A 57,671-nucleotide genomic window follows, 5' to 3' on the forward strand; every position below is an offset into this window, starting at 1 on the left:
GCCCCTTTCATCTTGCTTGTTGTTGGCTTACCCGAGCCCTGGCCGCTTTTTGCGTTGGTCATGGCGGCCATCTATGGATCTAAGACGTTTTATAAAATGGTGGGCATGTACCATCGCTCATGGTTTGTGATGATCACCTATGCATTTATCTTTCTGCTGGGTTACCTGGTCTACCATTCTTGGAATCAGCTCTATGTTTTAACCCCCATGCTGTTTTTGGCCTGCATTTCACTAGTGCCCCTACTGCGCAATTCCGCCAAGTACATGATCCAATATTTGGCCCTGTCACTGATGGCATTTATTTTCTTTGGATGGTGTTTTCTCTACACCGGTCGCCTGTTGATGCTAGATGGCGGAATCTTTATCGTTCTCTATCTTTATATCCTTGTGGAATTTAGCGAAAACGTGTCGTTGGCTGCCACTCGTTTTTTAGGAAAAACCAAACCGTTTTCTAATATTTCCAGTCGAATTTCTACTGAGGGCATGGTGATTGCCATGGTCGTCACCTTAGCCATGGCTTGGGGAATACGCCCACTTTTGCCTGACAGTTCAGAAATGTTTTGGGTTTCTGCTGGAATTATTGCCACCTTGTTTGGCCGCTTTGGTGATCTTATAATTGCAGTGATTCGTCGAGATCTGGGCATTAAAGATTCAGGAGTGTTTATCATAGGAAGAGACGACATCATTGCTCGAATGGATAAGTTGTTTTTCGTAGCACCACTTTATTATTACAGTTACCTGTATTTGACGGGGCAACTCACCCCATGAAATGGAATTACGACAACGAACAGTGGACGCAACTTCCTGCTCACCTTAAACACTTGCCTCTTTTCACAAGACACCTTGATCTGACAAGTTGGTTTTTTCGCCTTCTTTGGGCCCTGTTTTTAAAATTTGCTTTTCATTTTTACATACGATTAAAAGTCAAAGGCGACCTACGAAAAGTCCTTAACGAAAACCCTCGCCTTCTGGTCATTTCAAATCATGCAAGCCACCTTGATGCTGTTTCTATTGCTGCGGCCGTTCCCTTTTACTACTGGACCCATTTATATATTTCTGCCGCCAAAGATTATTGGTTTGCCAACCCGGTTTTTACATTTTTTTCTAAGCATTGCCTAGGGGCCATACCCATTGACCGCCAAGATCGATCAGGTGAGGCCATTCGGCTTTGTACAAACTTACTTGAGAGGCTCGACAAAATCTGGATGATTTTGTTTCCAGAGGGCACCCGCTCTAAAGACGGATATATTCATGATTTCAAGCGAGGTGTGAGCCTTTTTTCTGAGCGCACCCAGACCCCCGTGCTCTTTTTGTACATTGAAGGCAACACGGACCTTATGCCAAAGGGAGTGCTCATTCCCCGCCCCGGCCGACTGCTCATTCATGTGGGCCCTGTGCATCCGCCGGCTCCCATTGATCAGTTAAATGCCGGGTACAAAAAGTGGGTGCTTTCTATTAACCCGAAGGCCTATCCGCCTTGAAACAGGTCTCCCCTCGAACGGAAATCCAATCCCTGCGAAAGCGAAAGGTATCCCTTTCTTCGTTGCGATGCGAAAGGCATCCCTTTCGAAGAGATGCCCGTTTCAAATTGTGATAAGAAATAATCTATGAAAATCAATGACTTTGTAATCAGCGTCGCCACCGCCAACGGCAGTGGCAGTCAGTCTTCTAATACTATTTTGGTAAAGACACTTTTTCGCATGGGGATCCCCGTTGGTGCGAAAAATTTGTTTCCCTCGAATATTCAAGGACTGCCCACTTGGTTCACGATTCGGGTGAATCCCAAAGGGTATACCTCTCGACTGGCAAGTTGCGATTTAATGGTGGCTATGAACCCGGCAACCATTGAAAAAGACACCCAGGATGTCTGCGCCGGTGGCGTGTTTTTGTATAATTCGAGCTTAAAAGTGACAGCAGATTTTTTGCGAAACGATACCATCAATATTGGCGTGCCATTTAAAGACCTTGTTGATGAAGTCACGGATTCACCAAAATTGAAAAAGCTTTTAGTCAATATGGTCTATGTAGGTACCGTAGCTGCCTGTATTGGGCTTGATCGCAAAACCCTCAATGGTGTGATCAACGACCAGTTTGGCGACAAACCATCACTTATCGAATCCAATCAAAATGCTGTAGATGCGGGGTGGAACTACGCTGTTGAAAATAAACTGGAAGGTCAGTTTCCATTTTCGACCAGGGCTATTGAAAATGGCAACCAAGGCAAAATCCTCATCGACGGAAACACTTCTGCGGCCCTCGGAGCACTCTACGGAGGCTGCACATTTTTGTCGTGGTACCCGATTACGCCTTCAAGTTCTATCCCTGAATCTTTTGAGCGCTACGCGAGTCAATATCGTCGCGATCCACAAGGGAAAAAGGCCTTTGCGGTTGTGCAAGCAGAAGATGAACTGTCTGCCATAGCCATGGTTGTGGGTGCTGGCTGGGCCGGTGCGAGGTCAATGACGGCCACTTCAGGGCCCGGTCTTTCCCTTATGGCCGAAGCGGCAGGCCTGAGTTACTTTGCTGAAATTCCTGCAGTAATTTGGGACATTCAACGAGGCGGCCCCTCCACCGGGTTGCCCACACGCACCCAGCAGTGCGACCTTTTGTCAGCAGCCACGCTTTCCCATGGTGATACTCAACACATTGTTTTGATCCCAGGCAACCCAGAGGAGTGTTTTGAATTTGGCCAAAAAGCCTTAGACCTCGCAGAACAACTTCAAACCCTGGTTATTGTTCTCTCAGATTTGGATTTGGGGATGAACCTGTGGATGAGTGATGAGTTTAAACCATCGACTCAACCCTTCGAGAGAGGAAAAGTGCTAAGCAAAAGTGATTTAGAGAGTTTATCTCGAAAATTTGGTCGATATGATGATGTCGATGGAGATGGAATCCCCTATCGAACGCTTCCGGGCACGGCCCATCCCGATGCCGCTTACTTCACACGAGGCACAGGCCATGATGCGTTTGCCAAGTACACTGAGAACAATGAGGTGTACCAACAACTCCAAGATCGCCTGAAGCGAAAATACGAGACTGCAAAAGGCTACGTGCCTGAACCAAAGGTCCAACTCGAAAAAGATTCTGCCGTGGGATTGATCGCCTATGGATCAAGTGACTTTTGTGTTCCGGAAGTTTTAGAAGAGCTGAAAAACAACAAAATTGGCGCTAGCTATTTGCGATTACGAGCCCTGCCGTTTTCTGATGCGGTTCGAGATTTTATTGATCGACATGAGCGTATATATGTCATTGAACAAAACCGGGACGCTCAACTTTTGACAATTATAAAAGCTGAAATGCCTGATATGTGTAAGAGACTTCACTCTGTCACTGAATACGATGGGCTTCCGCTGTCCGCAGCCCACGTTATGGAAAAAATACTCGAGCAAGAATTGAAATTAAAAGGGTAACAACATGGCGGAAACACAAAAATCAAATGTTAATAAATTGGGGCTGAGTAAAAAAGACTACGTGGGCGCTCCGTCAACATTGTGCACCGGGTGCGGACACGATAGCGTCACCAATCATATTATCTCCGCTTTCTTTTTATCAAATATATCCCCATATAATGTGGCCAAGATGTCGGGAATAGGATGCTCGAGCAAAACGCCCACCTATTTTATGAGTCAATCGCATGGATTTAACTCCATTCATGGACGCATGGCGCCCCTTTCTACGGGAGCCAAAACTGTAAACTACCCAATGACTTTTATTGGTATTTCTGGAGATGGCGACACAGCAAGTATCGGACTCGGCGGTTTTGCTCACCTCGTTCGTCGAAATGTTCCCATGGTCTACATAATTGAAAACAATGGCGTCTACGGCTTAACAAAAGGCCAATTTTCTGCCACCGCTGACGTTGGGTCCACGCTGAAGTCAGGGTCTAAAAATCCGTTTTTAAATATTGATATTTGTTCTATGGCCATAGACCTTGGCTGTGGATTTGTTGCCCGCTCCTTTTCGGGAGACGCCAAACAGCTTGTGCCACTAATAGAAGCGGCCTTTCGCCACAAGGGCACAGCTGTCATCGATGTCATTTCTCCTTGCGTGACCTTTGCCAATCACGATGGATCTACAAAAAGTTATAACTATGTCAAAGAACACAAAAGGGCGCTTCAAGAACTGGGTTTTGTTCAACCCGAAGAGACCATATCGGTAGACTATGAAGAAGGTCAGACCACAGAAGTGAGTCTTCCTGATGGGTCGACACTTCTATTGAGCAAACTCGACTCACAAGACCATGACATTCACGATCCCGAAGGGGCTATTTCTAAACTCCACAAAGCCCGTCGCCAAGGTGAACTTCTCACTGGTCTTTTTTACTACAATGATAGAATCCCTGAATTTTCAGAAGCTGAAGAGCTCACGGCAACGCCACTGGTTCATTTGTCTGAAGACGAACTTCGACCACCCAGCTCAGCGTTATCTGAAATTTTAGCTAATTTTAAATAAAAGGAGACGACTTATGGCGAATGCCCCCAAAAACCGGCCCCACCACAAGCCGGTGGTGCAAAAGATTATTCAACCCGTAGAAAGCTTCATGGCAATGGAATCAGCCAGCGGCATCACGCTTATGGCTGCGGCGATTATTGCCATGATCTGGGCGAACTCTCCGTTTAAGGAAAGCTATCACCATTTTGTTGAAATGCCCGTAGGTTTTGCTCTTGGCTCATGGACCATGATGAAAAGTCTGCACCACTGGGTGAATGACGGACTTATGGTTATTTTCTTTTTTGTGGTGGGACTTGAAATTAAGCGAGAACTCCTAGTGGGTGAACTTTCGTCGCCAAAGCGAGCTGCCTTACCTATGTTTGCGGCCCTTGGCGGGATGATTTTCCCAGCACTTATTTATTTGGCCTTTAACAAAACGGGTATCAGCCATTCAGGGTGGGGAATCCCCATGGCCACCGACATTGCCTTTGCCGTGGGAATATTAACACTTCTGGGAAAACGAGTGCCCTTTGTACTTAAAGTTTTTCTTTTGGCCCTGGCCATCGTCGATGATTTAGGGGCCGTTTTGGTCATTGCGTTTTTCTATACAGCCGAAATTTCCACTCACGCCCTCGGTCTAGCCGTGTTGGGATTGGCCATCACCTATATCATGCGTTATGCCGGAATTCGAAAGCATTTAGTCTACGTGGTTTTGGGTGTTTGGGTTTGGCTTGGTTTTCTAAAAAGTGGTGTGCATGCCACCGTGGCCGGAGTTCTTATCGGGTTAGTGACGCCGCTTGATCGATTGTATGCCTTAACCGAACTTCCCAGTAAATTAAAACAATCTGTAGACGGATTCATTGCCGCTATTTCAGGCAACAACGGCGACGAAAACCTCACCTACGAAGCCGTGAACCATCTTGAAGACCTTCATCACACGGTTGTAGAAGCCCAATCACCCATTGATCGATTTATTCACATGCTTCATCCCTGGGTGGGATTTGTCATTATGCCTATCTTTGCATTGATCAATGCGGGGGTGACAATTGAAGGTGTGAGTTTTTCTGAGGTCCTCTCGCACAATATCACTGTGGGCGTGATCCTTGGCCTGCTCGTTGGAAAGCCCATTGGGGTTTTTCTACTCTCTTACATCGCTGTGAAACTGAAAATCGCCGACTTGCCGCAAGGCGTAACTTGGTTCCATGTTGTGGGCGTGGGTTTCCTTGCCGGTATTGGTTTTACAATGGCCCTTTTTATTAGCAATTTGGCGCTGAAGACCCCTGAGTTAGAGATTTATTCGAAGGTCGGCATCCTTACAGCCTCTGTCTTAGCCGGCATTGTGGGCTCAATACTTTTGCTCATGGGAAAAAGTGAGAAAGCTTCGGAGTAAACCCCTTCATTGACATCACTGACCCTCTTACGTATCCATGTGATCTGGGTTCAACACCCCGGGTGTTGAACCCATGGGGTCACGTAGCTCAACCGGATAGAGCACCTGCCTTCTAAGCAGGGGGTTGCAGGTTCAAGTCCTGCCGTGACCGCCAACTTTTTTGTCATTTCGACATTGGGGTGAGTTAAAAACCGTGTTGCACATATAATAATCCAGCGCAGGGGTACCATATGAAAGCTATCAATATATTAATTGGACTGAGTTTGATTTTCAGCATGGGTGGTGTGCTGGGATGCCGAAAAAGCTCTGATACGTCGAACTTAAAAACTATGCGTTTGGCCTTAGGCGACGACACGAAAACGCTGGATCCAGCAACCGCCTATGATTCGGTATCATTGGATGTGGTGCCTCTCATTTATGAGGGCCTCTATCAGTACAACTATGACAAACGCCCCGTAGAGCCCGAGCCCCTTCTCGCTGAAGGAATGCCACAAATCTCTGATGATAAGCTCACCTACACCATAAAAATAAAAAAAGGTGTGATATTTCATGATTCTGAAGTGTTTGCTAGCGGCAAAGGCCGCGAGCTAAAAGCCGAAGATGTGGTCTACGGCTGGAAACGCCTAGCCATCCCACAGTTAAAATCGCCTGGCATTTGGGTTTATGATGGCAAGATCAAGGGCTACTCTGACTTTAAAAAAATGCTGCAAAACAATCGGGAAAACATTAACGATGCGATTCACTCGCCAATTGTTGGCCTGAACGCTGTGGATGATTACACGATAAAAGTTCAACTCACAGAACCCTACCCGCAACTGATCCACATTATGACCATGCCATTTGCCGCTCCCGTGCCCAAAGAAGCGGCTGAAAAATGGGGGCAAGAAGGTCTCATTCGAAAAATGGTTGGCACCGGTCCCTTTTACTTAAAAACAATGACCGAAGGGTCCAAAATCATTTTGGCAAAAAACCCCCATTACCATGTCAAAGACCTTCCGAAACTCGACGAGATCAGCTACCAAATCATTAAAGAACCTCTGCCGGCATGGCTGATGTTTTTAAAAGGTCAACTGGATCTGTCTGGAATCCCGAAAGACAGCTACGATACCGCCATCCAAGACGACAAACATGTCTCGGAAGAATTAAAAAACAAAGGCATTTCTCTACTGATTCAAGAAAGACCTGTCTCCTGGTATTTGAATTTCAACATAAAAGATTCTCTCTTGGGTAAAAACGCTGATTTAAGACGAGCCATTGTGCGAACCATAGATCGGGATCAGTTCATTGAAAAGTTTCTCAATGGCCGCGGCGTTAAAGCCACAAGTCTCATTCCTACGGCTATCCCGGGCCATGTAACCCGCGATCATGTGCCCGGCGATTACAATTTGGCAGAAGCTAAAAAATACCTGGAAAAAGCCGGATACCCCAATGGCAAAGGACTTCCCGAAATTCGGTATGATCTCAGAGGGGCCAGCACGCCCTCTCGTCAGCAAGCTGAATACTTTAAGAATTCACTGGCTCAAGTGGGCATAAATATTAAGATCATTCCCAATTCTTTTCCGGCCTACTTAGAAAAAGAAAAAAACGGCAACCTGCAGTTTTTCATGGGTGGATGGGGTGCGGACTACCCCGATGCGGAAAACTTCTTGCAATTGTTTTATAGCAAGAACGTTTCGCCCGGCCCCAATGCCTCAAATTACGTGAATCCAGAATTTGACAAGCTCTACGAGAGGATTGCAAAAATGGAGGACTCTGAAGATCGTCGAGCTCTAATTAAAAAGGCCGAGGACCTACTTTTCGACGAGGCTATATGCTCCATGTTGTTTTTTCCAACGGCCTATATTCTTCAACATCAATGGGTCAGTAATTACAAACCAAATGAGTTGATCAGTAACATCATGAAGTATGTGGACGTGGATCCCAAATCCAGAGACACAGCCTTAAAGAAACACTTCTAAGGAGTCTGCGCTATTTTTTCGAAGTGGATTAAGAGCATCAGTTGTATACCGCTGTATTCCATTGCATTCGTGGCCCCCAATGGCCACTATTTGCTAAAGGACTCGTCGGCCTCATTTGAGCAATGGCCCACAACCCGCTGGCGGATGCTTGAAGCGAGCTCCGGACGGCCCAGCGGTAAGATTTCATTTGAACCCTGTCTGGGACAGGCGGCCATTAGCGTGCAACTTCCAGGCAACCTCCCAAACCAAAAAGAACTCACCGAGTTTGTCGTCGCCATCAGCGCCGATGCAAAATGCAGCGAGGGACACGAGCAAATTAAAGCCTTTGATCTCGAATTTCTGGATCACTTTAAGAAAAATCTCCAGCTAAAGCCGCTTAAAAAAAGTGCAAACTGCGGGTTAAATGTAGAAACTCAGTCGTTAGGTCCTCATCTTGCCAAAACCACATTCTCACTGGATCGACCTCAAGATAAGGTCTCTCTCACATTAGTTTCATTGAGCTCTGCCAACCCCAGTTCACCACCGCCCAGTGGCCCCTATCAAATAATTTCGATGGAATCCTGTTATCAGGATGACAATGGCGATCGGCTTCTTGTTTTAAATGTGAAAAATTCCTGTAGCGACTGCGATCCCAATGTGCCAGAATCCCATTGGCAGGATTACAGAACTTTTTCTGGAGTCTATGTCCAATCTCGAGTGGACAATCTTATTGGCCTCAGTGCCTATAAGAAAAAGCAGTACAAAACCGCCGCCAGTTGGTTTTCAAAGGCCGTTGAAAAAGACTCCGACTATGTAGTAGCTCGCGTGAACCTTGCAGGGTCTCTTGCTCGATCAGGAAAAGATGTTCAAGCTCTCGAACACCTCAAGGTCGCGTTGAAAGACGACCCCGAATATACCCGAAAAAAAATGAAAACAGATCGTGATTTTTCTGGAATCAAAAAAGATCCACGTTTTAAAGCTCTACTCCGATGAGAAGGGTTGCCCCGCCATAATATTTGCCAGTCGCTTTGTTTGAGGAAAACTAGATAAAACAAACTTAACAATGGCCGTGATTGGAACCGCCAAAAACATTCCAGGAATCCCCCAGACGATTCCCCAAAAAATCAAAAAGAACAACAACGTCGCTGGGTGCAGGCCAAGGCTCTTACCCATCAACTTGGGCTCTATCACGTTGCCAATTGAAAATTGAACCAGACCAGGTAGGACTACAGCCAAGGCAAAATCAAGGCCCAATCCAAACTGCAAAATGGCCACTGGAATTGGCAATAGAGTCGCAAAAATCGAACCCACACTGGGTATGAAGTTTAACAAAAAGGCTAAGACTCCAAACATAAACGCCAAATCTAAGCCCAGAAAGGCCAATATGGCCCCAACCAACACTCCTGTGGCCAACGACAATACAAATTTTGTCCAAACATATTTCGATATTTGTGTGAGAATGGTCGTCATAAACTGAGGCATATGCCCAGACCGAGCCTGACCCAGTAGCATGAACACCAAAAAGATCAGAATTAAAAAGAAGTTTCCAATTAGACCCATAAACTGACCGGTAAACCTTTGAATAACAGTAAATACCCGCGCCGTTTCCAATTCCGTTCGAAAATGTGAAAGATCAAATCCAGAAATCCCCCATTTTTCTAGCTCCACAGCCAATTCATTCATAAATTGAGTCAACCGAACATGATATAGAGGTGCACTGTCAAAAAAGCTCTTTAGTGAAACTGAAACAATAGCCACTAAACCCAACACCATCAATCCAGCCAAAACCAAGGTGAAAAGCACCGATAGGCTTCGCGGCAGTTTAAAACGATCTTCAAGATTATCCACCAGTGGGGAGACCATAAAATACAAAAACAGTGATAAAACAAATGGCACCATCACGGCTCGCAAATGCATGAGTGTGGCCGTCACCGCAATCACGGCCATTGTCGCCAAGCTCACCGCCATAACTTTGGTGTAAAATTCAGTGCTTTCAGTGGTTGATGGTTCGGTCATGCTATGGCCTCCATTGAATACAATCGACGATTGCATTCTGTTATAAAAACGCCGTCAATAACTCAGGTTTGTTTGCAACCATTTTTCGACCTGAGTGAGTGGCAGACCTTTTCTTCGGGCATAATCTTCTATCTGATCGCGCCCCAGCAAACCCACGTTGAAATAGCGAGACTCTGGATGAAAAAAGTAATATCCCGAAACCGAACTTCCAGGGTTCATCGCAAAGCTTTCTGTTAACACCACTCCCGTGGTTTTTTCAGCACTCAACAACGTCCATAGGGTCTGTTTTTCTGTGTGGTCTGGACATGCCGGGTAACCCGGCGCAGGGCGTATGCCGCGATATTTTTCTTCAATTAAATCGATATTATCGAGGTTTTCTAATTTTCCGTACCCACACCAAGACCGCACCTTAGCATGCATCATTTCCGTGAGGGCCTCGGCCAGGCGATCACCTAAAGCTTTGGTGAGAATACTTGAATAGTCATCTTTTTTATCTTCATATTCTCTGGCTAAAATGTCGACCTGATCACCCATCGTGACAACAAATCCGCCCACTACATCTCTTAACCCCGATTCAACAGGTGGCACAAAATCGGCTAAACAGTAATATTTTTTATCACCCGATTTTTCTATTTGTTGCCTTAGAAAATACAAAGTTTCAATGGGGTCTTTTTGCTGTTCATTTTCAAACAGTAGTACATCATCACCCCTGCTTTGTGCATACCACAATCCTATGGCCACCTTTGGACGAAAAATCTTTTTCTCTATGATTTTATCTAACATAGACTGTGCATCGTTGAACAACTCTGTGGCCTGAGTTCCCCATTTCTCATGTTTCAATATTTTGGGGTACACTCCCTTAAGCTCCCAAGTCCAAAAAAACGGCGACCAATCAATGTAGTTTCTCACTTCATCTAAATTGATATCTTCATCTGTAAAGGCCCTAACGCCCGTCCATTCAGGCCGAACCAGGTTTTCAGGTGCCCACGGGCTTGCAAACCTTAAGGCGCGTGCCTTTTCGATGGAAAGGAATTCTTGACTGGCCTGGCGATCGAGATGTTTCTCACGAATTTTGGCTTGATTCTTTTTTAGACTCTCCACGTAGGTTGGAGCTTTTTTTTCTGAAAGTAACTCACTACATACACCCACGACCAAAGAGGCATCAATAACATGGTCAACGGCCCCGTCATAGGCGGGAGCAATCTTGATGGCCGTGTGAGCCTTGCTTGTGGTAGCGCCACCAATTAACAGTGGCACTGTAAAACCCTGACGTTTCATTTCACTGGCCACGTGGGTCATTTCATCAAGCGAAGGGGTGATCAAACCACTCAGCCCAATGACATCCACATTTTCTTCTCGGGCTCGACGCAAGATTTCCTCAGCCGACACCATTACGCCCAGATCAATCACTTCATAGTTGTTACAAGAGAGGACCACACTGACAATATTTTTGCCAATGTCATGCACATCACCTTTTACCGTAGCAATAAGAAATTTCCCCTGGGCGGTAGATCCCCCTAAGGCTTCTTTTTCTTCTCGCATATAGGGTTCTAAATAAGCCACCGCACGCTTCATCACGCGAGCGCTTTTCACCACCTGTGGCAAAAACATTTTGCCGGCGCCGAACAAGTCGCCCACCACTTTCATTCCATCCATCAATGGGCCTTCTATCACAAGCAGTGGACGCCCCAAGCGTTGTCTGGCCTCTTCCGTATCTTTTTCTATGTAATCTGTAATGCCTTTAACCAAAGAATGTGAAAGGCGCTCGAAAACATCAAGGCTTCGCCATTCATCTTGTTTTTTTGCCTTTACCTCATCACTGGCCTGTGACTTGAGGCTTTCTGCCAGTTCGATAAGTCGCTCGGTGGCATCTGGTCTTCTGTTTAACAAAACATCTTCAACACACAAAAGTAGTTCTGGCTCTACTTCTTCATAAACCTCTAACATTCCCGCGTTGACAATTCCCATATCAAGTCCCGCTGATATGGCATGAAAGAGGAAGGCTGAATGCATGGCTTCGCGCACAGGATTATTGCCACGAAAAGAAAATGAAATGTTGCTAACCCCACCACTGGTTAAAGCCAACGGGCAGCACTTTTTTATTTCTCGCACTCCCTCGATAAAATTCACCGCATAGTTGTTATGCTCATCCATTCCGGTCGCCACAGTCAAAATATTCGGGTCAAATATAATATCTTCTGGCGCAAAACCCACCTTGTTTACGAGAAGGTCATAGGCTCGTTTGCAAATTCGAACCTTTTCTGATTTTTCCGTCGCCTGTCCGGTTTCATCAAACGCCATGACAACAGCAGCCGCTCCATAGCGCTTGAGCAACTTGGCTTGCTCCAGAAAGGCCTCTTCCCCCTCTTTAAGGCTTATGGAATTCACAATGGGCTTGCCCTGAATACATTGAAGTCCCGCCTCTAGCACTGACCATTTAGAACTATCGATCATGATCGGAACGCGAGCGATATCTGGTTCTGAAGCCACTAAATTCAAAAATCGAACCATACTGGCTTCACTATCAAGTAACCCCTCATCAAAGTTTATATCGATGATATTGGCGCCATTTTCCACTTGTTGGCGAGCCACAGAAAGAGCCTCATCAAAGTTGTCTTCTTTAACTAGACGAGCAAATCGCGGTGACCCCGTGACGTTTGTTCTCTCTCCGACCATAACAAATGGAATATTTGACCCCACTATATTAAACGGCTCAAGACCACTTAACCGGGTGCCCCTTGGGATATTTGGTCTATTTCTTGGCGAAATGGATTTTAAATTCTCGACAACGGCTCGAATATGGTCTGGCGTGGTTCCACAACATCCACCCACTAAGTTCAAAAAGCCACTATCGGCAAAATCCTTTAGCAGATGCGAAGTTATGGCCGGGGTTTCATCGTACCCCGTGGGAGCAAGCGGGTTGGGAAGGCCCGCATTGGGGTAACAGCTAATGTAGCAATCAGCAATTTGCGACAGCTCTTCGATAAACGGCCGCATTTCTCTTGCGCCCAATGCGCAGTTGATCCCCACACTGAGCGGCTTTACATGTCTTACCGAGTTCCAAAAGGCTTCCACGGTTTGCCCCGAAAGGGTGCGGCCTGAATTGTCAGTGATCGTCACTGATATCATAATTGGCAAATGATGCCCGGAATCCTCGAAGTACTTTTCGATAGCAAAAAATGCGGCTTTGCTATTGAGAGTGTCAAAGATCGTTTCAACAAGAAGAATATCTACTCCGCCTTCAACAAGTGCTTGCGCCTGCTCATAATAGGCCTGAGATAGCACCTCGAACGTGGTCGCGCGAAAAGCCGGGTTGTTCACATCTGGTGACATAGACAATGTTCGATTGGTGGGTCCCATGGCCCCGGCAACAAAGCAGTGCCGCGAGGGATCCTGCCTCATTACATCTTCAGCCACTTCTTTTGCAATTTTGGCTGATTGGAAATTGATGTCATATACAGCTGTCTCAAGTCCGTAGTCCGATTGGGCCACGGTGGTGCCACTAAAGGTGTTGGTCTCAACAATATCAGCACCGGCATCAAAATATTGCCTATGTATAGTTTTAATGATGTCCGGGCGGGTGATGGACAATAGGTCGTTGTTCCCTTTGAGGTCTTTGGGGTGATCTTTAAAGCGATCGCCACGAAAATCAGCCTCACCTAGCTTATACTGCTGAATCATTGTGCCCATGGCACCATCAATAAAGACAATTCGATCTTTTAAAAGTTCTGCGAGTATTTGGTCGCGGCTCATAAATCTATTTACTGTTTTACCCTGGGGAGATCACTTTGCAGTGCATAAGCTACCATATCAATTTTTGATTAGCGAGATCAGTTGTTTCCTAAATTTTCCATCTTGCACCCAAGTGCCAACAGTATGCCCCGGCTCGTCATAGGACCACAAATACTTAGGCTCTACCAGATCTGAAAAAATTTGCTCTCCATGATGAAACGGCACAATGGGGTCGTTTTTTGAGTAAATCAAAACAACAGGGGCTGGCGGTAAATTTTTAAGACCAGGACCTCCTGGTGAATACTTGTCGACTATCAACAAATACGTGAGGGGCTGTAAGGGCCAGGTTAGCCAATGCAGAGCCAATTTCTCTTTCGCTATTTGTCGATAGGAATAAAAGGCACTCTCGACCACAACTAAAGAAGGCTTGACTCCCAAATCAGGATCTTGAAGAGCCTTTAATAACAGTGATCCCCCCAAACTCTGCCCGTACACGATGAGCGGTAAATTTTCTTTTTGGCTTCGCTGAAAGGCCCATTTCAGGGCCGCTTTGGTGTCTTCGCAGATTCCTTCCACATCGGATTCACCAGAACTGCTACCATACCCACGATAGTCGAAGGTGACAAAATCATATCCTTCTTTTATGAACCAAACCAAATTTCTATAATGACTAGTCATATTCTCAGCATTGCCGTGGAACTGAATCACTAGCCCCCTTGGCTTGTTGTACGCCGTATGCCAATTCTTGTTCTTCTTATTTTCTAGGTAAGAAAAATACCAATACGACAACTGAGTGAGATCCTCGCTGGCAAAACTTCCCTTTTCAATGACAAACCCGTCCATCTTATAAAATGGATATTCTACTCTTTCTGGGTAAAAAAATAGACCCGTACATCCCACGCAAGAGATTAAAACAACTAGAATAGTCCAACGTCCTACCAAAACACTCGTCCTCTAAAGAATTGTATAATATCGAGCCAACACTCCCGCTTCAAAAGAAGTGTCTTGCCAATGGTGATCCCATTGCACCTCCAAATTTCGTGAAAGTGAATAATTCAAGCGATAACCCCATCGAGGCTCGATATTATTCGTATCTCCTGAAAAATACCGCAAATAGTTGGCCTCCAACAGCATCCGAAAACTGTCAGACAAATAGGTCAGCTGTCGAATATCAACAGAAGCCCCTAACCCGACCCGTTCATTGAGATGATCGCTCCACTGTCCATTGAGATTTACAAAGCCCATTAAAATGCTCTTTCTAAAACAATCCAGATCATAGCGAAGGCCCATGCCAAAAAGTGAATTCAAGGCTGTATTTCGTCGATCGGCTCCCAAAGTCTCTAATCCTGCTGAGAACTGCCATGAAACGGGAAAGCTAAAAGTATTCACGGGACTAGCCGAGATCAAATCGACCACGACAACTTTGTCTATGACCAGACGATCAAAAGCCTCTGCATAAGTGGCAGTCACACCCAGCGCATTCACCTGTGTTCCCGCCGAGTGCCCCAACGGATTGGACATTAAATCGTGGTAGGCCAAGTAAAGCCCTAGATAAGGCCTATTTCTTTTTCCGTTTGTTATCGCCCCCACCTCAAATCGAGCTGAATCATGGCCATGTGCCGGCGACGTGCTCACATCCTTGTTTTGTGGAGCCCAGACACTGGCCTGTCCCAGTCTGGATCTGGCGATTTTCAGGCTGTGCATTTTCTCCTGCACCGGTCGAAGGGCCTCTTTACCAAATGGGGCGACTTTAGTTTCCCTCACAGCAAAATGACTGAGAGCAACTTCAAGCGAGCGAACCTTTTCGATCTTGCTCAGCCCCATTTCGTCCAATTGGGCCGGGAGGATTTGTCCCATTGACAAGTCTTTAGCCCACTTCGACTCTTTATGTGTGAGTTGATTGGCCTTTTCGTTTAGAACTGTCGATAGAGATGGCCGATAGGAAATCTCAGAAATTATCCCCGCCTCAAGTGCCACCCGAGTGATGTCCCGGGGCGGGACCAACACATGAAATCTATCTGTCAAATGAAGTGAAGGCCGCGCGGATTCTAATACAGCCAGAAGCAATAGCGCACAATTCTCGTCAAAAAAGTAGTAATTCAAATACGTCTGCTCCAACTCGAGCAGGTGTTTAACTAGAAAATCCACCTCAGACGGGTTTAAGTTTATGTGGTACTCCCAAACGTCTCGGCCCTCTAGGTTCGCATAGTCTTTTAATTTCTCATGAAAAGTTATCATTGAAAAAATGCCTGGGTGGCCCCCGGCCAATCCTTTCAAGGCGAAAATTACGCCTCCCCCTTCATTCACGCCAGAAGCGGCATAGCTTACACCATAATTGAGCAAATCACGGTCGTCATCATTTCCCTTGGAGTGAATTTTAAAAAATGTATGACCAAAACTAGATGCGGCATTGTTGAGATATGCATCTGCAAAAATAAGTGTGATGGCCTCCGCATCCAACTTTTTTATCCAGGCCCGCCTCTGCTCACAAGGCTCCAAGGCAATGCCTCTCTCCACTAGATTTAGACGCCTTACCAGCCAGTCACGCCTAGCTAAAAAACGGCACTGAACCTTTTCTTTTTCATCCGTTTGCTGAGAATCAGTATACATCCCTCGTATGGTGGCGACGAGCTCTTCCTGAGGTGAATATTTTCCGTTTGAAGATACAAAGTATCCAGGACCATCTATCATCGACCGATATCCACCTAAAAGAGTTTTGCGATAATACCCTAGCAATAGCCACTGACGGTCGAGAAAAACTTTTTCTTGATCAACTTCGGCGAGAACAGCCTGAAGTTGGGATAGATGCTCCGCTGAATGTGCAGCGACGGTGGGGCCTATTGTCAAAAATGAAAATAAAAAAGCGGTTTTCCAGTTCATCACTCCCCTTTACCAACGGCCAAGGGGAGTGGCAAGAAAACCGCGAAGGATAAATAAGAGCTTACAATTTAGATACGCAAGCCTGTTGCAATACTGCAGAAGATTCTAAAACTCGGCCAAGATTCTCAATCATTTCCACCGTGGTTGTGTTTGGAGAGGGCAAAATCTCGCCAAAATGAGCTTGAGTAGTTGTTGCGAATACTTTAACCCCTTCAGCGTTGCAGCCGTGTAGTGCTGCCAACACATTTAGTTTTTCGCCTTCGCCTTTAGCCATTTCCTCAGTGAGCTGCTCGTGATTCACTTCAGCAAAGTACTGAATCTCTTTGTCATTCATTACAAAGCCCTGGGCTTTGCAATTAGAAGTATTCAATGTGATTGCAAAAGGTTGACTGTAAAAGTTAGATGTTGCTGCCGAAGACTGCGACACGAAAGTGTTGTCTTGAAACAACATACTTCCTAGACCACAGCCAGCCACGCCATAAGCCATAGCTACCTGGGAGGCGCCTAAAACAGCAAATATTGATAATGCTGATAAAATTCTCATCGTATTTTCCTTTCAATCATCAAATAGTTGAGATGCTAGAGTTTAGATCTGCTGACAAAGCCCACTGTCTGAGACTTTGGCCGAAATATTTTTAATTAGCTCTTGAGAACTTGTATCGTACGAAGGTGCAATTTCTGCGTAGGAATTTTGAAGAGTGCGAGCAAATTCATCCTGCTGCTTTGCTTGACAGCCATACAGTGAAGCCAATGCGGCCAATTTTTCGCCACGTCCTTCAGCCATTTGCTGTGTCAGCTCTTCATGGTTGGCTTCCGCGAAGTATTGAATCTCTTTGTCGTTCATGACAAAGCCATCCACTTTGCAATTAGAAGTGCCCGTGGTCATACTAAATGTAATCCCACCCACTAAATAGTTAATTACGAAAACTCCCAATTGGCCCAACTTTGAGTTTTGCGTAACAATCATACTTCCCACACCGCAACCGGCGTCCCCGTAAGAAGCAAAAGCGCTCGGCGCAGTTAAACTCAGTGCCAAGCCCAATGCTAAATGACGTAACTTCATAATGACTCCTTGGTAATAGAGTTATGTCTATAAGTTTTAAATTAGACCACTGAGTCCGCGACCTACGCAACTATCAAATCAGAATCAGTGCATGGCTCCGTCATATTTTTTCGGCATAGTCTATAGCCGTTTTTTTTTGTTTTGACACGGCCAAAAAAAACAACACCTCAATGATCTGCTTAAATAGCGAGCAATAACTATTCTGTTAACCCGTGATCAATACTCGACAGGCAAAACCTTTCCTTGCTTAGACTCGATCCAAAAGCCCATCAAAAGTCCGGGGCGTTAAAAAACCATGCTGGCCTTAACAATCAAATCCCAACCCAGCCTAGTTTTTGCCTCTATTTGAAGGCCACCAATATAAAATTGAAGGTGGCAGCAAAACCGCCATCAACCTAATGCTTAAGAATTGATCAACCATGAAACTAAAGAAAATTTTGTTTTTTTGTGAAGGCGTCACTGTAGCCCACCTTGTACGGCCATTGATGCTGGCCGAGACACTCGATGAACATTGGCAAGTCCATGTGGCCCACTCCAATGACTTTCCATTTATTCGCCGACAATTCCAGCGCAAGATCCAATATCATAAGGTGTATGGCCTTTCGGGCAAAAAATTTAATGATGCCCTTCACTTGGGTTATCTCCCCTACAACTATGCTGAACTGAAAAGCTATGTGGAAGCTGATAAAAACCTCATCGAGCAAGTGAATCCAGATATCATTGTATCCGATTTTCGCCTCAGTGTGACAACAGCCGCCCACAAATCCCCCATTCCCGTTTTAAACTTGATCAATGCCCACTGGGACCCACATGCGGAGGCGGTCTTTCCCGTACCCAATGTGCCGGCCAGTCGAATTCTTGGGCCTAAAATAGCCCAGTTTGTTATGAGTCGCTGGGGACCGGCGATTTTTCGACAACAGCTCAAGGGGATCAATCGACTTCGGCAAGAGCTCAGTCTCCCTACGTTTTCATCATTGCACGAGTGGTACAGCGATGGAACTCATGTGATATTTCCCGATTTACCTGAATTGTTTCCCATTAAAAATCTTGCCGAAAACAAACATTTTTTAGGGCTACTGAGCTGGGACCCCGATCTCCCCTTGCCACCCCTCGATCCCCATAAAACGACCATTTACTTTGGCATGGGCTCTTCAGGAAACGACAAAGTGATCAAGCCTCTCATTGAGATTCTCTCGGAAGTGAAGGCGCAAGTGATTTTTTCCACAGCCGGAAAAACCGACCAACAGCATGGCCTTCCCCCCAATTTTCTAACAAAAGATTACGTCTCCGGGCTAAAAGCTTGTGCGGCTGCAGATCTGGTGATTTGCAACGGAGGCTCTGGCACAGTGAGCCAATGCATTGAAGCTGGAACGCCGCTTGTTGGCTTTGCCAATAATTTTGATCAGTTTTTAAGCATGTATTTTTCGAAAAAAACCGGCCTTAGTCATTTGATGCGCACAGAGAGGGTCGACAAAGCCAAATGGCGAGACACCATCGTCACTTTGCTTGAATCCACGAGCTCAGACATCTCTTCAAAAAAATGGCGGGAGCGGGCCCAAAACCTCCGCTACGAAAACGAGTTTCCGTTACTTGTTAACTCCCTTGTTGATTCTAGACCCGCTGTTGCATTGCCACTTGCTTAATCTAGGCGATCCAGGAGATTGTATTCTCTGCTATGTTGGAGCCATCAATCCACCCGCAACTGGGACCCACGTCGAATCGATTTGAGCTTTTGGCTTTTCACATGTGGCAAAGCCTCACGCAGAACCTCTCGCCTCAAGATGTGGCCTTGCTCCTTGATACATCACCTGATCGAATAAGAAGCTGGAATGACGGGAGAGGTACAATACGCGCCTCGGCCTGGCTTTTGTTGGCCGCTAAAAAAGGCATGCGTGTTTCTGATTTTTTGTGGACGATCACTGCTCCGCTGAGAGAAACTCATGACGAACCTGTAGCGACAGAAACAATCCTCAAGAAAACCGTCATTGCTCCTGCTCTTCGATTTCTGCGTGGAAAAAGAACCTTAGTAGAGGTCAAAGATCTTCTTCACCTTGAAAATTCTGTGTCCTTCCACCATTGGGAGAAAGGCAAACGAGATATTCCTTTGTCGTTTTTTCTTAAAACCATTTATTTATTCTCTCAAAGACTTCACCTGGTTGTAGAACTTACGGCACCAAACATTGACTTAGAAAAATTCGAAATGTCTCCCTTTCCTGCAGATTTTTCTCGCCGCTTTTTCTCTAAACCTTGGATCCCCAGTCTTTACCTGCTCATCCAAACTGAAGTCTTTGAATCATGGGATCGCCAACAAGAGTCTCGGTGTTGCCGTTTTTTGAACATCAATAACGAACAGCTTCACTCAGCAATGCAAACCCTATTTGACCTCAAGCTTGTGCGAGTAAGGCAAGGGCGTTATGAGATTCGAAAAGGAGCCTTTTATGCGTCTAAAAATCTCCCTGAGGAACTCTTGACCAATTTGCACCTCTACTGGCTGACCCAGGCACCGCAATTTTACTCGCAAAATAAGCGTGGATTGCATAAAGTTGAACAAGCCACCATGTCGCATGAATCATTTAAAAAAATATTGGGATGGGTTGAAGAACTTCGCGGTAAAATCAAAGAAGAACTTAAAACGACCACTCCAGAGACAATGGTGCATTTTAGTTGGCAAGTTTGTGACCTTTTGAACTCAGAACCAGAAACAAGGAATGATTAAGATGAAAGCATGGATTAGCCTTTTAATTTTTCTGGCCATTCCCGCCGCAGCCACTGAAATCCATTTTGAACATACGATGAACTTTGCTGAAGGCAGCCTCTGGGGCACAGAGGGCGAGATGGCACAGGATCTGGCAGACCCGAAAGAGTGGCCGGCCCTCTTTAAGTCTAAGTGGTCGGGCCAACATCGCTATGTCAATGTCAATGAGTGGCCTGCCGCCAAGTATCGCTTCATCAATGACGAGATTTTTGTATTTGATTCTGTCACCATTTGCTATGACGCCCAGCTGTCGCCCCTGACCGAAGATTTCTATCTGGCTCAGACCAATTTTATTAAAGAACTTTTCGGGCCACTCGCCACTCAAGGGCCACAAATTCATTGGCGCCGAGTGAACCTTTCCATTGATCAGCCCGCAAAGGGTTGCCAGCTGGTCGTTGTTCAAGGCCGTTGGCAGGATTACCCCTATTCTTTTTTAAAACCAGGACTTACTCCCTCCGAAAAAACCAGTTGGGAAGGTCAAATTTTTGGGTTATACATCAGGCACTCGAGGGATTGGGTTCCGGTCGTTGTGATTCACCCTGACGTTCAACTGAGCTTTTCACAAACACAAAGTCATTATGTGCTTCCGGGCCCAGGATCCATAATGGTTGATGGTAGAACCCTGTTACTGCATGAACTTGGCCACTATTTAGGCTTTGATCATTCTGGAAGAAAAAGTGGCGGAGCCAACCGAAGTGAACTGACGGCCATGGGTCTTCGGTATGAACTGCGAGATCATCGGTCGAACTATTTGCGTTTTGTGGAGGCGAAAAACTTATGGCAGACTTGGGACTCTGTTCAGTTAAACTTGTATCGCCAAATTTGGTGGGAGCAGCTGGGCGCAAAGTAATCATCTTTATTGTTTTCAGCCTGTTCGCCTCTATTAGCCATGCGAGTCTCCCTCAACTGTGCCTTCTTCCCGGAGACACCCTAGATCTTCCAATCATTGAGTTTCCGCTGTATCAACCGCCGGGAAGTGTTCCTGAGCAGCTCACATCGCCAAATTTTGTGTGCGCAAGGGATTGTTTGTCTGAAACACAAGCCGACTACTCTTTGCCTCTTAATCTCGAAACTCGAATTGGTGTTTCGTTTTTTCCTGCCACTACCAGTTTTAGTTTTGAAACAGTTGTAAATGAATTTTTAGATGATCAGTACTTTTCCATTGTCACGATTCGAGCCATTGCCCCCACCCATTCTCCCATAAAGATCTATACCAGCATAAATATTAGAAACTTCTATATTTTGCATGATGCGCAAATGATCGAAGTCCGAACGGTGGAAAGGCTAGATGAATGTTACAAATAGTGTTCTTTGTTTCCCTGTTGGTAATCACTGCTGGAGTGCAGGCTGAAAACCTAACTTTTTGGGACCGGCTGGCTGGTCACTGGCAAGGACAAGGGGTCAATGAACAGCGGTCCGTTATCGGAGCCAATATTAAAAAGACCATGAGCTCAGAAATGCTCATTACCACTAATCCCTCGGGAAGGGGCCTCAGCCAAATCGACGTGGATGGCATTCACACTTATAAAACTCCGGCAATGATTGCGGACTTTTGCAACCCGTGGTCTGACGTGGAGCCTCCATTTCTTGGAAAAGAAACTTTTTTTGGCAAAAAAAATGAATTATTCAAAGACCTCCCCCCCCCTGAGGGAGAAAGTGTAGTCGTCTCTATTCAAGGAGCCAACCAAATGCTGATTCGCAGGCCCAGTGGACAAGAAACAGTGTACACACTGTCGGACGGGGCCAAGAAACTCGTCATTGAAAATCGATATCGTTCTGCTGATGGTGGCCTTGAAATTTTTGGCACTTACGAATTTTTCCGCACCGAGAACACCCAACGTCGCCCCCTTTGCCCTCAACACCATAAAAATGCCGAAGTGATTTCAACCTGGTCCATTCATTCGGATGCACTCGATCAAACGTTTTTTAAATGGGATCAAAAAACAGTGATTGCATACCCAAAACTAAAAACCGTGGGCTACGGAAGCATTAACAAAGGATTTGTGTTTCAAGAAGTCTTAACGGGTGAGGTCCTGTTTGATGTTGATCTGTCAAACGAGGTCATAGTCTGTGACCCCGTTTTTATCCCTGTAAAAAACAAAATCCAACTTGTGACATGCACAAATACAGAAATTCTCTTGGTTTCTATGGCTGATTCCGTATCAGTGAAGCGCATTCCATTTTCTGTTAATACTTCTTCGGCCCCGTTTAAGAGTTTTTTAAAAATACATCCCCAGGGCTTTTTATTGTTTAGTAATGTCAACGATAGTGAAAGCCGGGTCGCAGCTTGGTCCTTTGATGATCCCAACCCCCAATGGGTTTTTGAACTGAAACACTCAAAAATGATACATGGTGATGCGTTAATTTTTCCGCACCAAGGTCAACCGCTTTTGGTTTTCAAACACGGCGCCCCCATCGATTTTAGAAAAAGCTATGCCGTAAAATACATGACCCTGAATCTCACAACGGGACAACAAATATCCCAGTGGCAGCATGATCTTGGGGGGGCCCTCATAGATCTCCAGGCATTCCCCAGCTCAAAAGACAATGCCATGCGCCTATTTGTACCCTATGCCGCTGGACTCTTTTTGTTTATGGACCCCATCTCCTGGGAAGAAGACCGAAGTTGGGATCGAATCCGAAGCGATGCCCCGCCTCATCTCATTGCATGGCAAGGCCAGACATTTCAACTTTTGGTTCGCCCCAATGACCTTTCGCTCTATGATGTTCAACAACGCAAAGTCACACACCAAATTCAGTTTAACGAATCGATTCTTGTTGAGCCCTACTCCCCGCCGCGGACATTTGCCCTAGGGCGGTCGCTATGCGTGGAAATATTGAAAACCAAAATCGGCCCCCGATGGATTGTAGACATGGAGACCGGCCCTTTGGCGGAATTAGATCTCAACTATTTTAACGAGGGCCTCCGCCACGTCTTTCGCCACCAAGGGAAAACCTATGCCGTCACCCGCGACGTGCGAGCCAGTGAGTTTAAAGTGTTTCAACTACGACTCCCCTAGTGATGCGCCGCAAAATAGTCCTCATTCGATACCAACATTTGAAAATGGTTAGGGAAAATATTCACGGTTTTTTCGCAGGCATTGTGACGACCATCCTCATATTATATGGTCCTCCGTACATCTAAATAGGGGGAAATCCATTGAGGGGACTATCTCTTTTGTTGACCACATTTCGTGGTTTACATAGGCGTGCGCTATCGATTTTAATTTCGTTTAATTTTGTGATCACCTCTCTTCCGTCCGGCTATGTTTGGGCACGGCAAGAGTCGCCCTCAAAAACCGAAGTGGAACAAGCCATTGAGTGGGGCAAAGAATACCACCAACTCCTCGACAGATTTGATGAAAATCTTTCTTCTTCAGCAAACGAACGTTTCATCCTCGATGAATTTTGGCTGTTACCCCAATCGGTGGTTTATGAAAATCAAGAAAAACACAAGACAACCCAACACCTCAGACCCATTGGTTGGTGGGATGTCGTCGTCGATTTCAGAGATGCAGAATCTGAAAATCCACTGACAGAAAACCTTCTATTTCAAAATCTAGCGCCTTCCCTGCAATCCACCCAGTTGAATGGCTCGGCGCTATTTTCTCTGTCTACCCAGCGATACGGTGTTATCCATGAATTTCGAATTCCAATAATTGCGGCGGCCACACTTGGTCCCTACTTGGTCTACATTAGAAAAAATAGTTTTGATGACACCACTCAAACACAAACAGTTTCGTTTATCGATTTGCGCACTCACATGGGACTTCTTGGCAACGAGACTTTGCCGGTTTATGAAATCCCCCTGTCGAGCCCCGAAGCCATCACCACTCTTTCTGCCACAAGTGACCATCTTGTGGTGGGACAAGACGCTAAAATTCACCAGGGGCAACTGGATGACCTTTCTACCCTGTGGACTACAACCTTTAATCTCACTGCCAACTTGGTTGATCCCAAAACAGTAGCTAGCACAATTCCTCTTGTAGATACTTTTTTTGACTATCTTAAGCGCAGAAAAGAGCTTCATGCTCCACTCAATACGCCTTCCTCCGATGCCACCCAAGAGTGGGCCCAGGTGCTTGAAAGTCAACTTGAGCAACAACTAGCCACCTCTTTAGCGCGCCGAAAAGCGATTAAGTCCATAGATAAAAGCAAAATGGAATTAGTGGACACTGTCACTGAGCAGCTCAAAGATGAGATAACAGTGCTCAAAGAAGAGGCCTCTCATCTTGTCAACACCTACCACCAAACACTTCTGCAATCTCAACATTTAGAAAAAGCTCTCCGGAGTACGCAGAGTAATCTACGCTCGGGACGAAAACTGACTGGGCATCTACATCGTTTGAAAACCCACCTTATTTCACCGAGACCCTATGCCAGTAAAAAAATACGTTCGGCCTTGGCCGCCGTAGTGGCCGCAGCAAGGGTCGGTCTTGGTGAAAAACCGGCTCGAGTCATAGATCAAATGAGCCGACGCCCCTTTGTGACCTCGGCGATGTTAGCCGCGGCTTCAATAGCGGTGGTGCATCCTGAAATTTACGGACCACTAATGAGTGAAGGGCTCAATGCCGGACGTACACTTCTTGGTGCCCTTTGGGCATCAATTAGCGGCATAGGAGAAACCGCGTGGAAAGCGGCGACAACAACCTTTTCTGTGTTGACCGACCCCATAGACACTCTTAACAAAGCCTACGTTGCCGAGGGCAATTGGTATCGAACGATTATTGGCTTAAGTGTTTTTTCGGGTGCCATGGCGATAATTCTGGGTGGCTATCATGTGATCAACGCACCACTAAGAGCCTTTCTTGATCGGCGTAAAGCCGGTGAAGACTGGAAGGGTCTTGCCGACAGACAGAACCAGCTTCAGCAATCCTACCTCGGCGCATTGGCCAAAGCTGAAGATGACAAACGCAAAAGAAATTCTGAAAAGTCTGCTGAGTTCACAGATGAAGATCATCTGTATGTAAAGTCGATTCTTGAAAATAAAAAACAAGAACTTAAACCAAGCAAGGGCCTTTGGAACAAGGTCACTGGGCACCGAGAAGTGGACATTGTCATGGGCGCCGCCATTGACCCAGCCCAAACCGAAATGGAGATGGCGCGAAAAATTGGAGAACTAAACGACCTCCATACTGAGATCAAAGAATCCACCGTGGCCAACGAGGTTGCTGAAAAAGACCCCAACCAGTTAAAAGGCTTCTGGGGTGGATTTAAACACCTGATTTTTAGTTACGCCACTTACTCAAGAACTATCTTGGATTACACAAAAATTTGGAACTTCTACTCAGGCCTTCGTTATTGTAGCTTTGGCTGGAGTCACGTGAAGGTCTGCGGCGTGGAAATTCCCTTTATCAAGTTCAAGCCGCTGACATTGGTCACGCGCATTTTATATCCTGATTTTTTCAACGTCACAGTTAACAAAAAAAGCGGACAGACCGTTTTACCAACGACTCTCAACGGTGGGTTAGTTCCTATTCACAAGAAAGTCGGCCAATGGTTCGCCCGCAGACTGCAGCCCCTGATCATGTATTCATCCCCAGAGATGGCACGCCGGCAAATTTCACTCTATGAAAGCTTCGAAGATAAAATCATCGATGTGGAAGAATTGGTCGTAGAACAAGCCATGAAGCAGTCACTTTCGGCCCTCACTCAATTCATCGATAAAGACAGCGACCTGCAAAAACTGTACAGTTCTGATGGCATTAAGAGCATTACTTCTCAACAAATACGAGAGTTAAATTTTAAAAATAAAACGTTCGTGAGAACCTACTTTGAAGCCATCTACGAGCGGGCCATGAAAAAATTGTTGATTCAAAAAGTGGCTCAACAAGATGTAGTGGCGCTACAAGAAAGCGTAACAAATCAAGCTCATGCATTGGCCCCTCAATACAGAGAATTGCATGAAAAATTAGAGCAAATGTCTGCCCAGGCGGAGCGGGGTGAAGTTGCTGAGACAGATTTTGAAGACTTGAAAAATCTGATTGTAGCCCAACACTTTTCGGACTCTTCAGAAGTCGACTTTAGTGTGACTGAGGATGATGTGAAAGCAGCAATTGCAGAAGTCGTAAACGACAAAAGCGTGTTTGATAGCTCAACCCGCATGGCCAATAAAGCCAAACAGTCTCTTAATGCCCGAGTTCGAAACTCCAAGTATGAAATTGCGTCTGAGCTGGATCCTGCACAAAACACGTCCATGGCCCGTTACGCCACGGTCAGTGAAAAGAGTCGAAATCCATTGGCCATGGCTCGGGCGGTTCGGGCCGAAGTTTCACAACTGTTAGTGACACTTCCCATCGATATTGGCTTTAAACTTCTGCTCACAGCCGGAATCATCGAGGGTGTGATGAAACCCATTCAATCCGAGTTTTTTGGTCCTAACTCGGTGGCTTACCTTTCTCAATTTGGCTTTTACGGCGGCCTATTGTCAGCTGTAGCCATGGGTGCCCTGGCCAACTCGTGGGTGAAGCTTCAAGAAGATGCATTTCATGATGATGCCGGAAATTTCGGCTATATACCCAAAGAAGAAGACGCCAAAAAGAGTTTCTTTCGCTGGTATTTAAAGCAAACATTTAGCGAAAAAAACTCTCTAATGAAAAACTGGAAACGCTACTTGAGTATTGTGTGGCCCAACCTTCCAGCAGCCCTGCCAAATATTGCATTTTTCAGCTACCTCTCCATCGGACGCTGGGATCTCGACTACACCCTTGCAGGGTACCTGGTGGGATTTTTGACTCCCATTCAAGCATTCATCATGAAAATGGAGCAAGGATTTGAATTGGCTTCTTATTATGATGCCAAAAATATTCCAGAGAAATATCTCTCACACCCTGAAGTGCAAGCCTACCTACAAAAGCAAACGCAGAAGCGCCGAAATAAATTTAATATTTTCAATGATCTTTTTGGCAATACGGCGGGCGAGTTACTAGCTAACTTCCAAACCACGACCACTGAAACTCGAGGAACGCGGTCGTTTATTCGCTCTTTGTTTGGAGGATACACGGCGACGGAAGGGATCATGTTGGGCCTTGAAAAAATGAAGCTAGTTACGGCAAACATCCCTGGACTCAGTCACCTTACGTCTGGTGTCTACAATGCCTGTGAGCACTTTTTAACAAACAACAGCACTGATCTGACGAAGTTGAAAAAGTAATATCTTTTTGATTTTGAGCGAACCAGCGATAGTTACCCAAGTCGTCAATCAAGGTGGGACAAATGATTCCGCTTTTGTTCCCCACCTAAAATTATTGCCCGTGGATCACCTTTAGGGCCACGTCAACTCTGTTGAATGGTGCGCTCACTTGAAATCCTGAGACGAGTTTTTCTGCTTGTTGCATGGTCTTGTGAGCAATTTCAATCCCTCTTTTGATGGCCTCTTCGCGATCATCTCCTGCTTTTTCCATCTCTTCAATGGCCCAATCCGGAACTTCAACGCCGGGAACCTCGTTCTTTAAAAACTCGGCATTGCGAAGACTGACGAGGGGCCAAATCCCCATAACAATGGGGATGCTCAAATCTCCCACTTTATCCATGAAGCGTTTGTAACTTTCAATATCATAAATGGGTTGAGTGATAGCGTAATTGGCTCCAGCTTCCACTTTGTAAGAAAAGCGCTTTCTTTCTAGCTCGCCGTTTGAAGCCGTGGGGTTAAGTGCCACGCCCACAAGAAATTCGGCAGGCTGTCCAAATGCGGAGCCGCCAAGATCCAAGCCTTGATTCATTCGATTCACAATATGGGTAAGCCCGATGGCATCCACGTCATACACCGCTGTAGCTCCGGGGCAGTTGCCCAACTTTGGAGGATCACCGGTTACCAGTAATAAATTTCGAACTCCATTCACATAGGCCCCCAGAAGGTCCGACTGCAAACCAATTAGGTTACGATCTCGAGTCGTAAAGTGAGGAATGGGCTCAAGATCAAAATGAGTTTGGACATAGCTTGCAAGAGCCAATGAACTCATTCTCGCAACTGCACGCGCGCCATCAGGAATATTCACAAACCGAACACCGCCTTCACAGAGGGCTTGCATATGGTTAAAAAATTGCGAACAGTCTACGCCTTTTGGCGGCACCACTTCTACCGAATAGACTTTCTCTCCTGAGTCAAAAGCTTGCCCCAATCGGCTACGTTCTCTAGTCGGCACCTGGTTTTTGGGTTGGTCAATGAGATCTCCCAATGCCTCAGGCATTCGGTAGGCACTTCCATCAGCGACAATTCCGTGCGACTGGGTCATCCGAATGGAATTGGCAATGGCCTTTATATGAGCCTCACCCATTCCACTGTGCCCACCTACGATATTGGCCCCGGCCTGAATAAACCGTTTGGCATATTTCCCCACATAGTCGGGGTTGGTTAGATAAATATACTGATCATTCACGTACCTCGGAAGACCGGCGTTCGGCAAAAGTGATATGGGCTTTTTTGTGTGAGGTCGGGCTTTTTGTAGGGCTGTTAACATGCCACTGGGGCCCACCTCACCGGCAAAACCCACCACGTCGACCCCCAACTCATCGGCCAACTTCAGAAACTCAGGGATTGTCGCCCCATAGGAGGTCTTCATGTTTTCTTGAATACCTATGTGAGCAAATAGCGGTTTATTCGTCACCTTACGAGTGGCGGCTATCGCCGCCCGAAGTTCGTTGAGATCATGAAAACCTACTAAGTTGATCCCATCCACTCCTGCTGCTTCAAAAACCTCAACGTTCTCAGAAAAAAAGTGCTCGGCTTCATCGGTGCTCGTTGGCCCAAGAGGCTCAATCATCACCCCGAGCGGACCAATGCACCCAAGCACGTAAGCCTCTGGCCCAGCCACCTCTAAGGCAATTTCACTGGCCGATCTAATGATTTCAGAAAGCTGATCCTGCAACCCGTAAGTCACTAGTTTGGGCCTCGTCGCACTAAAAGTATTTGTATTTAAAATAGTGGCGCCAGATCGTTTGAATCCCTGCGTGACTTCGCGAACGGCCTGCGACTCGGTAACACTAAGCTCTTCAAAGCTTCGATTAATGTAAAAACCCTTATCATAAAGCGATGTGGTGATACCCCCATCAGCAACAATGGGATCTGATTGTTTTAAATATTCTATGAGTGGTTTTTTGTTCAACTCAGTCTATCCTTTTAAATTTCTATTAGAATTAAATACGGTTGTAATCATCTTCGTAGCGAACAATGTCATCTTCGCCAAAGTAGCTGCCGGTTTGCACCTCGACAAAAACTAGCGGCTTTGCACCGGCATTTCGAATGCGGTGTTTCGATCGAGCTGGTATATGAATGTGCTCACCTGCTTTTCGGTGATGAACCTTGTCATCCAAAATCACCTCTGCCTCACCAGAAATAATGACCCAATGTTCATCTCGTTTTTCGTGAGATTGATACGACAGTTGGGCACCGGGATCCACTGTAATTTTCTTAGTCTTAAAAGATTTATTATCGGACAGTATTTCAAAGCCACCCCAAGGGCGGGTTTCAAAGGGATGAGACGTAGCTTCAGAAAACCCCTCGGCTTTCATTTTAGCCACGAGATCTTTCACCTTTTCACTTTTACCCTTTGAAGTGATGAGCAACGCATCTGGAGTATCTACAACAATCAAATTGTTAACGCCAATCAAACCCACTACTTTATTTTTAATTGAAAATGCATAGTTTGAAAACGCGTCTTGAGTAAAAACCTTGGCATTCACATCTGAACGCAACGAAGGAACTTCTTCAGCCAATCGTGCAATTTCATCCCACGAACCCACATCGCTCCAGCCAATCTCACAGGGGATACACACTTGTTTTTCAAGCTTTTCCATAATGCCATAATCGAGACTTTCTGATTCAAGATTGGCATAAATGTATTTGGCATTACTGAAGTCGGGTTTAATCTTTTCAATTTCAGTCCACAGGTTTGGCAGATGTTTTTTGAAGTGACCCACCATAACATTGACCCGAAATAGAAACATTCCCGCATTCCAATAATGCCGCCCAGACGACCTAAATTCGTCAGCACGACTCTGCCCCGGCTTTTCGTGAAACCCCTTTACCATACGAGCTGTAAACATTCCTCCACGAGGATTGTCCACTGTGGTTACAACATCGTCTTTCACCTCGATGTAGCCATAACCGGTTGCCGCGTACCGAGGTTCAATACCTAAAGTCACCACTTCATTTTGCTGAGCCACTTGCTCGCCAAGACGTAAAACAATTTCGAACGCCCTTGCATCTGTAATCAAATGATCCGCCGGAAACATTCCGACAATTTCTTCACCCTTTCCCTGCTGCTGAAGAACATGACACATCAGCGCCACAGCGGGAGCGGTGTTTTTTCCAAGAGGCTCATAAATAGCATTTTCCTTTGGCAGACCCATTTCTTTTAAAGTTCTTGCCGTCAAGGCCTCCATGGTACCTACGGTTACGACGTGAGGGGCCCCAAATGGCTGCAGTCTTTCTATGGAATTCTTAAGAAATGACTGATCGTAAAATTCGCAAAATTGTTTAGGATAAGAGGCTCGCGATACTGGCCACAATCGGGTTCCGCTGCCACCGGATAAAATCACTGGAATCATAAACTAGGTCCCTAAGCTAAGATGCATCTTTCACTAAGTTAACATGAGAGGGCACTATTGAGGAGGTTGACTGGTATTTCCAGACTTGATGCCTGGGGTCAACCCACCGCAGACATTGACTCGATGAATTATTGATCTATCAGTATGAACTTATGGCAAAAACACCACTCCCCGTGAGAACTCTGAAGATCTTCCTTTTGTTGCTCGATGCCCTGGGCTTGTGGCTCATCTTCAATATTGTTTTCGGACTTCGCATAGGGCATCCCGCCCCAGACTTGTTGTTAAATTTTAACATGTACGTGGTGATGGTCGTCTTGCTGGCCACGATTTATGTCTTCGACCTTTATAACCCGCAGTCGCAGATTGCGGGCTTAAAAGCGCCAGGTTTGTTTTGGATTGCCATGTTGGTGGGCGGCGGACTGCTGGCGGCGCTTGCGTACCTTATGGCTACCCCAGCGACCATGCAATATGGACGTGGAGTTGTGGCCGGCGCTCTTGTGGGATTTGCAGTTTACGGATCTCTGTCTAGGTTGTTTTTGGGATACTGGGTGAGATCAAGGGGCCAACAGGTCAGATGGCTGGTGGTTGGGGACACTCGTTACATTCAGCTCTTTAAGAATGATATCGATAAAAATCCTGTGGAGGGCCAGTTTACCTGGCTAAGCCGACCACAAACAAGTGGTGAGACGCCCGTCACTGATGGAACCTGGAACGATCTTGCAAAAAAAATACGTGAACCCTGGACGGGCATTGTCGTTGCCTGTGAGGAACGAGTGCCAGACACCCTACTCTCCGCATTTGTTGATGCTCGCATTCGTGGGACACGCCTCTATGACCTTGCAGATTTTTATCAACAAATCTGGAACAAAGTTCCTGTATTCTATTTGGATCAACTTTGGCTCGCACTGACCCAGGGATTTTCTCTTTTGCACAATCAAATGGGCCTTAGAATTAAGCGACTCGGGGATCTGATGGGAGCTTTAATCCTATTGCCGATCGCGCTGCCCGTTATGGCTGTGGCGGCACTACTTATTCTGATTGAAAGCGGACTGCCTGTGGTTTTCCATCAAACACGCACAGGTAAAGATGGTCGTGCATTTACTCTTTATAAACTTCGCACCATGAAAAAAGATGCTGAAAAAGATGGCGCTCAGTGGGCCAAAAAAAATGACAGCCGGATCACATTTTTTGGCCGTATATTTAGAAAGACACGCATCGACGAACTCCCCCAATTGTTTAATGTATTAAAAGGGGAAATGAGTTTTATTGGCCCAAGACCGGAACGGCCTGAGTTTAACAAAGATCTCGAAAAACAAATCCCCCATTACAACTTAAGACACGTGGTTCGCCCCGGAATCACAGGATGGGCGCAAGTGCGCTACCCTTACGGAGCCTCAGTCGAAGACGCCCGTGAAAAACTGCAATACGATCTTTACTATATAAAAAACTATTCACTACTGATGGACATAGCCATCATTCTAAAAACAACAAGACTAATGCTATTCGGCCGTGGCCGCTAATTCCAGCAGAGACCAAAGGTCGAACTGGAATTAGCGGAAAAAACTGAAGGAAGGTAACGATCCCGTGCCAATCGCACGGGGCGGAACCGACTGAAATTCTAGTCAATTTGACGCCCCGTCGGCAAATTGATTCCTCCAGCAGAGGCCAAAGGTCGAACTGGAATTAGCGGAAAAAACTGAAGGAAGGTAACGATCCCGTGCCCATCGCACGGGGCGGAACCAACTGAAATTCAAGTCAATTTGATGGCGCTCATTAAAATTTGTTGAACGAAGGGATCAACTTCAGACTCCCTTTTTCCCTTTATTAAAAGATCTATCTTTTGGTCGCCCATTTGTTCTTTTAAATTTATTAACAATGTCACTTTATCTGAAAACTGCAGCCGATCACTCAATATCAAAAGGTCAATATCTCCACCTTTCAATTGATCATCTGCTCGCGAACCATACAGATAAACGTCTGCACTATTATCCTGGGCCTTCACCGTCGAAACGATGATGTTTTTCTCACCGGGTTTAATCCTCATAAATCAAAAGATACCTTAAAAAGATGGGGCACTAGATTTATCAACTCAGCATAGAGCTTCTTATAGTCGCTGGCCTCATATTCGTGGGCCGCCACATTGCGCAGCTCTCGAATTCGGCGCCAGACATCCGCACTCTCAATCCACTTAAATTTTTCGGCCTGATTAAACAGGTCTATAATTGACCCTCGAAACGCCGGATCCTTTTCTTTAATAAGATACCGAAAATACTTAGAGACAATGATGTCTGAATATCGAGCAAAACGACTGGAAAAGCTCTCTAGAGTTTCTAGCTGCTCATCATCAAGATCGTCCGTAAGTGGGATCTTCAATACTTTGTTATAACTGTAATCAAGATGAGCTCTTGCCTTTGCCATCTGATCGATGATCTCTTGTTTAAGTGCCGTATTCATAGCGTTTCGTCTCAAATAAAATTAGGGTTGTAGTCTCTACGCTAACGGTTAGGCCTGGTCGGGGTCAAGTAGGCCCGCCAGTCCCATTATTGAGGATGCGTGGCAATATTCATCAACACCAAGACTTCCAGTAAAAAAACTGGCCGCCTCAGCCAATCCCAGCGAGGTTAAAATCCGGTCCCAACCTCAGCTGCCAATGGCCACCGCTATCTACGCCGACGTCCTTTTTTTGGCGGGCGCCCATTTTTCTGACCCGATGATGATTTTTTGCGAAATCCACGCTTTCCTTGCGAACGATTTTTTGCCATCTCAACAACATCTTTGGGGCGGTAGCCGATCTTGTCTTCACCGCTAACCGCATTGTTTGACTGCAACAGCGAATACATTTGACAGAAGAACTGCCTGGTATTGCCCTCTTGCTGGACTCTATCAAAAATAACTTCAGCTTCATTATCTATGCGAGCGCTATTAATCTGATCAATGAGTTGGCCACGGACTTTACGTTCTAACTGGGCTTTCGAAGGCACTTGCCGCAATTCGAAGTTTTCCATTTTATAGCCTCTAAAAAACGGATGCTTCAATTCGCCAGGAGTAGCAATGGTGATCGAATGCCCTTTTCGTCCTGCACGGCCTGTTCTACCGATGCGGTGAATGTATCGTTCTTTGTTGTCCGGCACATGATAATTAAACACATGTGAAAGATCTGAAATATCTATTCCACGAGAAGCCACGTCGGTGGCGATAAGTACGTGCACTACGCCTGATTTAATATCATTTATCGCTCTGGTTCTTTCACTCTGAGCGAGATCACCATGCAGCGTTCGCACGCGGATTTTCTTTTTTGTCAGCTCCGTGGCCAATGCATCCACATCCGCCCGCCGCCGGCAAAACACAATAGCTTTGTAAGGGTCTTCGTATTCGATAAGCCGAACTAGGGCCGCTTCTCGCTCGCCAGAATTCACCACATACAATGTCTGTGATACGTCCACATTTGGACTAGCTCCTGAGGTCAACCGAACTTCACTGGGGTCTTTAAGGATTTTTTTCGAAAGTTTCACAATCGCCGGCGGCATAGTGGCTGAAAACAAAAGCGTTTGCCGGGTTTCGGGCAAGTAAGTCATGATTTTTTCAATGTCTTCGATAAAGCCCATGTCTAACATCTCGTCGGCTTCATCCAAAACAACCATGGTCGGCTGAAATCGTTTTAATTTTTTGCTTTCTAGATGATCTAGCAATCGGCCAGGTGTGGCTATCACAACCTGACATCCGCGATTGATCAGCTCAATTTGCCGAAATCCCGATTGCCCACCAATGACAGTGACAACTTTCGCTGGCGTAAACTGACCTAACCGAACAAATTCTTGCTCTACCTGTTGGGCGAGTTCTCTAGTTGGAACAAGAACCAAAACTTCCACTGTCTTATTAAACTGAAGTCGATCGATAGCGGGCAAAGCAAACGATGCCGTTTTACCGCTACCCGTTTTAGCTTGCCCTATTATATCTTGCCCATGCATGACAAGGGGGATGGCCTGTTTTTGAATTTCGCTAGGCTCGACAAAACCCACTTCGGTAATGGCGGCCATTAAGTTTTCGTTCAAACCAAATTCGGTAAAATTAATCGGTAAAGGAGGGACGTTCGGAATATTTTCTACTGAAACTGACTTTGCCACATTTGACTCCCAAGTGGTGCACATCCTACACCATGCAGGAGAGGCCAGATGGTTAACACGCAGTATCATCTCGGTCAATGAAAAGCCGGGTGAAATACCCATTTACCAGATAAAAAAAGAGAGCCAAACTGTCGCGGGTGAAAACCTTGGAAAATTGGGGCCATACTGGGTCTACAGTGGGGCCTCCACGGCGCCTAAATGGCTAGAATACCCTAATTGGACCTCATATCCCCGAATATCACCTTAATGGCCCTTGCCTCCCCGCGTTCACGTCTCGGGCGCCCTCTCTGGGCCTCCTGCCGTCACAATGCTATTTGCAAGAAAGCTCCACCGCCTTCAAAGGCCACCGGGGTGAGTAATTGGTCTAAGTCTGCGGTCATGGCCAATCGAAATGTTCCACTTTGCGAAAACTGCCAATTCCACCACAGATTCAGTCGATATTCATCTGCTGCCGGTTTTACCTGGGTCTTCCTCAAGCTTTGGTTTCCTGAAGTTTGATGATGGGTCATTTCGACCCCTGACTCCCACCAGGCCTCACCGTTGCTCGCTAGCGAATACCGCTGCCACTGAACATTGACGTACGGGGCCGTCTGCTGAAAAGCCAGTTGCCCCTTATCGTGTACCTGCCAAATATGATGGGACAAAACCATGCCATAGGTAATGTGGGTTAACCCAAAATCTGAGAGGGATATTTCATGGGCCAGTTGTCCCTTCTGACGCTGACGAACCACCGCATTTTGAATCACCTCGGTATTCAGTGTTTTCATTAATTCGGTTTTTTCATCCACTAAAATCCGAAACATCATTTTAGAGCCTGGGCCCATTTGCAAATTTCCCGAGCTAGAAAACGCCCAGTTCTTGTATGAATACTCCTCTGCCGACTCCCAGAGCAACCATCGAGCCTCATCTTCCCATCTAAAAGAGTAGGTTAAAAAATCGGTGGGGTGATTGGGTTTAAATAAACCCATCATCCCATAAACGGCCGGATACTTGGCGAACCGATTCTCGCCCCGGGTTCTGATATTGCGATCAAAATCCACCCATGTACGATAAATTCGAAGGCTATGAGACGGCACTGGTGATATCACCAAAGCCGCACCAATGTCGTTTTCCTCTTTTAAATGAGCAAGCTCGCCATAAACAGCAAGGGCCCAATGGGGCGTCCACTGCCACCGCAATTCAGTGATGAAATGGTTCTCTGCCTCATCTAAGTCGCCTTGTTCAAAATATAAGAACTGGCCCGTCAATGACGACGACAATGGATGTTGCAGTTGCAGGTACCTGCGCATCAAAAACTCGTTGCCGTTTAATGAACCAAGGGCCATTTGCCCATGCTTAGGCAAATCAAACCGGCTACGATCCCAGGCCGGGCTTGGGGTAAACGCCAAAACATCCGAAGTATATTCAGAGTCTATCTCGTTAGGCCAATCAAAATCCAACGGTTCATCTGCGGTTAAAGAGCGATACTCGGGAAATATCTCAAAGGCATCCGCAGGCAGGCCACAATGTAAAACAAATGCCAACATCAATATTGAATAGAACACTTTCATTAAACGTAAGTATTAAAATAGAGCCGCGACATGCGCAACTTAAAGGTCCTAAAATGGAAAAACCGTATAGGTCTCACGCACAGAATTCCTACGGATTTGGCGAGCCCCTTCGTTTTTCTCAGGATACGGCGAGGTCGCTTTCGCGATACCGCGCAGGCTAATCCAAATGGGATAGCTGCAATCTTATTGTGTGCCGTTGACCACATAAAAATTTTGTTTTGGGTTTATTTTCAATTTGTTAAGAACGAGGTTTCAATGTAGCCAGACTCTGCTCAAGAGTTTTCATCGGTTTATTGTACCAACTGCGAAAGTGAGTGGCGTCGGCCACCAATAATGGGGGATCCCCTGGGCGACGTTTTTGCACTTCTATCTCGGGGGCCTGACCGAAAACGCTTTCAAATGCGGCGAACACTTCTTTAACCGAATATCCTCGCCCCACTCCCACATTTGAAATCAATAACGGATTAATTTTGAGTTGCTCCAATGCGGCCAAATGAACTAAAGCCAAGTCAGTCACGTCTACGTAATCTCGCACACATGTTCCATCAGGAGTGGGATAATCATCACCAAAAACATAAAATGTTTTGTTATTATTAAGAGCTTTTAAGATATTGGGAATGATATGGGTTTCAGGATCATGGTCTTCGTAAACCTCGCCCGCAGGATCTTGCCCCATCACATTAAAGTAGCGAAGCATTCCCACCCGCAAACCCAATAGTTTGTGAAAATCCAGGGCCATTTCTTCACACTGAAGTTTACTCCGGCCATAGGGGTTGATGGGTTTTTGGGGGTGCTGTTCATTCATTGTCTCTGCGGTGGCCACGCCGTAGGTGGCACAACTTGAAGAAAACAACAAAGTGGTTACATCTGCCCGGCGCAAGGCCTCCAAGAGAGACACCATTCCAGCTGTATTATTTGAATAATAAAGTTCCGGATGGGCCATTGATTCACCCACCAAGGCCTTTGCTGCAAAATGCACCACGGCTTCAATACGAAACTCCCTTAGGGTTGACTCTACGACATCCACATCACGCAGGTCACCTTCAACAAGGGGCCCCCACTTTACAAATTCCTTGTGTCCCGTGCTAAGGTTATCAATGACAACAACTTCATGGCCCGCTTTCGCCGCCGCTTTACAAAAATGACTGCCGATGTATCCGGCTCCACCTGTTACTAATAACTTCATGGTCCCTCCAACTAATGGCTTTTGATTGGACCAGAGAACAATGTCTGTCTCGAACCCAAAAATCAAGTGGGAACGCCTGACTTTGACCGTGTGATAGACCCTAATATTGGCAACTCATCGCATCAGTGTCGGATCAGCTGACGTTGATCGCAGACCTGGAGCCGTCCCAAGTCAACGACCTGCGACAACCATTTTGTGGGCCTGAAACCCGCCTCTTGTTGGGTTGTTCTGGGCGTGCTAAGAACTGAGAGTCCATAAAAAACCACAAAATTGGGGTAGAAAATGAGCATTCCCTTTATCGACTTAAAAACTCAATACGAGCAGATGAAAACTTCCATTGATGAACGCATTCATCGAGTTTTGGACCACGGAATGTACATCATGGGCCCGGAGGTTAAAGAGTGCGAAACGGCACTGGCCGCTTTCACCGGTACCAAGCACGCCAACGCCTGCGCCAGTGGAACAGATGCCTTGGTTATGGCATTAATGGCCCTTGGTGTTGGACCGGGCGATGAAGTGATCACCACTAGTTTTTCATTTATCGCCACGGCAGAAAGTATCGCTTTGGTCGGTGCTGTGCCCGTTTTTGTCGATGTGGAAGAAGACACTTGCAATATCGATGTGGGGCAAATTGAGGCGGCGATCACTACCAAAACTAAGGCCATCATGCCGGTCTCCCTGTACGGACAGGTGGCCGACATGAACGAAATCAATGCACTTGCTGAAAAACATAAACTGTATGTGATCGAGGATGCCGCTCAAAGTTTTGGTGCCACCTATGAAGGCAAGAGAAGCTGCAACTTATCAACTGTAGGATGCACAAGCTTTTTTCCAGCTAAACCCTTGGGCTGCTATGGCGACGGCGGAGCTGTCTTTACCAATGACGATGCCCTAGCGCTTAAATTAGAACAAATCAGAAACCACGGCCAGACAGAACGGTATCACCACGAGTTCTTAGGTATCAATGGTCGATTAGATTCCATTCAGTGTGCCGTGCTCCTCACCAAAATCGAATACTACGCTGACGAGATTAAAAAGCGACAACAAGTGGCTGAAAACTACAACCGTGCTTTTTCAGGCCTCGCCGAGTATGGCGTGAAGCTTCCCGTTGTGCGCAAAGGTCGAGACTCGGTCTGGGCCCAATACACATTGCAAGTTCCCAATAGAGAGGGTTTTCGAAGTCGCCTCTCAGATGCAGGCGTTCCCACGGCTGTGCACTATCCGAAAACCATGCCCGATCAGCCGGCATTCAAAAACTTAGGACGAACTGTTAAACAAAGTATGGCACGCCTCCTTTCTGAAAAGGTCGTCAGTCTGCCTATGCATCCATTTATGGATACATCCACCCAAAGCCAGATCATCGATGCCGTTACTCGTGCCGCGAAGGGCTAGTTGAAGTATGAGAATTTTGGTTACAGGGGGTGCGGGTTACATTGGGTCTCACGTAGCTCATCTTGCCAATAAAAAGGGCTATGAACTTGTCATCGTCGATGACCTGTCTACCGGTCATAAAAGGGCCATCCCCCCCAACGCTGTCTTTGTGGAAGGCAATGTGGGCGATCGTGAACTCATGGAAATGGTTTTTCGCAATGAAAGACCTGAGGCCGTCATGCACTTTGCAGCTCACATTGAAGTGGAAGAGTCCGTGCACAATCCCTTGAAGTATTATCAAAACAACACGGTAAACACACTTAAGCTTCTTGAGACCTGTATAAAACATCAGGTTCATCAGTTTATTTTTTCATCCACTGCCGCGGTTTATGGGACCCCTCAATCATTGCCGGTGGATGAAATTTCGTTAGTAGCGCCAATCAATCCCTACGGCCACAGCAAAGCCATGAGTGAGCAAATTTTAAAAGATCTTGCAAGCAATGAGTCTGCCTTTCGATACGTGGCGCTTCGCTACTTCAATGTGGCCGGGGCTTCTGGCGATGGCCATATAGGCCAATCTTATCCTAATGCCACTCACTTAATTAAGGTGACCGCCGAAGTTGCCACTGGGCAACGGCAGAGTTTAAAAGTTTTTGGTACAGACTATGACACTGTCGATGGAACCTGTGTACGAGATTACATTCATGTGGATGATATCGCACAAGCCCATCTCGATGCTTTAGACTATTTGAAAAATGGCGGCGCATCGGATGTCTTCAATTGCGGATATGGTCACGGTACTTCAGTTAAAGAAGTGATTCAGGCCTTTGAAAACTCCACGGGAGTAAAAATCCCTTTTGAAAACGCACCCCGCCGAGCAGGCGATTCTGAAGCCTTGTATTCGAACAATGAAAAAATAAAAACTGTGTTAGGGTGGCGACCCCAGTTTGACGACCTTGACTACATTTGCAAAACCGCTTTTGATTGGGAATCCAAAAATCGCTAATACTAGAATTTACTTCTGGGCTTTTTTGAGCAGGCGGATAATTCTCTTGTTTCCCAAACCCTCAGCCACATCGAGCGCCGTGCGCCCCTGTGTATCCGTTGCTTTTACCTGGATCCGAGGGTGATACACTAAGACCCGAACCACGCCAAAATGATTGGTGCGTACAGCAAGAATTAAAACCGGGGTGCCTTGATGTTTATAATTTACATCGGCCCCCTCATCGAGAAGGGCTTTAGTTTGACGCCAGTCTTTGGCGTTAACGGCCTCAACGAGTTCTTTGTTGAGTATTCCTTCCACACAATGAACGCCACTTAGGGCCTCTATTACCTTCTGATCGCCTTTGGCCCACCAAGTGGCATCATGTCCGGCTTTATCTACAAGTTTAGAATCAGCACCGGAATCCAACAAAAGGCAGATGATCTCCACCTGCTTATATTCGGCAGCCTCCATCAAAAAGGTCTTGCCTTCAGCGTCCGCCGTATTGACGTCAAGACCCTGCTCAATCATTTTCTCAAAGGCCCCAACATCACCAGCTTGAATCGCTGAAAAACCATTAGGATAGGCATTTTTGTTTGCTGGAGGATTGTCACCATGAACGAGTGCAGTTTTGGTTTTTCCAGGACCACAACCAATTACTGCCGACACCAAAAGTGCAAATAGATAATATCTCATACTCATCCCCCTATGCACCAACTGTACCAGCACAACAGCGAAATTCCAGGGGCAATCTTAAAAAACATTGATTTTTCAGGGCTTCAGATGTCAATTTCCGGCACCTGAATCTCGCTTTTTGGCCGATTCAGGAGTTGCTGAAATATGGCCCCAAATATTTGATAATGGCACAGTTACAAGCCGCATTTTCACCAATTAGTAACTGTGCCTATGTTGAAAAATTAAATTTTGAAAAATACGTAGTAGGGACAACTACCCTAAAAAGTATAGTTCATCCCCACTCGAGACATCAAGTTGGTGGCATTCAGCGTGCCGCCCGTAGTGGTAAATGATCCATCAAATGCAAACTTATCAAACGAGATGGTCATCCCCGCTGAAACACTTGTGGTATCCGCGGTACTGCTTGTTGCAGTGCTTGAACCTGCTTTTGTTTCAGTGGAATTGATTAAAATAGCTTGTTGAATTGCTCCACGTAATGTCAACCACGAGGCCGCTGGTGCTTCTACCGCAATAAGTACGGGAGCCATTTGTGCCGTGGTTTCTGTTTTTGTTCCGCCCTCTGGTGATTCACCAATAAATACTCTTTGGTATTGAAGTGCATAGAAAAGGGCCGCTCCTTCTCCAAAGGTCTTTTTTCGTGAAGCTCCTATAACGAGTTCGCTGCCGCTGTGGTCCGTTTTGGCGCCTGCCGATGGATCAAACTCTCCAGATAGACTAGCATAGTGCCCAAATAGCCTGAATTTACTAAAGTCATGACTGGCTCCAAGTTTAAATCCGAGGCTCCCCGTCCATTCGTCAGAATTATTAGTCGTAGTTCCCTTGGCGGTGTCTAGTAAACTTAAATGACCAAATACATCCGTATTTTCAGAAAGTACGGTACCGCCTTTGACCACCAACATTTGTTCGTCCTGCTCAAGGGCTCCGTTTTGTATTTTATTGCCCGAATATGAAAGATGAGCACCCCAAATAGTGTTCACGGATCCGCCTTCTTTGCTTGGCCCCACAAACAGCCCCAATGTATTGTCTGGCTTGAGAAGTGTCGTGTTGGCTCGGTTACGCATGGCTATGATTTCTGGATTTTCATCACCTAAATAAAAACCGTAACTGAAATTCGGAGAACCTAAAAATAAACCGCCCTCGGCCTTAGGATTGGCAGGACCATCTGTCTTTACGGTGGTTGCCCCAGCCGCTCCCCACTCAAATACCACTTTGTCTTTTACAGAAAAAAGTCGAGCTGGATTTAGAAAAATATTGCGATCATCATCAACATAGTAACTTCCACTTGAAGACTGGCCCAAAGCCTCTAAACGTGACTTCGTTGCCTCTACGCTACCGCTAGCAACCAATACCGCTGCAAAAACCAACAACCTGTTTACCTTGAAATTCATTGTGTTCTTCCTTTGAAAAGTTTCGCTTGGCAGAAATTCTACGCACACAATCGTTCACGGAGCAATGACTTCCCGGTGACTCCAATTATAATTTTCCTGACGCAACACAACAGGTTCACACGCTTTGGTTTTGGCCGGGCTCCATTCACCTATGAGCACCTATATTAGAAGTCCGCGCAACTGTTGACGACGCCGTCAGATCCTTTGACAATCAAGGCTCAGGGTTTTGAATTTTATCACCTGAGAAAAGACACTATGACACTTATACTGAAACAAAGGTACTGCTTGTTGCAGTGCTTGAACCTGCTTTTGTTTCAGTGGAATTGATTAAAATAGCTTGTTGAATTGCTCCACGTAATGTCAACCACGAGGCCGCTGGTGCTTCTACCGCAATAAGTACGGGAGCCATTTGTGCCGTGGTTTCTGTTTTTGTTCCGCCCTCTGGTGATTCACCAATAAATACTCTTTGGTATTGAAGTGCATAGAAAAGGGCCGCTCCTTCTCCAAAGGTCTTTTTTCGTGAAGCTCCTATAACGAGTTCGCTGCCGCTGTGGTCCGTTTTGGCGCCTGCCGATGGATCAAACTCTCCAGATAGACTAGCATAGTGCCCAAATAGCCTGAATTTACTAAAGTCATGACTGGCTCCAAGTTTAAATCCGAGGCTCCCCGTCCATTCATCAGAATTATTAGTCGTCGTTCCCTTGGCGGTGTCTAGTAAACTTAAATGACCAAATACATCCGTATTTTCAGAAAGTACGGCACCGCTGATTGGACAGAATAGATTACTTGACTGAGTTATCGCAAAAATCCAGACTTTACACGGGGCTCATGATATATGTATTCTTCAAACGCCACCAGTGAAAGGCAAGACTGGGGATAAAGATTAGATGAAAAAAATCGATTCTGATGACCTCGAAGGAGGTAAGCCTATTTGCCAACCATCAAACGATCGCCCAACCTGCACAATTTGTGGCGCCGAAAGCAACGCTCGGACGATCGGGTTTGCTGATGATCATGAATACCATACGTCCCCCAAACTGTACGAATATAAAATCTGTTCCCAATGTAGATCAGTAGCCATTGATTCCAAAATTACTAGTGAAGAAATACTGGCGGCCTATCCTGCTGCATATTACTCATATCATCTTTTGGAAAACTATCGTCAGTATCGAAGTAGTTATTGGGGGCAAAAGTATTACAATGACGTCAAATCCGCTTTGCTTAAAGACATAAAGAACTGGGCAAAAGCTTCAAACATTAACTATCAGGACGCTCGGATATTGGACTACGGAGCCGGAGATTCGTTTAAATTGACCTTGCTTGAGGAAATGGGGCTGAAAAGCAGAAACCTAGTTGGCTTTGAACCTCATTCGGGCGGCCAGGACCTCGGTCAAAATCAATTCCAAATGATCAGAAACTCAAATGATCTTGATTTCTATCAAAATCATTTCGACATCATTATCGCCTCACATGTCATTGAACATTTAGAAGATCCAAAAATTCTTTTTGCCCACGCCAAACGGGCATTAAAACGCCGTGGTATCTTGGTAATTGATATGCCTACCCCTCGAGGGTGGCATTTCGCCGTAACGAAATGCCGACACTGGGGCGGATACCATGCGCCTCGACATTTAAATTTGCTGACCGCCGAAGCTGCCATTCAGTTTTCACGTGATAGCCAATTTGATTTGATTACCTCCGAGTACATTGACGATTCTTGGATCATGGCGCAAACGGTAAACTCGATCATTGTACGGGCACCCAGCTATATAGTCCCAACCGCATTGGCCAACGCTATCAACGCTGAAAAAAAGGAAGTTCCAACTTTAGCGAGATCGCTAATTTACGGGGGATTTAGTTTTATAAGTAAGTTCATCCTAACGTTTGGTGGCAAAAGCTCCGTAGCAAGACTAGTAGTCCAGAAAGTTGCGGACAGTGACTAGCTATTTCAAGAATTTTTTGGGATTTGAGGCCCGGATTTTTTTGGCGATATTTTTGCCCATTTCTATCATATTAGTCGTGGTCGGAAAACTTTCCTACGACTCAATTTCTGCTCGGCTAAAGGAGGATTACACCGAACGCTATGAGGCGTTAAATAACACTTTAGCGGCAACATTTAAAGAACTAGAAAATAGTGTTGGAAAAATTAGCATGAATGCCGCCTATGCTCTCTTTCAACTCGAGAAACAAAGCGGCCTGCCATCAGAAAATGAACTGAAAACCTTGGCTAAGAGGCTAAATGTCTCGCATCTTTATATCGCAAACAGCGACGGAGTTTTCATCCGAAACACTGACATTCCTGAAGGAAAAAGAACCCATAAATTGTTCGATTTTTGTGAGGACTACAGGGGCCTGCTCACAGGAAGGTTTTCAATGCAGCAGACACCCGTCTTGCCGAGTGACCCCTATACTGGCCCCTACAAATTTACGATGATTCCAAATCATACCAACACCCGGATTCTAGAAGTAGGTTACCACTTGGACTACATTACTACGATGCTTAAGCAGGCCGTTCAAAAGGACAAGAATATTGTCGCTATGTCCTTTTTATCTCCAACAGGGTTCGAGTTGGGATCAATCTCCTCTGAACGAAAAAAATCCCGCGACGCAAGTCACGAGTCATCTAGCGATGATTTGAAAAACTTGATTGTTTCAACTAGGATATCCGCGAACTTGGATCACTGCTGTGAGTGTACTTTTAAGGGAGTGGCAGACTCATCAGGTACATATTTCTATGTTATACAAACGTCCGTATCTCTGTTGCCATTTCTAAATCGGCTCAATGATATTAAGCAACACTACTTAGAAGCATTCTTGATAGCAGTCATTTTTGCGCTAATTGTCGCAAGATTGCTATCTCTATTTCTAACAAAACATCTCAAAATAATCAATAACGGCGTTGAAGGTTTAATTAAAACAAATGATTTGAGTAAGAGATTTCTTATTGGTGGACCAAATGAGTTTACAAATCTGTCTTCAAATCTAAACCGAATGATAGAATCCATGGCGAAGAGTCAGGCTCTGATGGTTGAAAATGAGAAACACATGGCCCTATTCTCGATAGCGAAACAGGTGGCACATGACATTCGATCGCCTTTGACTGCATTGGACTTTGCATTTCGCAGTCTGAATGGTATTCCTGAGGAGACGCGAGAACTGATTAGAGGTGCCAGCAATCGAATCCGAGACATCGCAAATAATCTTTTAGAATCCTATCAAAGACAAAATCAAAGTCTCTTTGGATCTAATGATCTTATGGGTGACTTTGGAATTTCAAACACAAATATTTATCTTGTACCAAGCCTGGTCGAAGCTCTCTGTTCTGAAGTCAGAGCTCAATATCGATCTTATCCCGACATTGAAATTGACACCCATTTTGACAACATGGATCTTGGTCTCTTTGCTAATGTATCAACCTCAGACTTTAGTCGCGTAATATCAAACCTGGTTAACAACTCGGTCGAAGCCCTGAAACGACAAAGTGGAAAGGTAACTGTTTCCGTTTGCGGAATTCAGTCCCAAATAGAAATTAATGTGGTCGATAATGGTCGCGGGATAAACCCAAAATTAATTCCAAGATTGACTGAACAAGGGGCGACCTTTGGCAAGCCCTTAGGCACTGGCCTCGGCCTTTATCATGCTAAAAAGTGTGTCGAAAATTGGCGCGGATCGATTCAAATTGATTCAAAATTAAACGAAGGAACAAAAATTCAAATCAGAATTCCTCGAGTTTCTGCCCCAAAATGGTTTGCGTCCACAATTGAAATTTCTCATGTATCAAATGTTGTTGTGGTAGACGATGACCGCTTCATTCACCAAGTTTGGGCCAGCAGATTTGGCAAGATATGCCGAAATGAACAAATTAATTTAGTTCATTTTTCATCCATTTCGCCTTTCAGGGCGTGGCTAGATGCGAATCAAAATGATAAGAATCTCTATTTGATGGATTTTGAACATATTGGACAATCGGTCGACGGATTGGATTTGGTCGAACTGTACGGAATCGAGCCGGAAACAATACTTGTTACTAGTCATTCGGAGGACCCTAATATTATTGATCGATGTTCTCGAAATGGTGTCAAGATTTTGCCCAAAGTTCTTGCCGTACATGTGCCAATAATCTTCTCGGCGAGCGCTAAATAGGCCCTCTGTCCAAAACAGGCCCAATGGCCTAGTCGACTGAACCACGCAAAAGAAATGCACTTGAATGGAATGAATTCGAAGTCCTTAACGGTATTTGTGACAACCAACTGTGACCTGTTCAATCCGTAATGACGAACTGTGGACAATATACATAGCCGCATCAGAAACAATTGCGGTAAAGGTATTCCACCCCGACTCCAATTATAATTTTCCTGACGCAACACAACAGGTTCACACGCCTTGGTGTTGGCCGGGCTCCATCCACCTATGAGCACCTATATTAGAAGTCCGCGCAACTGTTGACGACGCCGTCAGATCCTTTGACAATCAAGGCTTAGGGTTTTGAATTTTATCACCTGAGAAAAGACACTATGACACTTATACTGAAACAAATTTTTGCGTTTTTAAAACTTCTTAACTCTGAAACAGGTACCCATCAAATCGCCTGGGGAATCGCACTGGGTTTTGTACTGGGCATGACCCCGGCACTGAGCCTCCAAACACTTTTGGTTTTTTTGCTCATTTTTATTTTCCGAGTGCAAGCGGGAGCTGCGTTCTTGTCCGCCTTCTTTTTTAAGTTTGCCGCCTACCTGCTGGATCCTCTTTTTCATATTGTTGGAGAAAAGGTATTACAGACACCCTCTCTGCAAGATGTTTTTACTACGCTCTACAATATGCCGATCATCCCGCTCACGCGATTTAACAACACTATTGTCATGGGCTCAGGTGTTGTCTCTTTGCTGCTGGTTCCGGTGATTTACGTGCTTGCTAAGATTTTTGTCATTAAGTACAGACATCTCGTTGTGGAGAGATTTCAGCAGAGTAAGATTTGGAAAGCAATAAAAGCCACCTCCCTTTACAAATGGTACTACAAATATGACAGCCTCTACGGATAAAAAAGACACAAAGAAAAAGAAACCCAAAGGCCCCATTCGCTTTGAGGCCATCATTCCCACGGTCGTGGTAGTAGCCCTGTTGATAGGTTATTTCACCTTCTTGTTTGACAGCCAGTTGAAGTCGGCCCTGGAGTGGGGAGGCACACAGGTGCATGGTGCTGAGGTCAACATCAGGTCATTGAATATTAGTTTTGTTCGGGCCGACCTTTCTATTTCAGGTATAGAAGTGACTGACAAAGAACAGCCGGAGCAAAATCTTCTGCAGGTGGGGCGCATACGATTTAAGCTATTGTGGGACGCTTTACTTCGAGCAAAATTTGTCGTTGACGATGCAACCATTGAAAATATTCAAACCGGTGTCCCTCGCACCCGCCCCGGACGAGTGCTACCAGTGAAACCGCCACAAGAAGGAAACGAGAACCAAACTGTCCGTGAGGTAGAGGCCGCGGCCGTAGCTAAAGCGAAAAGTGATTTTGGCGGCAATATTTTAGGCGATGTGGCCGCCGTGATGGGGGGCACTGCAAAAGATGATCAGCTAAAAAGCATTCAGGGCGAGCTCAAAGCTGAAGCCCGAATGAAAGAGGTAGAAAAAGCGCTTAAAGAAAAACAATCCGAATGGTCAAAGCGCATCAGTGAGCTGCCCACTGGAAAAGAGCTAGATGCCTTGATTGCCCGAGCCAAAGTTTTGAAGTTTGACACAAACAATCCCGCCCAATTTGCAAAAGACCTAGAAGCCCTTAATGCTATTGCGAAAGAGGCCGATGCCAAACTTAAGCTAGTAGAAAAAACCAGTAAGGACCTCGATTCAGACTCTAAGAGCATTGATGGGGCGTTCAAAGAAATTGATCAGCTAGTCAAGCAAGATCTGGCTGACTTACAAAAGAGATTAAAGCTACCAAGCCTGAATGTGGGCGAGTTTTCTAAAGGGCTTTTTGCCAGCATGTTAGCTGAAAAAATGGGATCATTGCACAAATATATGGTGATGGCCCATGAATACATGCCTCCGAAAAAAACCAAAAAAGAAAAAGAGGCTCAACAAGCAGAACTTTTACCCAAACAACGTGGCAAGGGAAAAGATTTTCGCTTTCCTATTACGAAGGGGTATCCCACTTTTTGGCTGAAGCATGCCGCCATTTCCTCTGAGCCCAGTGACTCCGAATACAGTGGACGCATGAAGGGCGAAGTAAACCACATCACAACAAGCCCAAGCACCGTGGGTCTTCCGATGACCATTGTTTTGGAAGGAGATTTTCCCAAACAAGGCATCCAGGACTTTTCAACAAATATTGTCATAGATCACACAACAGCCTCACCGGCTGAAAGTTTTGTCACGCAAGTGGGCAGCTATCCCGTGGGCCGACAGGTACTTAGTGATAGTGAAGATGTGAAACTGGCCATTGTCAAATCTAAAGGTGGCATGACCATGCAGGGAGAGAGGAAAAACAAAATCTGGAATCTGCTATTAGAAAATTCTTTTCGTGAAATTGACTACGAATTAAACGCTCGCTCAACCACAATGAAAGAAGTGCTCACCGGCGTTGCCCAAGACCTTCCAACAGTAAGCCTGCGAGCAAAAGCACAAGGCCCCTTTGAAAATCTCAAATGGGATGTGTATTCAAACCTGGGTGATGAACTTGCAAAGGGTTTTAAAAAGCAGTTGGACAATAAGATCAAAGAGGCACAAGCCAAATTAAAAGCTCTAGTGGACGAGCGAATTAACAAACAAAGGGCTGAGCTTGAAGGACAAGCCAATAAAATAAAAGCCGACCTGAATAAACAAGTGGACCAGGCAAAACAGAAGGTGGCTGCGGCAAAAACTTCGGCACAGCAAGAAGGCGATAAGCGAAAAAAAGAGCTTGAAAACAGTAACAAAAAGAAAGTGGAAAAAGCCGGCAAAAAAGCCGTAGATGACCTCAAGAAAAGTCTGGGGTTTTAAAGGCCCGCGAGTTTATCAAAAATAATAAACCCAAATGACGACACAAGATTTCTTAAATGTGATTTGGGTATGGGCAACGATTCCCCAAACCAACACAACAAAGACAAAACAGATCTAACAAGAAGTAGCAATGTCCCAGTGGTAGCAATAGCAGGTCAGTAGAGTGGGGGGGGCTACCCATACGGGCCATCCCGGTGTGCATGGCGTATCCGGGTTGCGGCACGCAGTGACGCAATCCGAAGACGACATGCGGCCACCCGGGTCTGGCCCGTATGGGTAGCCCCCCCCACTCTACTGACCTGCTATTGCTACCACTGGGAATCCGGTTCCTTTTGTTACTGACAGGTACGGCGGTTATCTAACCATTCCATGAGATCTTCGTATCTTGGTTCGCCAGGTTTCAACTCACAGGCCTCTTCAAGACAAAAGTCATTGTCTGTAGAGAATTTGATAAATGTTTCCTTTGGGATACTTAGTGCATACTTGAAAGAAATCTCTAGGTTTTTATCGGCAAATGGCGGAAAGGATAATCCACCCGCTGCGTGGCACCCTGCACAGTACTGAACAAAATAACTATCTAATAGGTACTGATAACCTTGCTCACCACAAACCATCTCCGGACGGGCCACCGACTGAGATTCGCTTCCATCAACTTCAAGGTTATTACCTGAACAATTTTGAAAAAGTAAAAACAGACCCACTAATAGTGAAATATTAAGTGTCGATAACCACACTTTTTTGGCTACTGTACGACCACGAGACGACATCACACTTCCCCCTAAACTCATCCGGCCTTTGCTTAAGGTAGAACTCCCTAACGTTCTACCTCACGAGGCCTATTCTCAGCTTCTATTGAAGCCCCTACCCTTTAGGACCAACTTGCGTTTTGAAGAATTAATAAAAATGCGAATACACCAAAGAAAGTTTGAATCCCAATGAGAAAACTCATTTGCTCCTTTGCTGGATTTACCCCAACTGATCTCTCTAGAGCTACTTATTTATTATATACCTCTATAAAAAAAGCCGCAATCACTGCGGCTTTTCTTCTATAAGGCCCTGAAATCAATCAGGTATTCTATTTTGGCTGTTTTCAAGCCTATTTCTTTATTGGGGCCTTTTGCGGCAATGGCATGAAGGCAAAGACGAATAACAACTGTAAAACCACCAATACTGAAATGTAGATTAAGAGCATCATCTCTCACCTCCCAGTGACGGACCTTGAGTCCAAACAGGAAACCACACTAAAACCTCAGTGCCAACCGACGGACGACTATTAACCCCCAAAGCGCCCCCTCCCCCAAAGACAAGCTCTTCCACTATGGAAAGCCCCTCGCCCGTACCATGAGATTTTCCCTTAGTAAATCCGCGCTCAAAAATACGAGACAAGTCCTCTGGGGCAATCCCTTGCCCGTTGTCTTTTATTGAGAGCTCCACTCGCCCGGCTCTGACGTCGGTAGTGATTAAAATTTCCCCGCATACGTCAACAGCATCAAAGGCGTTTTCAAATAAGTTAATTAGTATTCTTAGTAGGTTTACCTTTGGCTGATGGACGTAAACGGGTTCAATATTATAGTTTCTAACAATTCGAATGCTGGGCTTTTGTTGTCGCCCACTTACAAAGCTCAACGCTTCATCAATCACAGAATGCACCTCAGTGATTTCTACCACCGCGGATTTTGGGCGATGTAGAAGTAACGACAGTATTTCATCTATTCGATCATTGGCCTGTTCCGCCAATTCGATTTCGCTTCGATGATTATAAAATGTGTTTTTATCTCGCTTCAGATTTTGCAGAGCCACCTTAAAGGCTCCCAAGGGAGATCTGAGATCGTGAGCTACTTGCCGACTGAGACGCCCGTAGGCCGCTTCTAATGCCAATCCCCTATCCACCTCAAGAAAACTACTCATTATCACTTCTGCCTTTTTCATCTCACACCTGCCTTGGTTCCACATAACGTTCATCCTCTGCTTACCTGCAATCAACGGTGTCATCGCAGGTTTCACAAACTCTAAAAGCAAGGCACGTACCAAAATAAATTCTGTTTAGACGACAAGTTGCACAATAGGATCGATGAGAATTTTTTATAGGATAAAAAACTGTAAACAAGACCAAGCGGCCATTTTAAGCGGCACTCACAGATGACAAATATTCCATGTGTAATGATTTCTATTGCGGCGCAAATAAAAATAGAGTCACTGTGACACCATTCCTGTCCGTATTTTGTCGGACATGTCCGCTGAGCGGACGCAAATGGATACCTAAATACCACGATAAACATTAAGAAAAATCAATGATTGAAGTCAGACAGGATAGGCTGATTTTAGATTTATTGTGCAGAGACTAGGGTATTAAAGAACTCAATGGCGTCTGGCGTGTACCAATTGTCCACTCCAGCTATTTTGCGAACCAAAACCCTCTCTCGACCCACTATATATGATTCAGGCAAAACTTCGGTGCCAAAGAGCTTAGCCACCTCTTGATCCTTATCCCACATCACATAAAGACTGGGGTCTTTGGCGTCAAAGGCCTTTAAAAAGTTCTCTAAATCAACCTTTTCAAAGTCAGCCGATATAGCTAGTAAAATCACCTGCCCTTTGAAGTGATCTATCAGACTTAATAGCGAAGGAAACTCCTCCACACAGGGCTCACACCAAGAGGCCCAAAAGTTCACAATCACAATTTTATCAGAAAACTGGCTCAACTTAACTGGTTGGCCGCTCAGATCGTTTAGTGAAAAATCCGGGACCCCGGATTTTTCCATTTCATTAAGGATTTTTGTGCCAGGTGGTGGTTGTTGTCCCTGACTTAGGAACTTGTCGTATTTCTGCCATAAAACACCCACCAATACGGCGACTACCACCGTAACGAGTAGTCCCTTAAGTGAGTGCTTCACCGTTATTTACCGCGGTTAATTCTACGAGATTGAGCCTGCATCTTGCGCACGCCTTTGCGTTTCGCTGAAGCTCGCTTCTGCAGTTGGCGTGTTCGCTTGGCCGCATCTTTATCGCCAGTCACTGTTTCTTTAGTGGTGGCTTCTGGTGCCACATAATCGACAAACTCGATAAATGCCATAGGGGCATTGTCACCAGGTCGAGCACCTAACTTTATAATCCGAGTGTACCCACCTGGACGTTCTGAAAAACGCGGGGCAATGTCGTTCACAAGTGAAAAGGCCGTGTTCTTGTTAGGATACCTTGCCTTCAAAATTCGACGGGCATGCAGGCCACCCTTTTTACCAATTGTTACCGCTCGCTCAACATGACGACGCAGTTCTTTGGCTTTTGGCAAAGTCGTTCGAATTCGGCCATGCTCAACCAAAGAGTCAACCAATCCACGAATTAGAGCTTTTCTAGGCCCTTGTCGTCGTCCAAATGAATGTGAAGTTACCTTATGTCTCATTGTTTCACTCCCGAATTACTGATGAGTTGGTGGTGTTCCACCGCCGCCCATGGGATCGGACATACCACCCATCCCAGTAGCCGCGCCAGCATTACCTGCTGCCGCTGCAGTTTCATTGGACTCAGTGGCACCAGGGCGATGAGGGTTATTGGGGTCCCATCCTGGTGGCGGCCAACCCTCTATCTTCATTCCCAATGAAAGTCCCATTTTTCCCAAAATATCTTTGATTTCATTTAGTGACTTACGGCCAAAATTCTTTGTTTTTAGCATTTCAGCTTCTGAACGGGCCACTAGCTCACCAATTTGACGAATGTTTGCGTTTTTCAAACAATTCATGCTCCGCACGGAAAGCTCTAAATCATCCACAGAACGGAACAGATTTTCATTTAATCTTGGTGTAGAAGTTTGCTCTTCTTCTTCTTTAGGCTCGATATCCTCGTCAAAAGTAACAAAAACCTGCAACTGCTCTTTTAAGATTTTTGATCCTAAAGAAACCGCTTCTTCAGGCTTCAACGATCCATCTGTCCATACTTCAAGTTCTAGAGCATCATAATCTGTACGTTGACCCACTCGGGCATCAGAAACTTGATAGTTCACACGACGAATTGGACTATGAAGTGAATCCACTGCAATGTATCCAACCGGCAGTTCCTCTTTGTGTTCTTCAGCCTCTCGGTAGCCACGTTCAAACGTCACCACGATTTCAGCTTCAAACTTGCCTTCTTTACCCAACGTAGCAATATGCTGATGGGGGTTTAAAACTTCAACTTGATCAGTTAATTGAATGTCGGCAGCCGTTACCGTACCAGGACCTTGCTTAGAGATTCTTAATGTTTTCTGATTAGAATCGTATTGACGAAACCGAACTTCCTTTAAGTTCAAAATGATGTCGGTCACATCTTCAAGTACATCGGGCATGGTGCTGAACTCATGCAACACCCCTTCAAGCTTAACAGCACTCACTGCCGAACCCATCATTGAGCTGAGTAGCACACGACGTAGAGAATTCCCCAACGTCACGCCATAGCCACGCTCGAGGGGACGCACAGAGAATCGACCGTATGTGTCTGTCAGGCTATCTGTATCTACATCAAAGCCTCGTGGCTTTATTAGATCGCGCCAAAACTTATAGTAATGTTGTTGCATGTTTTATTCTCCCAATATCAAAAACAAATTCAGCTCAATTCAACTATCAAGGGCCCTGTGAGATAATCCTCTAGATGCGTCGACGTTTTGGAGGACGGCAACCATTGTGAGGCACGGGTGTTAAGTCTCGCATCAAGGTCACTCTGATTCCAGAAGCCGCTACAGATCGCACGGCTGGCTCTCGTCCGGACCCTGGGCCTGTAAGGTAAACCTCAACACTCTTCATTCCCGCCTCTAATGCCTTTTTACATGCATCTTCAGCTGCCATCTGAGCCGCAAAAGGAGTGCCTTTTCTGCTGCCCTTAAAGCCCAAAAATCCCGCTGAAGACCAAGCTACCGCGCCACCAGAGGGATCAGTGATTGTCACAATCGTGTTGCCAAAACCTGCGTTTATATAGCAACGACCAGAGGGAACATTCTTTTTTGTCTTTTTCTTTGTACCGACGTTCTTTTTACCTGCCATTGACACTTACCCCTTAAACGGCTTTCTTCTTGTTCGCTACAGTCTTACGAGGACCTTTTCGTGTACGAGAGTTCACTCGCGTTCTCTGCCCTCTCACCGGTAATCCCTTTCGATGGCGCAGACCGCGATAGCACCCCAAATCCATTAGCCGTTTAATGGATAGGTTCACTTCCCGACGAAGATCACCTTCGATCTTGAAAGTTTCAATCACGTTTCTGAGACTCACGACCTGATCATCAGTCAGGCTGTCTGTTCTCACATCTGGAGACATCCCAGATTTTTCACAAATTTGTTTCGCACGAGTGCGGCCTATTCCGTAGATATACGTTAATGCCACTTCAATACGTTTATTTCTTGGTAAATCGACACCTGCAATACGAGCCATTTTCTACTACCCTTGCTTTTGCTTGTGTTTTGGGTTTTCACAAATCACACGAATAATGCCCCGACGCTTAATAATTTTGCATTTAGGACACATGGTTTTAACTGACGCTCTTACTTTCATTTTTCTAACCTCAAGTAGCCACTAACTATTTGAAATAACAGCACTTTTCAAAAACTTTCGGGCTATGGTGACAATCGCGATCGCCAACAATATCACCCGACCAAATCCAAGTCCAGCCTTTTTGCCAATAGATCATTGATCCAATTGGCTCTCCAGTCGGCCAAACACTGCCATCACATCACCAGTTCCGTCCACTTCAACCAGGCTATCTCTCTCCTGGTAAAAGACCTTCACTGGTTCTGTAGAATTCTTATAAACCTTCAACCGATGTCGCACAGCTTCTTCTTGATCATCAGTTCGCTGTACCACATCACCGCCGCACTGGTCACAAACGCCTTCCGCCTTAGGTGGATGCGTTTGGGCATGATAAACAGCGCCACAATTTTTACAAACCCGACGACCGCTCAACCGCGCAACCAATTGCTCTTCCGGCACCTCTAAAAACAACGCCTTGTCCACTTTCAATGAATACTTTTCGAGCATTTCATCAAGCGCTTTAGCCTGGGGCACTGTACGAGGGAATCCATCAAGAATAAAACCTTTACCCTCTAGCCCCCGGACGACCTCATCCACCATACCGATCACCACTGAATCCGGCACCAAATCACCTTTGTCCGTGTAGCTCTGGGCCTCAAGGCCCAATGGCGTCTTATTCTTGATCGCATGGCGAAACAGATCACCGGTGCTGATATGGCTCATGCCCATTTTTTCAACGAGCATACTCGACTGAGTGCCCTTGCCCGCACCAGGAGGGCCAAACAGAAGGATGTTCAATATTGCACCCTCCGGCTTCTCATTTTAACACCCTTCAGTCGTTTATCGTATTCAGCAGTGATTAAGTGAGAGTTGATCTGTTGAGCCGTATCCAAAGCCACGCCCACCAAAATGAGTAGGCTCGTTCCGCCAAAGTAAAATGGCAACTTCAAATAGAGATTCAAAAAGTTAGGCATAATACATACAGCGCTCAAATAAATCGCACCCGCAACAGTCAAGCGCTCAAGTACTCGCTTGATGTAATCCGATGTACTTCGACCGGCACGAATTCCCGGTATAAAACCGCCGTATTTTTTCAAGTTATCAGCGACTTCATTCGGGTTGAACACGATTTCTGTGTAGAAAAAACAGAAAAACACAATAAGCGCTACAAATAATAAATTATAGATAGAACCTGTAGGCGACAAAGCATCTTGCATGCTTCGCAGCCACGGAACGTCTACAAACTGAGCCATTGTCGCTGGAAACATCAGCAAGCTTGACGCAAAAATGGGTGGAATTACGCCAGAAAAATTAACTTTAAGAGGCAAGTGGTTCTGAGAACCCTGCATTGCCATTCGACCAGCACCTTTTTGTGAGTGTTGAATGGGAATTCGTCTCTGGCCCACTTCTACAAACACAATGGCGGCAATCACTAATAACATAAATCCAGCCAAACCTACTGCAGCCATACCATTGAACTCGCCGGACTGAATCATTTGCCACATTTTAGCTGTACCACTAGGAATCCCTGCGGCGATACCAGCAAAAATAATCAACGAAGCACCATTGCCAATTCCGCGCTCCGTAATTTGCTCACCCAGCCACATCACAAACATGGTACCCGCAGTAAGAGTAATGATTGTGACAACCTCGAAAGACAAAAGAAAATGGCCAAAATCTGGCGCAATGACGAGGGCCTCACCGCCTGGAGCATTGTTGCTGGCCAACCATTTTGCCATTCCATAGCCCTGAAAACCCGCCAATGCCACTGTGGCATACCGAGTATATTGATTGATTTTTTTACGACCAGCCTCGCCTTCTTTTTTCAAAGCTTCAAGATAGGGAATGGCCGTTTGTAAAAGTTGAAAAATGATCGATGCCGAAATGTAGGGCATGATTCCCAATGCAAAAATACTAAAGCGCTCGAAGGCTCCACCTGTAAAAGTATTAAAAAGCCCAAAAATACTCCCTGTATTTTGAGTCATAAATGCTTTTACCGCTGCACCGTCTACTCCAGGAGTGGGAACAGCCACACCGATTCGATAGATCGCCAGGATCCCCAAGGTAAAGAGTATTCGATTGAGCAGATCTTTTGGAATAGACGGAGCTTCTTTTGACACTACTTGATGACCTCTGCAGTACCGCCAGCTTTTTCAATGGCAGCTTTGGCTGTTGCGCTAAACTTATGTGCTTTTACATTTAAGGCTTTTTGTAATTCGCCACGACCCAACACCTTCACTAAAGCCTTTTTTCCTACGGCTCCAGCTGAGGCAAGAGTTTGTGGCGTAACATCACCATCATACTTACTTAAATCATCTAAATTAATTACGTCATAGGTGGTTTTAAACATTGTGTTTGTAAAACCAAACTTAGGCAACCGTCGCATAAGAGGTGTTTGCCCACCTTCAAAGCCACGACGAATTGGCGCGCCTTTACGAGCTTTCTGCCCCTTGTGCCCTTTTCCAGCAGTTCCACCTGAGCCAGAGGCATCACCACGCCCCACTCGGTGTCGATTCTTATTAGCTCCCTTATTTGGACGCAATTCTGATAATAAACTCATTTTAGTTCTCCGAAGTGACCTCTAATAAGTGTTGGATTTTAAAAATCTGCCCACGCATTGCCGGGCTATCTTTAACCACCACTTCCGAATTAATTTTTTTTAAGCCCAGACATCGAACCGCATCTTTTTGCTGTTGCGAAATACCAATTAAGCTCTTCTTCAACTTTAAACGAAAAGTCTTTGCCATGCCTGATCTCCTTACCCAACCTGCTGACCGTCGGGACGACTATCAACGAGCTGCTGAAGTCCTTCCACTGTGGCTCGAACAGCATTGTGCGGGTTACGTGTGCCCACACACTTTGTGAGAATATCTTTGATACCCACAGCTTCAAGAACGGCCCGCACTGCGCCACCGGCAATAACACCAGTTCCGGGTGCTGCTGGAATAAGTACAACCTTGGCTGCTCCGAAACGACCAATCACTTCGTGAGGGATGGTTCTGTTTTCTTTAAGGGTCACGTCTGTCAATGACTTTTTAGCAATGCGACTGGCTTTGCCGATTGCTTCTGGCACTTCTCCAGCTTTACCTGTGCCAAACCCGACGCCACCTTTGCCATTTCCTGCAACAACTAGGGCAGAAAAGGAAAATCGACGTCC

Annotated in this window: 48 protein-coding genes and 1 tRNA gene (2 of these 49 cut by a window edge); 21 read left to right on the forward strand and 28 right to left on the reverse strand. The window is 45.7% G+C overall.

Features of this window, described 5'->3' with window-relative positions:
- The 8 genes from H6626_08260 to H6626_08295 form a co-directional block, all read left to right on the forward strand.
- Window positions 1–768: the 3' portion of a phosphatidate cytidylyltransferase gene (locus tag H6626_08260; protein USN46216.1), read on the forward strand. The gene continues 159 nt to the left of window position 1, outside the view; the window shows 768 of its 927 coding nt (coding positions 160–927); its start codon lies beyond the left edge, outside the window; it ends in the stop codon at window positions 766–768.
- Window positions 765–1,481: a 1-acyl-sn-glycerol-3-phosphate acyltransferase gene (locus tag H6626_08265; protein USN46217.1), complete on the forward strand. Its 717-nt coding sequence runs from the start codon at window positions 765–767 to the stop codon at window positions 1,479–1,481. Before H6626_08260 ends, H6626_08265 begins: the two co-directional genes overlap by 4 nt.
- A gap of 126 nt (window positions 1,482–1,607) precedes the next feature.
- The gene (locus H6626_08270) at window positions 1,608–3,410 is read left to right on the forward strand and encodes a 2-oxoacid:acceptor oxidoreductase subunit alpha (protein ID USN46218.1); all 1,803 of its coding nucleotides are present in this window, start codon (window positions 1,608–1,610) and stop codon (window positions 3,408–3,410) included.
- Window positions 3,411–3,414: 4 nt separating this feature from the next.
- A complete protein-coding gene (locus H6626_08275; GenBank protein ID USN46219.1) occupies window positions 3,415–4,452 on the forward strand; it encodes a 2-oxoacid:ferredoxin oxidoreductase subunit beta in 1,038 nt (345 codons plus the stop codon).
- 13 nt (window positions 4,453–4,465) lie between these two features.
- Complete coding sequence (gene nhaA, locus H6626_08280) at window positions 4,466–5,821, forward strand: Na+/H+ antiporter NhaA (protein ID USN46220.1); 1,356 nt, start codon at window positions 4,466–4,468, stop codon at window positions 5,819–5,821.
- A gap of 77 nt (window positions 5,822–5,898) precedes the next feature.
- Window positions 5,899–5,975, forward strand: a tRNA-Arg gene (locus H6626_08285).
- 76 nt (window positions 5,976–6,051) lie between these two features.
- A complete protein-coding gene (locus H6626_08290) occupies window positions 6,052–7,779 on the forward strand; it encodes a hypothetical protein (GenBank protein USN46221.1) in 1,728 nt (575 codons plus the stop codon).
- A gap of 219 nt (window positions 7,780–7,998) precedes the next feature.
- On the forward strand, window positions 7,999–8,751 hold the full coding sequence (locus H6626_08295; protein ID USN46222.1) for a tetratricopeptide repeat protein: 753 nt from the start codon (window positions 7,999–8,001) through the stop codon (window positions 8,749–8,751).
- On the opposite strand, the gene H6626_08300 is transcribed toward H6626_08295, so the two are convergent.
- The 6 genes from H6626_08300 to H6626_08325 form a co-directional block, all read right to left on the reverse strand.
- Complete coding sequence (locus tag H6626_08300; GenBank protein USN46223.1) at window positions 8,740–9,774, reverse strand: AI-2E family transporter; 1,035 nt, start codon at window positions 9,772–9,774, stop codon at window positions 8,740–8,742. The two genes, H6626_08295 and H6626_08300, sit on opposite strands and share 12 nt — an antisense overlap.
- A gap of 54 nt (window positions 9,775–9,828) precedes the next feature.
- Entirely contained in the window at window positions 9,829–13,527 is a 3,699-nt protein-coding gene (gene metH, locus H6626_08305; protein USN46224.1) for a methionine synthase, read from the reverse strand.
- A gap of 57 nt (window positions 13,528–13,584) precedes the next feature.
- Window positions 13,585–14,448 carry an alpha/beta hydrolase gene (locus H6626_08310; GenBank protein ID USN46225.1) on the reverse strand — a complete coding sequence of 288 codons (864 nt, stop codon included), beginning with the start codon at window positions 14,446–14,448 and terminating at the stop codon, window positions 13,585–13,587.
- A 12-nt stretch (window positions 14,449–14,460) separates the two neighbouring features.
- The gene (locus tag H6626_08315; GenBank protein USN46226.1) at window positions 14,461–16,386 is read right to left on the reverse strand and encodes a DUF4105 domain-containing protein; all 1,926 of its coding nucleotides are present in this window, start codon (window positions 16,384–16,386) and stop codon (window positions 14,461–14,463) included.
- Window positions 16,387–16,447: 61 nt separating this feature from the next.
- Window positions 16,448–16,930 carry a DUF3015 family protein gene (locus H6626_08320; GenBank protein ID USN46227.1) on the reverse strand — a complete coding sequence of 161 codons (483 nt, stop codon included), beginning with the start codon at window positions 16,928–16,930 and terminating at the stop codon, window positions 16,448–16,450.
- 42 nt (window positions 16,931–16,972) lie between these two features.
- Window positions 16,973–17,449, reverse strand: coding sequence for a DUF3015 family protein (locus tag H6626_08325; protein ID USN46228.1), 477 nt, complete (start codon window positions 17,447–17,449; stop codon window positions 16,973–16,975).
- A gap of 419 nt (window positions 17,450–17,868) precedes the next feature.
- Between H6626_08325 and H6626_08330 the strand changes: the two genes are divergently transcribed.
- The 6 genes from H6626_08330 to H6626_08355 all read left to right on the forward strand — a co-directional run bounded on the left by H6626_08330 (window position 17,869) and on the right by H6626_08355 (window position 27,357).
- On the forward strand, window positions 17,869–19,092 hold the full coding sequence (locus H6626_08330; GenBank protein USN46229.1) for a hypothetical protein: 1,224 nt from the start codon (window positions 17,869–17,871) through the stop codon (window positions 19,090–19,092).
- Between the two features lie 32 nt (window positions 19,093–19,124).
- On the forward strand, window positions 19,125–20,165 hold the full coding sequence (locus tag H6626_08335) for a DUF4423 domain-containing protein (protein ID USN46230.1): 1,041 nt from the start codon (window positions 19,125–19,127) through the stop codon (window positions 20,163–20,165).
- Between the two features lies 1 nt (window position 20,166).
- A complete protein-coding gene (locus H6626_08340) occupies window positions 20,167–21,054 on the forward strand; it encodes a hypothetical protein (protein USN46231.1) in 888 nt (295 codons plus the stop codon).
- Window positions 21,055–21,230: 176 nt separating this feature from the next.
- The gene (locus H6626_08345) at window positions 21,231–21,509 is read left to right on the forward strand and encodes a hypothetical protein (protein ID USN46232.1); all 279 of its coding nucleotides are present in this window, start codon (window positions 21,231–21,233) and stop codon (window positions 21,507–21,509) included.
- Complete coding sequence (locus tag H6626_08350) at window positions 21,497–23,224, forward strand: hypothetical protein (protein USN46233.1); 1,728 nt, start codon at window positions 21,497–21,499, stop codon at window positions 23,222–23,224. Before H6626_08345 ends, H6626_08350 begins: the two co-directional genes overlap by 13 nt.
- 140 nt (window positions 23,225–23,364) lie before the next feature.
- Window positions 23,365–27,357 (forward strand): hypothetical protein, encoded by a 3,993-nt coding sequence (locus H6626_08355; protein ID USN46234.1) that lies wholly within the window; start codon window positions 23,365–23,367, stop codon window positions 27,355–27,357.
- A gap of 91 nt (window positions 27,358–27,448) precedes the next feature.
- Here the strand turns inward: H6626_08355 and H6626_08360 are convergent, their stop codons facing one another.
- The gene (locus H6626_08360) at window positions 27,449–29,308 is read right to left on the reverse strand and encodes a bifunctional homocysteine S-methyltransferase/methylenetetrahydrofolate reductase (GenBank protein ID USN46235.1); all 1,860 of its coding nucleotides are present in this window, start codon (window positions 29,306–29,308) and stop codon (window positions 27,449–27,451) included.
- 31 nt (window positions 29,309–29,339) lie between these two features.
- Window positions 29,340–30,752, reverse strand: coding sequence for a mannose-1-phosphate guanylyltransferase/mannose-6-phosphate isomerase (locus tag H6626_08365; protein ID USN46236.1), 1,413 nt, complete (start codon window positions 30,750–30,752; stop codon window positions 29,340–29,342).
- 152 nt (window positions 30,753–30,904) lie between these two features.
- On the opposite strand from H6626_08365, the gene H6626_08370 reads away from it, so the two are divergent.
- Window positions 30,905–32,272, forward strand: coding sequence for an exopolysaccharide biosynthesis polyprenyl glycosylphosphotransferase (locus tag H6626_08370; protein USN46237.1), 1,368 nt, complete (start codon window positions 30,905–30,907; stop codon window positions 32,270–32,272).
- A gap of 230 nt (window positions 32,273–32,502) precedes the next feature.
- Here H6626_08370 and H6626_08375 read toward each other — a convergent pair whose 3' ends face one another.
- The 5 genes from H6626_08375 to galE (H6626_08395) form a co-directional block, all read right to left on the reverse strand.
- Window positions 32,503–32,796, reverse strand: a complete 294-nt coding sequence (locus H6626_08375) for a nucleotidyltransferase domain-containing protein (GenBank protein USN46238.1) — start codon at window positions 32,794–32,796, stop codon at window positions 32,503–32,505.
- Window positions 32,793–33,206 carry a DUF86 domain-containing protein gene (locus tag H6626_08380; protein USN46239.1) on the reverse strand — a complete coding sequence of 138 codons (414 nt, stop codon included), beginning with the start codon at window positions 33,204–33,206 and terminating at the stop codon, window positions 32,793–32,795. Before H6626_08380 ends, H6626_08375 begins: the two co-directional genes overlap by 4 nt.
- Window positions 33,207–33,412: 206 nt before the next feature.
- Window positions 33,413–34,876 carry a DEAD/DEAH box helicase gene (locus tag H6626_08385; protein USN46240.1) on the reverse strand — a complete coding sequence of 488 codons (1,464 nt, stop codon included), beginning with the start codon at window positions 34,874–34,876 and terminating at the stop codon, window positions 33,413–33,415.
- Window positions 34,877–35,178: 302 nt separating this feature from the next.
- Entirely contained in the window at window positions 35,179–36,426 is a 1,248-nt protein-coding gene (locus H6626_08390; GenBank protein USN46241.1) for a hypothetical protein, read from the reverse strand.
- 238 nt (window positions 36,427–36,664) lie between these two features.
- Entirely contained in the window at window positions 36,665–37,612 is a 948-nt protein-coding gene (gene galE, locus H6626_08395; GenBank protein ID USN46242.1) for a UDP-glucose 4-epimerase GalE, read from the reverse strand.
- Between the two features lie 288 nt (window positions 37,613–37,900).
- Between galE (H6626_08395) and H6626_08400 the strand changes: the two genes are divergently transcribed.
- Window positions 37,901–39,004, forward strand: coding sequence for a DegT/DnrJ/EryC1/StrS family aminotransferase (locus H6626_08400; GenBank protein USN48985.1), 1,104 nt, complete (start codon window positions 37,901–37,903; stop codon window positions 39,002–39,004).
- 7 nt (window positions 39,005–39,011) lie between these two features.
- Complete coding sequence (galE, locus tag H6626_08405) at window positions 39,012–39,989, forward strand: UDP-glucose 4-epimerase GalE (GenBank protein ID USN46243.1); 978 nt, start codon at window positions 39,012–39,014, stop codon at window positions 39,987–39,989.
- 9 nt (window positions 39,990–39,998) lie between these two features.
- Here galE (H6626_08405) and H6626_08410 read toward each other — a convergent pair whose 3' ends face one another.
- Together H6626_08410 and H6626_08415 are read right to left on the reverse strand one after the other, a co-directional pair.
- The gene (locus H6626_08410) at window positions 39,999–40,661 is read right to left on the reverse strand and encodes an ankyrin repeat domain-containing protein (GenBank protein ID USN46244.1); all 663 of its coding nucleotides are present in this window, start codon (window positions 40,659–40,661) and stop codon (window positions 39,999–40,001) included.
- A gap of 257 nt (window positions 40,662–40,918) precedes the next feature.
- A complete protein-coding gene (locus H6626_08415; GenBank protein ID USN46245.1) occupies window positions 40,919–42,049 on the reverse strand; it encodes a hypothetical protein in 1,131 nt (376 codons plus the stop codon).
- A gap of 887 nt (window positions 42,050–42,936) precedes the next feature.
- Here H6626_08415 and H6626_08420 point away from each other — a divergent pair.
- The 4 genes from H6626_08420 (at window position 42,937) to H6626_08435 (ending at window position 49,024) form a co-directional block, all read left to right on the forward strand.
- Window positions 42,937–43,992: a class I SAM-dependent methyltransferase gene (locus H6626_08420; GenBank protein ID USN46246.1), complete on the forward strand. Its 1,056-nt coding sequence runs from the start codon at window positions 42,937–42,939 to the stop codon at window positions 43,990–43,992.
- Window positions 43,985–46,192 (forward strand): hypothetical protein, encoded by a 2,208-nt coding sequence (locus H6626_08425; protein ID USN46247.1) that lies wholly within the window; start codon window positions 43,985–43,987, stop codon window positions 46,190–46,192. Before H6626_08420 ends, H6626_08425 begins: the two co-directional genes overlap by 8 nt.
- Before the next feature lie 371 nt (window positions 46,193–46,563).
- On the forward strand, window positions 46,564–47,088 hold the full coding sequence (locus H6626_08430) for a TIGR03546 family protein (GenBank protein USN46248.1): 525 nt from the start codon (window positions 46,564–46,566) through the stop codon (window positions 47,086–47,088).
- Window positions 47,069–49,024, forward strand: coding sequence for a TIGR03545 family protein (locus tag H6626_08435; GenBank protein ID USN46249.1), 1,956 nt, complete (start codon window positions 47,069–47,071; stop codon window positions 49,022–49,024). Before H6626_08430 ends, H6626_08435 begins: the two co-directional genes overlap by 20 nt.
- Before the next feature lie 335 nt (window positions 49,025–49,359).
- On the opposite strand, the gene H6626_08440 is transcribed toward H6626_08435, so the two are convergent.
- From H6626_08440 to rpsE, 13 genes are all read right to left on the reverse strand, one after another.
- Window positions 49,360–49,791 (reverse strand): hypothetical protein, encoded by a 432-nt coding sequence (locus H6626_08440; GenBank protein USN46250.1) that lies wholly within the window; start codon window positions 49,789–49,791, stop codon window positions 49,360–49,362.
- A gap of 424 nt (window positions 49,792–50,215) precedes the next feature.
- Window positions 50,216–50,953 carry a HAMP domain-containing histidine kinase gene (locus H6626_08445; protein ID USN46251.1) on the reverse strand — a complete coding sequence of 246 codons (738 nt, stop codon included), beginning with the start codon at window positions 50,951–50,953 and terminating at the stop codon, window positions 50,216–50,218.
- A 398-nt stretch (window positions 50,954–51,351) separates the two neighbouring features.
- On the reverse strand, window positions 51,352–51,918 hold the full coding sequence (locus H6626_08450) for a TlpA family protein disulfide reductase (GenBank protein USN46252.1): 567 nt from the start codon (window positions 51,916–51,918) through the stop codon (window positions 51,352–51,354).
- Window positions 51,919–51,920: 2 nt separating this feature from the next.
- The gene (gene rplQ / locus H6626_08455) at window positions 51,921–52,424 is read right to left on the reverse strand and encodes a 50S ribosomal protein L17 (GenBank protein ID USN46253.1); all 504 of its coding nucleotides are present in this window, start codon (window positions 52,422–52,424) and stop codon (window positions 51,921–51,923) included.
- Between the two features lie 15 nt (window positions 52,425–52,439).
- A complete protein-coding gene (locus H6626_08460) occupies window positions 52,440–53,570 on the reverse strand; it encodes a DNA-directed RNA polymerase subunit alpha (protein ID USN46254.1) in 1,131 nt (376 codons plus the stop codon).
- Window positions 53,571–53,640: 70 nt separating this feature from the next.
- On the reverse strand, window positions 53,641–54,033 hold the full coding sequence (gene rpsK, locus H6626_08465; GenBank protein ID USN46255.1) for a 30S ribosomal protein S11: 393 nt from the start codon (window positions 54,031–54,033) through the stop codon (window positions 53,641–53,643).
- A 13-nt stretch (window positions 54,034–54,046) separates the two neighbouring features.
- Complete coding sequence (gene rpsM / locus H6626_08470; GenBank protein ID USN46256.1) at window positions 54,047–54,418, reverse strand: 30S ribosomal protein S13; 372 nt, start codon at window positions 54,416–54,418, stop codon at window positions 54,047–54,049.
- Window positions 54,419–54,424: 6 nt separating this feature from the next.
- Window positions 54,425–54,538, reverse strand: a complete 114-nt coding sequence (gene rpmJ / locus H6626_08475) for a 50S ribosomal protein L36 (GenBank protein USN46257.1) — start codon at window positions 54,536–54,538, stop codon at window positions 54,425–54,427.
- A 132-nt stretch (window positions 54,539–54,670) separates the two neighbouring features.
- Window positions 54,671–55,312, reverse strand: a complete 642-nt coding sequence (locus tag H6626_08480; protein USN46258.1) for an adenylate kinase — start codon at window positions 55,310–55,312, stop codon at window positions 54,671–54,673.
- The gene (gene secY, locus H6626_08485) at window positions 55,309–56,634 is read right to left on the reverse strand and encodes a preprotein translocase subunit SecY (GenBank protein ID USN46259.1); all 1,326 of its coding nucleotides are present in this window, start codon (window positions 56,632–56,634) and stop codon (window positions 55,309–55,311) included. Before secY ends, H6626_08480 begins: the two co-directional genes overlap by 4 nt.
- The gene (gene rplO / locus H6626_08490; GenBank protein USN46260.1) at window positions 56,634–57,074 is read right to left on the reverse strand and encodes a 50S ribosomal protein L15; all 441 of its coding nucleotides are present in this window, start codon (window positions 57,072–57,074) and stop codon (window positions 56,634–56,636) included. The genes secY and rplO overlap by 1 nt, the downstream gene beginning before the upstream one ends.
- Before the next feature lies 1 nt (window position 57,075).
- Entirely contained in the window at window positions 57,076–57,261 is a 186-nt protein-coding gene (gene rpmD / locus H6626_08495; GenBank protein ID USN46261.1) for a 50S ribosomal protein L30, read from the reverse strand.
- An 11-nt stretch (window positions 57,262–57,272) separates the two neighbouring features.
- On the reverse strand, window positions 57,273–57,671 hold the 3' portion of the coding sequence (gene rpsE / locus H6626_08500) for a 30S ribosomal protein S5 (protein ID USN46262.1). The gene runs 63 nt beyond the window's last position; only the last 399 of its 462 coding nucleotides appear in the window; its start codon lies beyond the right edge, outside the window; it ends in the stop codon at window positions 57,273–57,275.

It is taken from the genome of Pseudobdellovibrionaceae bacterium (genome assembly GCA_023898385.1).
Classification (GTDB): domain Bacteria; phylum Bdellovibrionota; class Bdellovibrionia; order Bdellovibrionales; family UBA1609.

Bases quoted from the DNA above. Each gene is read 5' to 3' on its own strand.
- H6626_08265 (USN46217.1), top strand. From the start codon at position 765: ATGAAATGGAATTACGACAACGAACAGTGGACGCAACTTCCTGCTCAC.
- H6626_08270 (USN46218.1), top strand. From the start codon at position 1,608: ATGAAAATCAATGACTTTGTAATCAGCGTCGCCACCGCCAACGGCAGT.
- H6626_08275 (USN46219.1), top strand. From the start codon at position 3,415: ATGGCGGAAACACAAAAATCAAATGTTAATAAATTGGGGCTGAGTAAA.
- nhaA (USN46220.1), top strand. From the start codon at position 4,466: ATGGCGAATGCCCCCAAAAACCGGCCCCACCACAAGCCGGTGGTGCAA.
- H6626_08290 (USN46221.1), top strand. From the start codon at position 6,052: ATGAAAGCTATCAATATATTAATTGGACTGAGTTTGATTTTCAGCATG.
- H6626_08300 (USN46223.1), bottom strand. From the start codon at position 9,774: ATGACCGAACCATCAACCACTGAAAGCACTGAATTTTACACCAAAGTT.
- metH (USN46224.1), bottom strand. From the start codon at position 13,527: ATGAGCCGCGACCAAATACTCGCAGAACTTTTAAAAGATCGAATTGTC.
- H6626_08315 (USN46226.1), bottom strand. From the start codon at position 16,386: ATGAACTGGAAAACCGCTTTTTTATTTTCATTTTTGACAATAGGCCCC.
- H6626_08320 (USN46227.1), bottom strand. From the start codon at position 16,930: ATGAGAATTTTATCAGCATTATCAATATTTGCTGTTTTAGGCGCCTCC.
- H6626_08325 (USN46228.1), bottom strand. From the start codon at position 17,449: ATGAAGTTACGTCATTTAGCATTGGGCTTGGCACTGAGTTTAACTGCG.
- H6626_08330 (USN46229.1), top strand. From the start codon at position 17,869: ATGAAACTAAAGAAAATTTTGTTTTTTTGTGAAGGCGTCACTGTAGCC.
- H6626_08335 (USN46230.1), top strand. From the start codon at position 19,125: ATGTTGGAGCCATCAATCCACCCGCAACTGGGACCCACGTCGAATCGA.
- H6626_08340 (USN46231.1), top strand. From the start codon at position 20,167: ATGAAAGCATGGATTAGCCTTTTAATTTTTCTGGCCATTCCCGCCGCA.
- H6626_08350 (USN46233.1), top strand. From the start codon at position 21,497: ATGTTACAAATAGTGTTCTTTGTTTCCCTGTTGGTAATCACTGCTGGA.
- H6626_08365 (USN46236.1), bottom strand. From the start codon at position 30,752: ATGATTCCAGTGATTTTATCCGGTGGCAGCGGAACCCGATTGTGGCCA.
- H6626_08370 (USN46237.1), top strand. From the start codon at position 30,905: ATGGCAAAAACACCACTCCCCGTGAGAACTCTGAAGATCTTCCTTTTG.
- H6626_08375 (USN46238.1), bottom strand. From the start codon at position 32,796: ATGAGGATTAAACCCGGTGAGAAAAACATCATCGTTTCGACGGTGAAG.
- H6626_08380 (USN46239.1), bottom strand. From the start codon at position 33,206: ATGAATACGGCACTTAAACAAGAGATCATCGATCAGATGGCAAAGGCA.
- H6626_08390 (USN46241.1), bottom strand. From the start codon at position 36,426: ATGAAAGTGTTCTATTCAATATTGATGTTGGCATTTGTTTTACATTGT.
- galE (USN46242.1), bottom strand. From the start codon at position 37,612: ATGAAGTTATTAGTAACAGGTGGAGCCGGATACATCGGCAGTCATTTT.
- galE (USN46243.1), top strand. From the start codon at position 39,012: ATGAGAATTTTGGTTACAGGGGGTGCGGGTTACATTGGGTCTCACGTA.
- H6626_08410 (USN46244.1), bottom strand. From the start codon at position 40,661: ATGAGATATTATCTATTTGCACTTTTGGTGTCGGCAGTAATTGGTTGT.
- H6626_08415 (USN46245.1), bottom strand. From the start codon at position 42,049: ATGAATTTCAAGGTAAACAGGTTGTTGGTTTTTGCAGCGGTATTGGTT.
- H6626_08420 (USN46246.1), top strand. From the start codon at position 42,937: ATGAAAAAAATCGATTCTGATGACCTCGAAGGAGGTAAGCCTATTTGC.
- H6626_08430 (USN46248.1), top strand. From the start codon at position 46,564: ATGACACTTATACTGAAACAAATTTTTGCGTTTTTAAAACTTCTTAAC.
- H6626_08435 (USN46249.1), top strand. From the start codon at position 47,069: ATGACAGCCTCTACGGATAAAAAAGACACAAAGAAAAAGAAACCCAAA.
- H6626_08440 (USN46250.1), bottom strand. From the start codon at position 49,791: ATGTCGTCTCGTGGTCGTACAGTAGCCAAAAAAGTGTGGTTATCGACA.
- H6626_08445 (USN46251.1), bottom strand. From the start codon at position 50,953: ATGAAAAAGGCAGAAGTGATAATGAGTAGTTTTCTTGAGGTGGATAGG.
- rplQ (USN46253.1), bottom strand. From the start codon at position 52,424: ATGAGACATAAGGTAACTTCACATTCATTTGGACGACGACAAGGGCCT.
- H6626_08460 (USN46254.1), bottom strand. From the start codon at position 53,570: ATGCAACAACATTACTATAAGTTTTGGCGCGATCTAATAAAGCCACGA.
- rpsK (USN46255.1), bottom strand. From the start codon at position 54,033: ATGGCAGGTAAAAAGAACGTCGGTACAAAGAAAAAGACAAAAAAGAAT.
- rpsM (USN46256.1), bottom strand. From the start codon at position 54,418: ATGGCTCGTATTGCAGGTGTCGATTTACCAAGAAATAAACGTATTGAA.
- rpmJ (USN46257.1), bottom strand. From the start codon at position 54,538: ATGAAAGTAAGAGCGTCAGTTAAAACCATGTGTCCTAAATGCAAAATT.
- rplO (USN46260.1), bottom strand. From the start codon at position 57,074: ATGAGTTTATTATCAGAATTGCGTCCAAATAAGGGAGCTAATAAGAAT.
- rpmD (USN46261.1), bottom strand. From the start codon at position 57,261: ATGGCAAAGACTTTTCGTTTAAAGTTGAAGAAGAGCTTAATTGGTATT.